This is a genomic window from Vreelandella arcis, assembly GCF_900103865.1.
GTDB classification, from domain to species: domain Bacteria; phylum Pseudomonadota; class Gammaproteobacteria; order Pseudomonadales; family Halomonadaceae; genus Vreelandella; species Vreelandella arcis.
Genome location: NZ_FNII01000009.1, coordinates 113,173 through 170,387, shown reverse-complemented (window position 1 = coordinate 170,387; position 57,215 = coordinate 113,173). Strand labels below are relative to the sequence as shown.

Genomic DNA, 57,215 nt, shown 5'->3' with positions numbered 1-57,215 from the left:
GGCACTGGTCACCTTGACCTGGCTTGAGGAACATACCTAAGCGCCTAGCTCTCGAGGCGCTCAGGATGGGTCAAACGGTGATCCAGCAGACTCACCCAGCGGGCTAACACCGGCGCGTCACTATGGCTGACGTCGCTCAATAAGCGGTGAAACGCATCGCGTGCTTGTTCATCTTCCGGCGCAATTCGGGTCAACCACAGCTCAAGCGCCGCCAGCTCTTGATGGCGGTTACCGTGTTCACGTGCCTGAGAAATGGCCATTTCGGCTAAAGCACGGACTTCGTTGGCAGGATGACCGAGCATAATCCGAACCCGAGCAAGCTGTGTGGCAAGTTCGGGTAAGAACAACGTGGTTCTTTCCTTCGCTATGACCAAACATTGGTCGAGGTAATCTTCCGCCGTGCTAAGTTCTCCCAGCGCAATACAGGCATCGGAGTACCACAGCACGGGGCGCTGGAAGCGGTCACGCCCGTTGAGCTCAGCCATTTGGTCGAGACTCTCGCTCATTTGGGTCAGCCCCCCGTGATCCCCCGCCAGGGCACGCTGCCAGCCAAGAATCCCTTGGGCTGTAATTTGCCAGAGCTGTAAGTCCGGCGTAGCGGTCATCGCCGCCGCCTTTTCAGCATGGCGGGCGGCTAAATGCACATGACCCAGTTGGCGGTAAAGCGAGGCAGCAAACAGCATCGCCATGGCAAGCGTGCCAGGGTGACCAAGTTTTTCTGCCAAACGTATCGCGGAGGAGACTTGACGTTCAGCTCGCTGATAATCACCGCGCAAACACAGCGCCCATCCCTGGAAGCACGCCGCCGTGACCTGGGGATGATCAGAGAAGGGCAACCACTCGATCATCATCGGCGAATTGAGTGGATCGATTTCATTGAGATGGTCGTGAGCCAGCTGAATACGCCCCGCCCAGTATTCACAGTGGGCACGGGCGTAGTCCGCCAGTCGCTGGTAGCGTGGGTCTTCTAGTCGCGCGGCGATATCCGCCAAGGTCGACGCCAGCGCAAACGCGTCGGCGTGAGCATAGCGCTGGCTGCGGCCGACCCATAAGCCCCACTTAACCAAGAAGATTTGTTCAAGGTCTTCAGCATCTTCCAGCGCATCGGCGCCCGAGTGACGCAACAGTTCGCGCGCGCGCACAAAGCTTTCATGGGCGGTGGGCGAGCCATGCCCTTCCAATGCGAAGGCGGCTTGCCCGCGCACCGTTAGCAAACTCACCTCGCGCTCCACCTCATGCTCAACATGACGAAAGCTGGCGAGTCCAAAATCTGCCATACGCAGTGCCGTACGATTAGCACTCACTTTTAACGCTTCTCGGGCGGCCAACTCGAAATAGCGAGCCCCTCGCGCATAGTGACCGCTGCGGCGTAGGTGGGTGGCAAAGTCACCTGGGTGACGGCTAATCCACATCGGGAATCGCTCTTCAATCAAACTCACCACCTGCTGGTGGAGCGTAACGCGTACATCGCGAGGGCAAGAAAGGTAGGCGGCCTCTTGGAGCAACTGGTGGCTAAACTGGAACTCAAGCTCACTCGAGCCATTATCCACCGGTTCAATGATTTCGAGCTGACGCATATGGTCAAGCCCCTGCTGCAAGCGCGTCGTTTCATAGCCACTGCATTCTTTCAGGAAATCCAGGCGGAAGCGCTTACCCAGCACGGCGGCAATATGGGCAATTTCACGATCGGCTTCAAGCTGATCGATGCGGCTGGCAAGCAGGCCCAGCAACCCTTTAGGCAGCTCCTCGAACTGCACGCTACGACCTTCGCGGCGATCCATATCCAGGCGACGACAAATCTCTTGCATGTATAGCGGAACGCCATCGCAACGCTCGATAATCTGGTTACGTAGCCGTGGGCTTAAGTGGATTCGATAACGGCGTGAGAGCTGAGACAGCAACCGCGATGACTGTAGCGTATCCAACCGCCCCAAACTAATTTGATGGTCCCAATGAAGCTTCACGGGCAAGGACTCGCGGCCGTGGTGACTCGCTACCAGCATGAAGGCGGTGTTGATTGGCAGCCGCGCCTGAAGGCCCGACAGCACTTTAAATGATGGCTCATCCAACCATTGTAAATCGTCCACCATCAGCACGAGCGTATGAGTGGCGGCCTGCCGTTCGATCAAGCGGTGTAGTAGCATTACCACGAGCTCGACCGCCTCGCCGTTTTGGGTTATCTGCGCGACCTCTTCCACGCTGCGCACACCGAGGGCTTCTTCGAGCAAACATTGCTGCTCGTCACTGAGCGAGTCAAAGGCCAAATCGGCTTGCAGTGTGTGAAGGGCGGCTACATCCGGAACGGCTTCCAGATACCACGCCAACAACGTACGCGCGACGCCATACGGCTCCAACACAGACAAACGGGTAGTCGGCTGCCAGCAGATAGCGGCGTCACGGCTTAGTTCAAGCTGACGAAAGCCGACCATCAAGGCCGACTTACCCATGCCAGAAGCCCCACGAACCAAGACACTCTGGCGTAGCCCAATACCGGCTCGCGCCAAGGCATCTCTCAGCGTTCTCAGCGACGTTTCACGGCCAACCAAACTGGGCGGTAGCGCATCACGCCCGCCTTCGTTCTGACCCAGCACCAGCGCCCGTTGACGTACACGACCATCGCTTGCCAAGACACGCGACACCAAGCGAGGCTGGAGATCCAATGCTGGCGGCATGTGCTGGCTCGATTCCTGGGAGATCACCAACTCGCTGCCTTCTGCCGCACTCATCAACTCAAGGGAAATTTGCGTCACTTGTCCCAAGGGGTCGGCTAATTGGCGCTCGGGTAAATAAACAACCCGACCACTATGCAGGCCCGCCGCTAGCTCAAACTGGGGTGGCTCACCTTCTCCCGTCCAGTGCTTGGCACATTCTTGCGGGAGGGTTTGACGACAATGCTCATAAAGCGCGACTAGCTCAGCCAATTGATGGGCGGGGCCGTGGGTACCGAAACACGCCAGACCGAGCCCCCCCGTGGCACCGGGCAGCCAAAAACCGCCCAGATGATGACATTGCTGCTCCAGCCAGCGTAGCAGCTCAAGCTGGAGGGCCAGGCAATCACGGGTCGCTGCACGATCCTGCCAGTCACCCTGGAGCCGTAAGCGAATCGCCATTACGGATAACTGGCGCAGTTCGATTTCGTCTTCTCGCAGCGGCTTGCTATCCGTCGCCAGTGCCCGGGAGAACGCCCCTTGCGGCGACATCGTACGAGTTTCATGGTGCCCATCGGACCAGTAACTGGCCAACTGTAAAAAACTTGGCTCAGGCTGCTGCCCTGACAAAGCCAGTAGCTGTAAATAGCTGTTGTATTGCTCGTGGGCGGCTGCCATCTGCTTTTGTTCGGCAAGCTGTTTGACCAGCCGCTCATGGAAAGGCCCATAACCAGAAAAGCGGCTGACCAGGGTTTCCAGGAGGCTGTCGGGCACTTCCTGATGATTATCGAGCACATGTTCGGCAAATCGAATAACGCGCTGGCGCCATTCATTGCGTGCCTGCACCAACCAGCGCTGAAACTCGCTACAGTTAGCTAATTGCAACTCTTCAATCAGATCACCCTGATAACAGGTTAAAACCGCATTTAGGGTGGTCAGGTCTCGAGGCCCCTCCAGTAGCGTTTGCAGCTCATGAAGATCTACCTGCCAACTGCTAGGAAGTTGAAAGGCGATCGTCTGACGCGACACATTGAGCACCTGCTCTGCGTCTTCGCCTAACGATTGACGTAAGCAATGTAGCGCGTGACGCAAATTGGTGCGACCCGAGGAAAGTCCTTGATCCGGCCATAATAACTCCGCCAACGCTGCACGATTAATCGGTTGCCGATGCAATAGCAAGTAGACGAGCAACGCTTTCACTTTGTCGTAGCTAAAGTGCGTCAGTACGTCATCGCCTTGGGACAAGGCGAAATGGCCGAACAAGGTTAATTGGTCACACTTATGAGCATCGCGCATGATACACATCCTGTCTGGACGAACGGCGATTTACGCTGGCACGCCGCTATGAAAACGGAAAGCCGAATCCGGCGAAGTGATTAACTCGGCTTCACAAGCCACAAAGAACGCGATTCGCTCGTCTATCAATTGATCCGTCTGTTGACGAGCCAGCAGCAGATAATCTTCGAAATGACGACCTTCAGACTTAACGAGGGTGCGATAAAACCTGGCCAGCTCTTCATCAAGATAAGGAATGAGGCGCGCAAAACGTTCACAGCTTCGCGCCTCAATGAGCGCACCAATGATCAGTATATCAATTAAGCGCTCGGGATCCTGAGGACGAAGATGCCGACGCAACCCTTCAGCATAACGCGAGGCGGTCAAATGCCGGTACGCCACGCCACGGCGTTCCATTAGGTTGACCACCTGCTCAAAATGAAGCAGTTCTTCACGGGCCAACTGCGACATCTTGCTCAATAGGAGTGGCTGATCCACATAACGATATAGCAAACTCATCGCGGTGGAAGCCGCTTTTTTCTCGCACTGAGCATGATCAATTAGCAAGATCTCAGGGTTTTCCAGAGCCCACGTCAACCACGCATTGGGCGTCGGGCACGCTAGAAAATCATGCAAGCACTCTGGCAGCAGGTCGTCTGCGTCGAGCGAATGACTGGGCTTGGTATCGGGGATTACTTGTATCGACATAACACCGTCACTAAGTGGCTATCACATTATTGTACAACATAACGACGCATTAGGTAACGCGCACGTTGCTCGCGTTTTCCTCAGCCACACAACGCAACGTCATCAAACTTCTTATTCTATTAGTACCGCTGCGTTACGAGAATCACACTTTATGCAACCCCTGTCGATAGTTTGTGGTTTTCAGCGAGCAAAGTATCTCAGAACGTTTGATCCAAGGGCATTTCTACACCTCGACAAGTCCGCATCATCACAAAGTACAACGCCTTAGCCACGGACTCACCTTAACATTGTCGACAGTTTCACGTAGAATTATGACCAACCAACCAGCGCTGTTTGTCAAGCGTATATCAGTGTCCGGTAGCCTAAGGCGTATTAATGCCAAAGTGTCGCCGCCACCATAAAAGCAGATGAGAGAGGGCCCCAACGTGCTTGAAGCTTACCGCCAACATGTCGAGGAACGTGCCGCAGAGGGCGTCCCAGCCAAGCCCCTAAACGCCGAGCAGGCAGCCGCTTTGATTGAGCTGCTAAAAGCACCGCCGGCCGGTGAAGAGGAGTTTATTCTCGACCTAATTACCAACCGCGTCCCTCCCGGTGTTGACGAAGCGGCTTATGTAAAAGCAGGTTTTTTAACCGCCATCGCCAAAGGCGAAGCAACGTCCCCCCTCATTGATAAAGTACACGCGGTCAAGCTGCTAGGCACGATGCAGGGTGGCTACAATATCGTGTCGCTGGTTGAGCTACTCGATGATGAAGAGCTGGCACGCGAAGTCGGTGAGCAGTTAAAGCACACATTGCTGATGTTCGATGCATTCCACGACGTTGAGCAACGTGCCAAAGCGGGCAACAGCGTTGCTAAAGACGTCATCCAGTCTTGGGCCGACGCCGAGTGGTTCCTTTCCAAACCTGCCTTAGAAGAAAAGATCACGCTGGCGGTTTTCAAGGTGCCGGGCGAAACCAACACCGACGACCTCTCCCCCGCGCCTGATGCATGGTCGCGCCCTGATATTCCGCTGCATGCCAATGCCATGCTAAAAAACGAGCGCGAAGGAATTGAGCCCGTTACCCCAGGCACCACTGGTCCGCTTAAACAAATCGACGAGGTGAAAGCGAAAGGCTTCCCGGTCGCTTATGTGGGTGATGTTGTCGGCACAGGCTCTTCACGTAAGTCAGCGACCAACTCCGTGCTGTGGTTCTTCGGCGACGATATGCCTTATGTGCCCAACAAGCGCGCTGGCGGTTTCTGTTTTGGCAGCAAAATTGCCCCTATCTTCTTTAACACTATGGAAGATTCTGGTGCGCTGCCGGTAGAGATGGATGTCGACAAGCTTGCCATGGGCGATGTCATTGACGTTTACCCTTATGAGGGCAAGGTTTGTAAGCACGGAACCGACGACGTACTCACGACCTTCGAGCTTAAAACACAGCTGATTCTCGACGAAGTCCGCGCTGGCGGCCGCATTCCGTTGATCATTGGCCGTGGTTTAACCGGCAAAGCCCGCGAATCATTGGGTCTTGCACCGTCAGATGTTTTCCGTCTGCCCGAGCAACCCAACGACACCGGCAAAGGCTTCACCCTGGCGCAGAAAATGGTGGGCAAAGCCTGCGGCATGGACGGCGTTCGCCCAGGTATGTATTGCGAGCCTAAAATGACCACGGTCGGCTCTCAGGATACGACAGGCCCCATGACCCGTGACGAGTTGAAAGACTTGGCATGCCTAGGCTTCCAGGCTGACTTGGTAATGCAGTCCTTCTGCCATACCGCCGCCTACCCAAAACCGGTCGACGTGGATACTCACCATACCCTGCCCGACTTTATTATGAACCGTGGTGGTGTTTCGCTGCGCCCGGGTGACGGCATCATTCACAGTTGGCTGAACCGTATGCTGCTGCCGGATACGGTCGGCACCGGTGGTGACTCCCACACCCGCTTCCCGCTGGGCATCTCCTTCCCAGCAGGCTCGGGCTTGGTCGCCTTCGCCGCCGCCACCGGCGTTATGCCGCTAGATATGCCCGAATCGATACTCGTGCGCTTTAAGGGCAAGCGCCAGCCGGGCGTTACACTGCGCGATTTGGTTCACGCCATTCCGCTGTATGCCATCAAGCAAGGCCTGCTGACCGTTGAAAAATCCGGCAAGAAAAACGCTTTCTCGGGCCGTGTCCTGGAAATAGAAGGCCTTGAAGATCTCACCGTCGAGCAAGCCTTTGAACTATCCGACGCCTCCGCCGAGCGCTCGGCAGCCGGGTGCACCATTACGCTGTCCGACGATAGTGTGACCGAGTACTTGAAGTCCAACATCACCCTGCTCAAGTGGATGATGGCCAACGGCTACGGTGACGAGCGTACCATCAGCCGCCGCATTGAAGGCATGGAAGCGTGGCTGGCCGACCCGAAACTGATGCGTGCCGACCAAGATGCCGAGTACGCCGAAGTGATCGAGATCGACCTCGATGAAATCAAAGAGCCGGTACTCTGCGCCCCCAACGATCCCGATGATGCCCGTTTGCTCTCTGATGTAGCGGGCGAAAAAATCGACGAAGTCTTCATCGGTTCGTGCATGACCAATATTGGCCACTTCCGCGCCGCGGGCAAACTGCTTGAGAAACAACCGGCAGGCAGCCTTAAAACCCGCCTTTGGTTAGCGCCGCCGACCAAAATGGATCAGCACCAGCTCACCGAAGAGGGTTATTACGGAATTTATGGTCGTGCCGGAGCGCGCATGGAAATGCCGGGTTGCTCGCTATGCATGGGTAACCAAGCACGCGTAGCCGCCAAAAGCACCGTGGTTTCTACCTCAACGCGGAACTTCCCCAACCGTTTGGGCGACGGTGCTAACGTGTACCTCGCGTCAGCAGAATTAGCGGCGGTTGCCGCTGTGGAAGGACGCCTGCCCACGGTAGATGTATATCGCCGCTACATGAGCGAGTTTGACGCCATGGCCAGCGAGATATATCGTTACATGAACTTTCACGAAATTGAGGAGTATCAAAAGATCGCCTCAAACGTGATTCCGGTAGCTCAAGAGGCATAAGCTTCATCGCTACCGCTCCATCGCCGATGCTCGCACCATCGCAAAAGAGGCAAGTGCTCTTTTGAGTCGATGAACGAACGCCCCGCCACTGTTTTACAGGGCGGGGCGTTTTTTTTGGTTAGGCTGGTTTCTTCCAGGAGTCCACTATGACGACGATTATCACCCCCGATATCTGCGATGCTTTTCCAAGCGTCCGAGTACTCGAGCCCATCTTCGCCAACTATGGCGGTGTCGATGCATTTTACGGCCCTATTCGCACGGTCAAATGCTTTGAAGATAATTCCCTGGTTAAGCAAGCCGTCGCGGAGCCCGGCAATGGCGCGGTGCTGGTGGTGGACGCCGGGGGCTCACCCCGCTGCGCGATGCTTGGCGACATGCTCGCCGAGCAAGCGGTTGAAAATGGCTGGGCTGGGGTCGTCATGTACGGCTGCGTGCGCGATGTGGATATCCTCGCCACCCTGTCTCTCGGCGTACAGGCACTAGGCAGTCACCCGCGAAAAAGTGACAAACGTGGCGAAGGGCAGCGCGACGTGGCCGTATCGTTTGCCAGTGTGACCCTAACGCCAAACGATTGGCTATACGCCGATAATAACGGCATTCTGATTGCCGACCATGCGCTGCCGCTTGACCAGACCTAGCGCGCCTTACTTGCCACGGGTGGCGCTTGCTGCCACCCTGATGCTTCATCTCATTACCTTTTTGTGACCATGCAGCCGTTGACTCAGCTTGGCTATGCGCTGGCCCGTACATTACGCGACCATTTGCGCCCACTGATTGCGTTTCATCTATTTTTTACCCTCTTAGCGTCAGCGCTATTACTCCCCACCACCGCCTGGTTAATGCAGGCGTTACTCGCACAATTGCATCGCAGTGTCGTAACCAATAATGAACTCGTAACACTGCTGTTTAGCCCCGCGGGGCTATTGGGTATGTTGGTGGGCATTGGGCTGTTTTTTGTGGTGATTTATTGGCAGCAGGCGGGCATGCTTCAGGTGGCTATACGCCCCCGCGATAATCACTACCGCCTAGCGTTTGAAGCGCTTTGGCTCAGTATACGACGTTTACCTGCGCTAAGTGGCTTGGTGGTATTACAAGTAGGTAGCCACCTGATACTGCTTACCCCTTTCATGGTGGCGTTAGCTTGGCTCCATGGCGTATGGATAAGCGGTATCGATCCTTATTACTTACAGCGCGTTAAGCCACCCGCATTGTGGTATTTCATCGCCTGCGCGACCCCTTTGCTGCTCTTATGGATGGCATTGGCCGCCAAGCTTTATTTACGCTGGCTGCTGGCCCTTCCACTCGTAGCGTTGGATCAATACTCGCCCTGGCAGGCGCTTCGACGCAGTGTAGTATTAACACGAGGCTGGCATCGCTCTATTGGCGTGGCTGTTATATTAGTCCTTGCGCTGATCATTATGCTGCCGCTCGCCACCACGCTGCTATTCGACCGACTGTTCACCCCGCTTTTATGGTGGCTACCCGAGCATACTGCCGTCCTAGTGCCCGCCATGCTGGGCTACTTAACGGGCTATGTGCTGATCACGCTGGCGATTACGTTTATCGGCATTGCCGTGAATGCGCTCTTGTCAGCCTGCCTCTACCTTCAACTCGCACATCATGAAGCGCGCCCCGCGCCGCCGCCTGCCGCAGCCCATCCGGGTCGCCTAGCATGGGCAGTAGAGCTTGGCGTGTTAGCCTTCGCGGCACTTCAGGCTTGGTGGATACTGACAAGTTTCGAGATTCGTGACGACGTTGCGATCATCGCCCATCGCGGTAGCTCCATGGCGGCCCCAGAGAACACCTTAGCGGCGTTGGATCAAGCCATCGTGGATGGTTCTGACGCTATCGAAATTGACGTTCGTCTGACGGCCGACAATGACGTCATGCTCTATCACGACCGTAACATGGCTCGTCTAACTGGCGATCAACAGGAATTCGGAGACTTAACGCGAGAGGAGCTAGAACGTTATGACGTAGGCAGTTGGTTTGGAGACCTATATGAAGGGGAGCCGATTCCTGGGCTCGACGATGCGCTTGCATTGGTACGTGGTCGCGCCGATCTAATGATCGAAATTAAACCGTTGCCCGGCCAGGGACAAGCACTCAGCAATGCCGTGATACGAGAGCTTGAGCACGAAACGGATGCGCGTTATCGCTGTTGGGCATCCGCCGATAACCCTATAGAAGCCTATTTGCAGTGTGGCTACCCTAACGCCATGCAAAGCATGCGGATTGCCACCATGTCACCCGGGCTGCTGCCCTTTATCAAACAAAGGGCACCGGAATTAAACGTTACCCTTATTGCCCAGCTTATTTTACCTGGAACCTTGGATCGCAGTGCGTTTGACGCACTGGGGTTGCGCCATAATCGCATTACGTCCCAGGAAATGCGACTAGCGGCACTCTATGGCTATGAGGTTCACGCCTGGACAGTGAACAGCCGAGAACGGATGTCCACGTTGATCGATTTAGGGGTGGACGCGATTATTACCGATTACCCCAAGCAGTTGGTGGCGCTAAGAAATGACCGCCGTGCACTAAGCGACGGCGCATTAATGTTAGTAAAACTGCGTAATTGGCTGCGGCGCTAACTTAATCGCCCATCACCACACCTTCCCGGCGCGGGTCGGCGCCGCCAAACAACGAACCATCCTCCAGGCGCATAATGGCTTGCAGGCCGCTGGTTAGCTCACGCTCACTGACGTTGTGCCCTCGCTCGCGCAAATCATCGAGGGCGGCGTCTGGAAAACGCCCTTCTTCCAACCACACCTCATCGCCGAGCGTAACCGCGTGGGGAAGGTTCAAGGCCGTTTGTGCGTTCATGCCCCAATCGCGAAGCGCCATCAGCGTGCGTGCGGTGTAATGAATAATCGCCGCGCCACCCGGAGAGCCGAGGCTGCCTACCAGCTCACCACTTTCTTGATCGAAAATCAGCGTGGGGCTCATACTTGAACGTGGTCGCTTGCCGGGTTCCACGCGATTGGCTACGGGGTCACCGTTCTGCTCGGGTTCAAAGGCAAAATCCGTCAGTTGGTTATTAAGCAAAAAGCCACCGGGGAGATCTGTGCCGCCATCAACCATGATGCGCGAGCCAAACGCCTGCTCGATGGACGTGGTCATCGCAACCGAATGTCCTTCGGCATCCACAATGCTGATATGGCTGGTACCGTATTCTGGCTGCGTTGGCTGCGCCACCCAACTGGTTTCAATAGCACCAGGTTCACCATGCTCCACATCGCTTCCCAGGCTCTGTTTGCCAATCAATGCGCTGCGTTTGGCGAGATAAGAAGGGGCTAACATCGTCGTCCAGTCACCCCCGGGAGCCTCGACATAATCAGGATCCGCAATATAGTAATTGCGGTCAGCGAAGGCTAACCTCGACGCTTCTAAAAACTGGTGCAACCAACCGCTACTGGTGACGCCGTCATCCAATGGGGCTTCGAGCAGGGGCTGTTGATCGAGCATGCCCAAAATCTGCATGATTGTAAGATGGCCGGATGAAGGTGGGGGGAAACCACACACCTCCCACTGCTGCCAAGGGGTACAGATTGGCTCACGGGCAATGGCTTCGTAGGTTTCAAGGTCATCAAGCGCCAGCTCACCTGGGCGCTCAGGATGCTGGCGAACGCTGTTGACTATGTCTTGGGCAATATCGCCCTGATAAAACGCGCGACTCCCCTCTTCGGCGATACGTTTTAAAACCGCCGCCAACGCTGGGTTTTTAAGGGTCTCTCCCACCTCGACAGGCTGGCCTTCTGCGTCGTAATAAAAGGCGCGTGCTAGCGGGTTATCGCGCAACGCCTGATCATTGGCCAGGCTCGAGTGTAGCCGCTGGCTTACTTCAAACCCGTCTTCGGCCAGGGTAATCGCCGGGCGAAACAACGCTTCCCAGGGCAAGCGACCGTGGGCCATGTGCGCCTTCTCCAAAAGCCTAACGGTGCCAGGCACACCAACGGAGCGGCCACTGGCCACGGCTTCCATAAACTCTAGCGGCTCGCCATCTTCCAGGAACAACTCAGCATCAACAGCCTTGGGTGCGGTCTCGCGCCCGTCATAGGCTCGCACGTCGCTACCATCGAAATACAGCAAAAACGCGCCGCCGCCGAGACCACTCGATTGCGGCTCAACTAAGCCGAGCACCATCTGAACCGCAATGGCCGCGTCAATCGCGTTACCGCCCGCTTTCAGGACTTGGTAGCCCGCATCGGCGGCAAGGGGGTTGGCGGCGGCCACCGCAAAATCGTCGGCCGACCAGCCAGGCTTTTCTTCATAGCCGGAATTAACTTCCGGTGAGATGGAGGGCGTTTGGTAGTCGAAGCCCCAAACGTAAAAAGGCACCACCAACAGGCTGGGTAGTAACCAGGTAACTTTTTTCGAGGGCATCACGACCTACTCCGCAAATTCCGTTCAGACCAACCGCGTGAGGTCGCTAGCCTATAAAAACCGAGCGCCCAGCACAATGGGCCAGGCGCTCAATCACTCGTCAGCTAGTGCTTATTCCGCGACTGTTTCGCCTGCCAGCATAAGCCAGGTTTCAAGCACCGCATCCGGATTAAGCGATACCGAATCGATACCCTGCTCCATCAGCCACTTCGCCAAGTCGGGATGATCCGATGGCCCCTGACCGCATATACCTACGTACTTGCCCTGATCCTTGCAGGCTTTAATGGCCATCGAGAGGAGTTTCTTGACCGCCTCGTTACGCTCGTCAAACAAATGCGCCACAATGCCCGAATCACGATCCAGCCCCAGGGTTAACTGAGTCAGGTCATTGGAACCGATGGAGAAACCATCGAAGTGCTCAAGAAACTCGTCGGCGAGTAGTGCGTTGGCGGGCAGCTCGCACATCATGATGACCTTCAGGCCATTGTCACCACGCTTGAGCCCGTTTGCTCCTAGAAGTTCAACCACTTCGCGAGCTTCCTCAGTGGTACGCACAAAGGGCACCATAATCTCGATGTTATCGAGCCCCATTTCTTCACGCACACGTTTCAGCGCCCGGCACTCCAGTTCAAAACAAGGACGGAATGCCTCTGAGACATAGCGCGAGGCCCCCCGGAACCCAAGCATGGGGTTCTCTTCGCCGGGCTCGTAAAGCTTGCCGCCAATCAGGTTTTCGTACTCGTTGGACTTGAAGTCGGAAAGCCGCACGATAACGCGCTGAGGGTAATAGGCAGCCGCCAGCGTCGAAATCCCCTCGACGAGTTTATCGACGTAAAAGCTGACCGGATCCGCATAGCCAGCGGTGCGCATATCGATCACCTGCTGCAGGTCGGTCGGCAAGGTGTCGTACTCCAACAAAGCCTTGGGGTGGACACCAATCATGCGGTTGATGATGAACTCCAAGCGCGCAAGCCCTACCCCGGCATGGGGAAGGCTGGCAAACCCGAAGGCACGGTCGGGATTGCCCACGTTCATCATAATTTTGAAAGGGATCTCCGGCATGGTGTCGACGTTGGTGACTTTGCAGTCAAAGGCCAGTAGCCCTTCATAGACATGTCCGGTATCGCCTTCAGCACAGGAGACGGTAACGTCGCTGCCTTCGTATAAACGCGTGGTGGCATCAGCACAGCCCACCACCGCCGGGATACCCAGCTCACGCGCAATGATGGCCGCATGGCAGGTTCGACCGCCACGGTTGGTAACAATCGCCGAGGCGCGCTTCATGATCGGCTCCCAGTCGGGATCGGTCATGTCCGTCACCAGCACATCGCCGTCATGAATCTTGTCCATGTCGTCAGGGCTCATGACAATTTTGGCGGTACCACGACCAATACGCTGTCCGATGGCGCGACCCGTGACCAAGGTGCGGCCTTTCTCGCGCAGTTGAAAACGCTCTAACTTGCCGCCTTCCTGCTGAGATACAACGGTTTCTGGCCGCGCCTGCACAATGTAAAGCTCACCATCGTCGCCATCCAACGCCCATTCAATATCCATAGGGCGTTGGTAATGCTGCTCAATCGTCACGGCTTGGCGTGCCAGTGCCATCACCTGCTGATCGTTAATGCAGAAACGGCCGCGATCTTGCAGCGGCACGTCGATGGTCTCAACCGACTTGCCGGCGCTGGCATCTTCGCCATAGATCATTTTAATCAGTTTTGATCCCAGGTTACGCCGCAACACGGCCGGGCGCCCCGCCGCCAAGGTGGATTTATGCACATAGAATTCATCCGGGTTAACGGCGCCTTGCACCACGGTTTCGCCCAACCCCCAGGAAGCGGTCACAAACACGACGTCGCGGAAGCCTGATTCGGTATCCAGCGTGAACATCACCCCGGAGGCACCGGTTTCCGAACGCACCATTTTTTGCACGCCGGCGGATAGCGCGACATTCTCATGAGCGTAGCCCCGATGAACACGGTAAGAGATCGCTCGATCGTTAAACAGAGACGCGAATACTTCGTGTACAGCCCGCTTAATGTTGTCGAACCCTTCGATATTCAAAAAGGTTTCCTGCTGGCCTGCGAAGGAGGCATCGGGCAAATCTTCGGCAGTGGCCGAACTGCGAACCGCCACCTTTAATGCGGGGTGGCGCTGCTGAAGCGCTTCATAGGCAGTGCGTAGTTCGCTTTCAAACGCCGGGGGTAACGGCGTATCGATCACCCACTGGCGAATCATTTTTCCAGCCTCGGCAAGCGCCTTGACATCGTCAACGTCCAGCCGTGCGAGCGTCTTATTGATACGCTCATTGAGACCTTCATGAGCAAGAAATTCGCGGTAGGCATGGGCTGTGGTAGCAAACCCGCCGGGCACCGTTACCCCGGCCCCGGATAAGTTTGAGATCATTTCGCCAAGCGAGGCGTTTTTACCACCCACACGTTCGACGTCGGCCATGCCCAGTTGATCGAACCATAGAATGTAATCGTTCACGCAACCCCCTCGCTTAATAGGCCAGCGATTGTGTCAACCGCTGAAGATGATTGCGCTCACCCTAGCACCGCCCCACTGTATTCGCCATTGGTCTAATAGCGAAGAGAGTGGAGGATTTTTACAACAGACGGCATTTTTTGAGGTTTGCTGTAGTCGCGGTTTAAGCGCAGTTGTGCCGAACGCCATCGCAGCACACAATAAGCGCAACGTTACGGGGAGCGAATACCATGCAGCGCACGGCTTTTTTTATTTCGGATGGGACAGGCATTACCGCTGAGAGCTTAGGTCGAAGCCTTCTGGCTCAGTTCAGCGATGTCGATATCAACATGCAAACCAAGCCCTATATCGACAGCCTGGAGAAAGCCCAAAACCTGGCCGCCATCATCGATGCCACCGCAGTACGCGATGGCCAACGGCCGATTATTATCGACACTATTGTCGATCAGCAAATCCGCGACGTGATTCGTCAGGCGTCGGGCTTTAAGGTGGATATTTTCTCAACCTTTTTAGAGCCGCTAGAGCAAGAATTGGCGACTCACTCTTCCTACAGCGTAGGGCGCACGCATTCGATTGGCAGCGACGACGTCTACATGGATCGCATTCACTCCGTGCATTTTGCGCTGGATAATGACGACGGTGCGCGCACCCATCAATATGACAAAGCCGATGTCATTCTGGTAGGGGTTTCACGCTGCGGCAAAACGCCCACCTCGCTTTATCTAGCCCTGCAATTTGGTATTCGGGCTGCCAATTATCCGCTGACGGAAGACGATTTGGATGAGGACGGCATGCTTAAACTGCCCAAAGCCCTTGCGCCTCACCGACACAAGTTATTTGGACTGACGATCGACGCGCGGCGCCTGGCTGCGATCCGCAATGAACGTCGGCCCAACAGTCGCTATAGTTCAATGGACCAATGCATGCAGGAAATTGAGCAGGCGGAAGCGCTATATCGGCGTCTGCATGTGCCGTATATCGACGCCACGCGCTTCTCGGTTGAAGAGATATCAACGCGTATGATTGCCGAGACAGGCTTGGCACGGCGTTTTTCACCTCGTTAATCTCTTCCGCGTAGAAACCTTACATGCCCTTGGGTGCAAAAATGCCGGGGGCATTGCGCCAGTAACCTTTGTAGTCCATTCCAAAGCCAAACACATAGCGGTCAGCCACTTCCAACCCACAATAATCGGCGGCTAGACCTGGAACGGCTTTGCGATCGTGTCGCTTGTCGACTAGCACAGCGGTGGTAACACTCGCCGCTTGAGCCTGTTTACAATAATTCAAAATCGCGGCCAACGTCGTCCCTTCATCGAGTATGTCATCGACGATAACCACGTGCCGACCGGCCATAGGGATCTCCGGCGACACTCGCCAGAAAAGTTCACCGCCGCGAAGCTCATTGCGATAGCGCGTGGCATGCAGATAATCAACTTCCAGCGGGAACCCCAACCGGGTGAGTAGATGACCTGTGGTGATCAGCCCCCCATTCATGACGCAGTAAAAGACCGGCAACTTGTCACCTAGATCCTCGCTGATCTGCTCGGCCATGCGATCCAACGCCTGCTCGACCTGCTGCTGTGAAATCAAGCAATCGGCGTTCTCCATGAGCTCGCGCATTGAGTCGAGTGACGCGAGCGCCTCTTTATCTAGCTTTGCCATTAACTAACTCCAAACTAACTGTTAAATGCGGTGCTTAATCACTGGAGGGCACGCCGGCCATGGCCTCAAGTCGGGCATGTGTGCGCCGCCAGCGATTCAGCGCAGGCAACGCCTCTAAATCAGGCCGGGCGCGCTTGTAGCGTAACTTTCCCGGGCGTACAGAGCGTTGTTCGGGGTTAGCAGCAACCACCTCAAGGGCCGCCTCACGATCGTTGCATACCAATAGCATGTCGCAACCTGCCGCCAAAGCGGCGGCCGCACGCTCGCGCGGCCCTCCGGCTTCATGGGCGCCCGCCATGCTCAAATCATCCGAGAAAATGCAGCCTTTAAAGCCTAGCGACTGACGCAGCATGCCCAACCAGCTAGGTGAAAATCCCGCCGGACGACGGTCAAAGCCAGAGTAAACAATATGCGCCGGCATCACGCCATCAAGCTGCTTAGCCAAAGCGCTAAACGGCACAAGATCATGTTGTTTCAAGGATTCAAAGGGACGATCATCAATCGGCAGTGCAAGATGCGAGTCTGCCGCGACGCCGCCATGGCCGGGGAAATGCTTGCCGATTGCCGCCATACCGGCTTCATGCAACCCGGCGACAAACGCACCCCCCAACTCGCTTACTTGGGTTGGCTCAGCTCCAAAACTACGATCGCCAATCACGCTGGACTGCCCGCTGTCGATATCGAGCACCGGTGCAAAGCTGATATCCAAACCGCAGGCTGCCATCTCCATTCCCAATAGCCAGCCCGCATCCTGGGCAAGCGCTAAACTCGCCCTGCGATCCTGCTGATAGTAGTGGCCCAAGCGCGCCATGGGTGGCAAACGGGTTAATCCCTGCTTGATCCGTTGGACACGCCCGCCCTCTTGATCGACGGCCAGCAGTATATCCGGGCGTTGCTTACGCACCTCACCACACAGCCGGCGTACTTGGTGGGCATCGTCAACGTTACGGGCAAAGAGAATCACGCCACCGACCGCTTGTTCTTTCAGCAACAGCCGTTCTTTAGGGGTCAACGTCGTCCCTTCCAGGTCCAGCATGACCGAGCCCAATGGATGTGTCATAAGGGGGTATCCAAAAAAAGGCGCTAATTCTAGTCGAACATTAGCGGGAGTCCAACGATCAACGGCTGTCGTGAAGCCAGACAGGCGTTTCCGGTAGCGCATGTTCAAATAGCCACAAAAGGTCTGCGTTGCGCAGCCTTACGCAGCCATGCGAGGCAGGCTCTCCCATGGGCTGGTCGGGTGGCGTGCCGTGCAGGTAAATATAGCGGCGTTGTGAATCCACCTGCCCGCCTCGGTTGACCCCAGGCTCCAGGCCACACAGCCATAAAATACGTGTCAGAATCCAATCTCGCTCGGGAAACGCTGCAGCCAATTCAGCATTAAAGACTTCACCTGTCCAGCGACGGCCTTTGAACACTGCATTTTCAGGGGCGTTACGGCCAATAGCAGCGCGGATATAATGCCACCCCACAGGGGTTTGCCCGCTGCCCTGTTGATTTCCCGCGCCTGCACGCCCGGTAGAAATCTCGCAAGCATAGAGACAATCATCGTCTTTCCAAGCACGCAATTGCTGCGCCTGAATATCAATTTCCAGCCACAGCGCGTGTTGCGGTGGCATGTTAGCCAGTTGCGGTGTCTTCACGGAGCTCCATATCCAACTCAACGGGTAGCGGTGCATTCATGGCCGCCACCACGACCGGCCGGAGTCGACGAATTAAGTCTCGCACTGAAACCTGTTGGCGATAATCCTTTTCGGCAATATCGCGAAGCGCATCCAGGCCTGAGAGCGTAAAAATGACGGTGCCGAGCATAAAGTGTAGCCGCCAAAAACGCTCGGCGTCCGGCAAATCCGGGGTTGCGCGGCGCACCAGATCGGTAAAACGGCTAAACACATCGCCGTATTCCTGCTGAATATAACGCCGCAAATGCCCCTGGGCCTGGCTATACGCCAGCCCCAACAAGCGCATAAAGACCTTAAGGCTATTGCGCTCAGCTGGCACCTCCAGCACCGTCGTCGCCATGGTTTCAAGCAGCACTTCAAGCGGAATATCGCGACCGGAATAACGCGCTTCCAGATCGTCCAGGGCACTATGAAACCGTTGTGAGAACGGATCTAGGTAACGCGCAAAAACCGCCTGGATGAGGGCTTTTTTGGAACCAAAATGATAATTCACCGCTGCCAGGTTAACACGCGCCTTACTGGTGATATTACGCAGGGACGTCTCGGCAAATCCGCGCTCAGCAAAAAGCACTTCCGCCGTGTCCAGAATGCGCGTCACCGTATCCGATTGAGCCATGCTGCTCTCCATAAAAACGGATGTTTTAAACAATTTAGGATACTACGTTATCGATGACGGCCTCTCAACGTTTACCTAGCGATAATCGGTGCTCGCAATAGTGGCCTGCCACCCCTTATCCATCAAGGCGTTACCTAACCATCGTCAAGGATATACTGGACAGGGAAACATACTGTATACTTAACCACATACTGATAGGTAAACAGAAACGCTGTCTTGCCCACTTATTCACTTTGGAGGCTGATATGTCACGGCCGTTAACTGTTCGTCAGCAGAATGTGTTCGACTTTATTGTCAAAACCATGGCTGAGCTTGGCTATCCGCCCACACGGGCCGAAATTGCCAAGGCATTAGGATTTCGCTCGCCCAATGCCGCGGAAGAACATTTGCGGGCACTTGAACGCAAAGGGGTTATTCGCATTATCCGCAATACGTCACGGGGTATTCGCTTACCCAACCAAGAACCCCAAGATGCACTCGACCCGCAACCGCCCTCAACGACGGATCATGCTACCGGCCTGCCGATTATTGGCGAAGTAGCGGCGGGCAGCCCTATTCTCGCAGCCGAGCATATTGATCGCTATTGCCCGCTGCCCGCTGATTACTTCACTCCCAGAGCAGATTACCTGTTGCGCGTGCGCGGACTCTCTATGCAAAACGTCGGCATTCTTGAAGGTGATCTACTCGCGGTTCACCGTACCGATCGCATTCGCGATGGCCAAATTGTGGTTGCCCGACTGGAAGATGAAGTCACGGTAAAGCGTTTTAAACGCCAGGGCCATCTCGTCACGCTGGTGGCAGAAAACCCTGACTTTTCCCCTATTGAGATCGACTTACGTACCCAGCCGTTAGAAATAGAAGGGGTTGGCGTCGGCGTCATCCGCGGTGGCAACGGCCAGGCCCTTGGCTAATAACGGCAAAGGGCATGGCGCTTAGCTAAATACGATAGTTTTATTACCATGCACCAGCACGCGGTCTTCCAAGTGCCAGCGCAGACCGCGTGCCAAAACGGCTTTTTCAACATCGCGGCCAAAACGCACTAGATCCTTCGGCGTATGACAGTGACTTACCCGATGGATGTCCTGCTCAATGATAGGCCCGGCATCCAGCTCTTGCGTGACGTAGTGACAGGTCGCGCCGATCAGCTTCACGCCACGCTGGTAGGCTTGGTGGTAAGGTTTAGCCCCGGCAAACGACGGCAGAAAGCTGTGGTGGATATTAATCACCCGCCCTGCATACCGCTGGCATAACGCCGGCGGTAAAATTTGCATGTAGCGCGCCAGCACAACGCAATCGGCTCGCGCATGGTCGATATGTGCCTGCACTTGCTCAAAGGCCGCTGGCTTATCATTGGGGTCGACCGGCACATGGTGGTAAGGAATCCCGTACCACTCGGTTAACGAACGCATGTCGTCATGGTTAGAGATCACCCCCACAATGTCGCAATCGAGTTCACCAACCTGCCAACGGTAGAGCAAGTCGACCAAACAATGCGATTCTCGCGAAACCATAAGCACCACCCGACGCTGCTTTTGGGTATCGACTAACGCCCATTGCATAGCGAATTGCTCAGCCACTGATTCAAACGCCTCACGAAACGCCTCTGCCGACAACCCCAGCGAATCCGCTAAGATTTCGTAGCGCATAAAGAAACGCCCGGTTTCCAGGTCAGAATGCTGGCTAGCCTCGGTAATCGACCCGCCTTGCTGGGCGATAAAGCTGGACACATGCGCCACAATGCCTACCTGATCCGGGCAGGACACCACTAAACGATAAAAATGCGACATCATTATTACTCTCAACGGGTTGGCCACGCGGCGAAGATCACGGCCGTTTATCGGTATTAAACAAACGTCTAGTGTACCCAATGCGGCGCCTGCAAGCACAGCCCATAACGTCGATGATTGTTAGCCGCCCGCCCCATCCCGTATAGTTAACGCATTACTTTTTAGGCTTTCTTACTCTGATGCATCCACCGCGCGTCCATATTCGTCCTCGTCGTCGCCCACCTCTGCGCCTCTTACCCTTAGGGGGGTGCGGAGAGATCGGCATGAATCTGACGCTATACGGGTACGATGAACACTGGATCGCGGTGGACTGCGGCATGATGATCCGCCAGGATTTACCCAACGCGCCGCTCCAAGTACCCAACCTGGAGACGCCGAAGGCACTGGGCATCACCCCTGAAGCGGTGTATATCACTCACGGCCATGAGGATCATATTGGCGCGCTGGCATGGCTCTGGCCTCACTGGCAATGCCCTATTTATGCCACACCGTTAGCCGCGGGATTGCTGCGCCTAAAATTTGCCGAACACCAACTCAGTAGCGCCGCCATTCATGTCATTGAGCCCGGCGAAGCGCTGGAAAGCGGCCCGTTCACCGTGCGCTACCTCTCGGTTCCCCATTCGATTCCCGAAAGCTGCTCGCTGATCCTAATGGCCGGTCACTACCGTGTTCTGCACAGCGGGGATTGGAAGCTCGACGACGAACCTTTGATCGGCGCGCCCATCAATCAAGCGCAGTTTAAGGCGCTTGCGCCGGTAGACTTAGTGGTAGGCGATTCTACCAATGCGCCCATACCCGGGCATTCGGGCAGCGAAGGCGACGTGGCCCGCGCCCTGGCCGACACGCTGGCCAGCTGTGAAGGGCGGGTCATCGTGTCTTGCTTTGCCAGTAATTTAGCCCGTGTGCTAGCCATTGGCCGCGCCGCGGAACAATGCGGGCGCCGCGTTAGCCTTATGGGGCGCTCAATGGAGCGTATGGTGAGCGTGGCACGCGGGCTTGGTTATTTGGACGACTTTCCCACCCTCGTGCCCGCTCACGACCTAGGTTACCTACCACCCGATGAAGTTGTCGTGATTGCCACCGGCAGCCAAGGCGAGCCGCGGGCGGCTTTGCAACGCCTCGCCCAGGGCCGCCACCCCCACGTTGACTTACAGCCCGGCGACAACGTGATTTTTTCGGCAAAGGCGATACCCGGCAACGAGCGCCCTATTGAGCAGCTTAAAAAACGCTTACAGCAGCTCGGCGTGCAGCTCTTCGATGAATTTAATCATCCTGAACTGCATGCAACCGGACACCCTGCCCAAGAAGAGATGACCCGCTTTTATCAGTGGCTAGCGCCTAAACACCTGCTTCCGGTCCACGGGGAAAGCCTTCATCAAGCGGCTCACCAGAAGCTGGCTGCCGCACTGAGCATTGAAGCGCCGTTAGCACCGGTCAATGGCGACATGATTCGTTTTGATCAACAAGGGTTGCAATACGAACGGCACTACCCACAGCCACCCTGTATTGTCAGCCAGAACAGCGTTGTCCCTCATCCTGGGCTGGAAAGCGATAGCAACACCTACCCGCGCCGCGGGAGCCTCTATTTAGCGTTACCGGTTACCGCTACGGCTACCGGCTGGGCGCGCATCGGACGCCTCATGCTGGACAATACAAGCGCCAACGCACTGGACGAAGACAGCTTCAGTGAATGGCTGGATGATCAGCTTGCCGAGCTGCATGCCGATACGCTAGCGGATCTGCGCCTTGGCCTCCAGCCACGGTTAATCGCTTGGCTGGCCGAGCGGCTTCAGCATTTACCTGAGGTTCACCTGCAAATTATGGCCAGCGAGTTGCCAATCCCAATGGCTGACGACTAAAGCCAACGCCAGCTCTGCCAATTGCCACTCTAAGCGCTTACCAACGGGCGGCATCTTCAATATCCGAGCGACGTTCTTTGACCCAATAATCGCCATGGCGGCCATGTTCTTTCTTCCAGAACGGCGCTTGGGTTTTTAACCAGTCCATAATGAAATCGCAGGCTTCAAACGCTTCTCGCCGATGGGCGCTCGCTACCAGGACTCTTACAATGGCATCACCGGGGCGCATATGGCCGACGCGATGAATAATCGTGACAGCGTTAAGCGCCCAGCGTTGCCCGGCCTGTTCGGCAATGCGCTGCAGGGTAGCCTCGGTCATCCCCGGATAATGCTCCAGGGTTAACCCGGTAACGTCGGGCGTTTCGTTAAAATCACGCACGAGCCCAGTAAAGCTGACAACCCCGCCAATATCGGTACGGCCCGCAATACTTGCCTCGTAGCCAAAGGCCATATCGAAAGGCTCTGCTTGAACTCGGATGGTAATGTCCATCTTAGCCCCCTGTGACCGGCGGGAAAAAAGCCACTTCGTCGTCATTCGTTATCAGCGCTTCATCGTTGGCCATTACTTGGTTGATGGCACAGAGCGTGCGCTGATCCCGTAATAGCTGAAAGCGTTCGTCCTGAGCGGCCAAGGCTGCTTTCAGCCCCGCGATATCGCGGCTTTGCAGTTCATCAAAGGTGACCACCCGCTCGTTTTCGCCTAGTTGCTCGCGCAGTTCGGCCAGGAACTTGACCAGTACGCAGGGCGATTGACAGCGACCGCCCAGGCTTACTTCGCCCGCAGCACCCTGGCCGGTCACAATCGGCGCCGCTACTTCAGGCGTTGGCTCGCGCTGATACTCTCCCCGCTGGCCGCCGCGTTTGCTATCCAATTGAACCGCGTCAATGCGCATGGTTTTATCAACCGCTTTGCACATGTCGTAAAGCGTTAAACAGGCCACCGAGACCGCCGTTAGCGCTTCCATTTCGACACCAGTGCGGCCATTCAGGCGGCAGCTCGCGGTCACATGTACACAGCTCTCGGCGGGATCCACATCAAATTCAATCGCCACTTTAGACAACGCCAGCGAATGGCAAAGCGGAATCAACTCATGAGTCCGTTTGGCCGCTTGAATTCCCGCGATACGCGCGGTTGCCAGCACATCACCTTTGGGTAAAGAACCTTCACTAAGCTGCGCCAGGGTCTCGGGCTGCATCACAATCCGCCCAGAAGCCACCGCTTCCCGGCGCGTTTCTTGTTTATCGGCAACATCCACCATACGGGCTTCGCCGCGGCTGTTGAGATGAGTTAACTGCATGGTGTCACCTATCAGTGCTTGAAACATCGTAGAGCCGTTGGCCCGCCATCCACTCGATTATCCAATGGGCAATGGCATCCGCGTCGTTAAGTGCCAGCTGAACCGTTGAGGCTGGCAATTCCACCGGAGACGGCCCATCAAGAGCAACCGCCTCAACCCCATGACTGCATAAAATCTCCGCGTCCCCTATACCATTTCGATAAAGCACCAGCTTCGCCAAGGGCCATGCCTTAAAGCCCTCTACTAATACTAGATCAGGGGCGTGTACGGTCATCATCGCCAACAGCTGATTTAAATCCGGCTCATCGCCCCCTGGGGTTTCCTGCATCAACGCTAACCGTTGACTTGATGCGACCAGGATAGGCGTCGCCCCCGCGCTGCGTAGCTTATAGCTATCTTTACCCGGCCGATCGACATCAAAACGGTGATGGGCATGCTTTATCACGGCCACCTTAATGTCTTTGGCGCGAAGGCGCGGCAGCAACTGCTCCAACAGCGTCGTTTTACCCGTCCCACTCCAGGCCGCTATTCCCAGCACGGGAAAGGATATCGATGAGTCTAACTGCATAATCGCTGGGCTCCGTAGGAACTAGGTTAATCAGCATCGCCGTCGTTATCTGTCGGCTCATCCGGCAACAACCAATTCAGCGCTATGCCCACCAGTGCGGCAAGGCTAACGCCTTGAAGCGTAAATTGACCACCGCCTACCTGCATGCCGCCAATCCCAAAGACAAGAATCAGCGACACCACCACTAAATTGCGCGGGGCAGTTAATGAGTGCCCCGCACGAACCAGGGTATTCATGCCGACGACCGCAATGGAGCCAAACAGTAGGGTCATGATACCGCCCATCACGGGGCCTGGGATGGTTTGTAGGAACGCTCCCAGCTTGGCAATAAACGCCAGCATAATCGCCAGTCCCGCCGCGACCACCATATAGCGAGGATTGAACGCCCGTGTCAGTGTTACCGCCCCGGTCACTTCGGAATACGTGGTATTAGGCGGCCCACCGAACAGCGCCGCTATCGTCGTCGCCAGGCCATCACCTAAAAGCGTGCGGTGTAGACCAGGTTTTTCCAGGTAGTTACGGCGGGTCACCGAACCGATAGCGACCATATCACCAATATGCTCTACCGCAGGGGCAATAGCGACCGGAATCATAAACAGAATCGCCGCCCAGTGAAAACTCGGCGCGGTAAACGATGGCACTGCCAGCCAACTCGCTTCCTGCATCGGAGTAAAATCCACCACCCCCATCAACAGCGCTAAGCAGTAACCCACCATAATGCCGCCCATGATCGGGATTAAACGCAACAGTCCGCGGCCAAATACAGCCAACACTAGGGTGACCAGCAGGCTCGCCATCGACAAGAAGAGCGCCACCCCATAACCAATGTGATCGCTGGTTTCGCCAGTGGCCATATCAACCGCTACCGGCGCCAACGCCAGGCCAATCACCATAATCACTGGCCCCACCACCACGGGTGGTAGTAGGCGATGAAGCCATCCGGTGCCTTTGACGCGTACGGCTGTGGCAATCGCCACGTACACAAGCCCTGCCACCATCAAGCCGCCAAGCGTAGCCGAGACACCAAAGCTTTTGATGGATCCCTGAATCGGCGCAATAAACGCAAAGGAGGAGGCGAGAAAAACAGGTACCGTTAAACGCGTCACCGAGTGAAACACCAATGTGCCTATCCCAGCGGTGAATAGCGCGACACTAGGATCAAGCCCGGTTAACAGCGGTACCAATACCAAGGCCCCAAACGCCACGAATAACATTTGGGCACCGGTCAGCAATACCTTTGGCCAGGATTCGGACTGGCTAGGCGAATCGGTCATCGCACGACTCCTCACAGGTCATAGCGGTTTTTAGGAGGCAAAAAAATGCCCCTAACGTAAAACGCAGGGGCCGATTAGCATTTATCGATTATCGCGTACCGAAGATTTTGTCGCCAGCATCGCCTAAGCCTGGGACGATATAGCCGTTTTCGTCCAGTCGCTCATCCACTGCCGCCGTGTAAATCTCTATCTCCGGATAGGCCTCTTGCACACGTTTAATTCCCTCCGGGGCGGCGACCAGAACGATCACCTTCATACTGTCGCAGCCACGCTCTCGCAGCATATCCAATGTCGCCACCATTGAGCCGCCCGTGGCCAGCATGGGGTCAATCACGATGGCCATGCGCTCTTCGATATCGTTGGCGAACTTGGCAAAGTACGGTACCGGTTGCAGCGTTTCTTCGTCGCGGTACAGCCCGACAACACTGACTCGTGCGCTGGGAATTAAATCGGTGACGCCGTCTAGCATGCCAAGCCCGGCGCGCAATATCGGCACTACCGTGACCTTTTTACCTTTTAGCCGACGCGTGGCGATGGGCTCGCCATTCCACCCTTCAATCGTGTGATCTTCGAGTTCAAGACCTTTTGTGGCTTCGTAGGTTAATAGCTTCGCCACTTCACCCGCTAGCTCGCGAAAACTCTTAGTGCTTATTTCAATCTCGCGCATCAATCCCAGTTTGTGCTGAACAAGCGGATGGTTAATGGCATAGACACTCATGGGACGTCCTCACTGCAGGGGATTGGGGCAACGCGGGTAATCAGAGACTTACAAAATTGCGCAACATTCTACCCGTAACCCGCCACCAGGTTAAGGGGTAGCGGGTAATTGCCACTCAATAGGCGCGCGTCCATGCTCGACCAAAAAACGATTCGCCTGAGAAAAGTGGCGAGTACCAAAAAAGCCTCGGTGGGCCGATAACGGCGAAGGGTGCGGGGCTTCCAATACCAAGTGGCGCTGCGTATCAATGAGTGTTTTTTTCTGCCGAGCATGACTGCCCCAGAGCAGAAACACGCAGGGCTTGGCATGCTGGCTTACGGTCTTAATGGCACTGTCGGTAAACCACTCCCAGCCTTTACCTCGATGAGACGCCGCATTGCCCTTCTCAACCGTCAACGAGGTGTTGAGCAGTAAAACACCTTGCCTGGCCCAGGCTTCCAAATGACCATGCTTAACCGGCTCAACGCCTAGATCACTGGCCAATTCTTTGTAGATATTGAGTAGCGAAGGCGGCACTGCCACCCCCGCTTGAACAGAAAAACACAGGCCGTGCGCTTGATTGGGGCCATGATAAGGATCCTGACCCAATATCACGACCTTGACATCATTAAGCGGCGTCAATTCGAAGGCGCGAAACCACTGCGACGAATGGGGATAAATGGTTTTTTTAGCTTCTTTTTCCTGGGCTAAAAAGTGTTTCAGCGACTGCATATAGTCTGCTTGAAACTCATCTCCCAACCAATGATTCCAGTCTTCAGGCAGCGGGGTCGACATAATTATTTCTTCACTTGATCAACCAATGGCTCGACATAGGCAACGCCCATATCCCAGGGAAATTGAATCCAACACTGCTGGGCCACTTCGGTTAAGTACTGATCCACCAGAGGACGCCCTTCGGGCTTGGCATAGATGGTGACAAAATGCGCATCGGGCAACATTTCACGCACCGCGCGAGCGGTTTTACCCGTATCGACTAAGTCATCGACTAACAGCCAGCCATCGCCGTCGTGGTCAACGCCCTTCAGGATATCTAGCCCACCCTGATCCATATGGTCGTAGCTTTTGATACACACGGTATCGATCAACCGCACGTTCAGTTCACGCGCGATTAAAGCAGCCGGGATAAGGCCGCCCCGAGTGATCGCCACAATGCCTTTGAAATCCCGCTCAACCAGCTGGTGACAAAGCTGGCGGACATCGCGATGGAGCTGATCCCAGGACACGATGAAATGCTGGTGGTAGCGTTCGCTGCTCATATCGATCGTTACTCGTCTTCGGTGAATGAACATACCGCGAAGACGCTATAGCCCGCATCGCGAATCTTTTGTGAACCACCTAGCTCAGGTAGGTCAATGATGGTCGCTGTCTCGACGACATGCCCGCCGCTGCGCTGGATAAGATTGGCCGCGGCCAGCATGGTGCCGCCGGTCGCAATCAAATCATCCATCAGCAAAATGCGGTCATCTTTTTGGAAAGCGTCCGAGTGAAGCTCAACTTCTGAATGACCGTATTCCAAGGTGTAGGTTTCACTGATGGTTTTGAACGGCAACTTACCTTTTTTGCGCACCGGGACAAAGCTACAGCCCAGCTCATAAGCCAACGGCGCCCCAATAATAAACCCACGTGCATCGATAGACGCGATGGCATCCAGGTTCATTTCCTGGTAGCGGTGTACAAAGCTGTCAATCAGCTTGCGAAATGCCGCGCTATTTTGCAGCAGCGGGGTAATATCACGAAAATTGACCCCTTGCTCTGGCCAGTCAGGCACTGTGCGTATCACGGACTTAATATAATCGCCGTAGATGCTCATCGCGTCTCTCATTGGGTTAATAAATCAACGTTAGTCTAGGAACAGAAATTTCACAGCAAACAGCAGCGCAAGGATAATCACGGCTGGATTGAGATCTTTGAAACGCCCCGAAAGGGTTTTAATCGCAGCATAGCTGATAAACCCAAGCGCAATACCTTCGGCAATCGAGAAGGTCAAAGGCATCGCCAAGGCCGCGATTAGCACCGGTGCCGCGTCAGTCGGGTCGTCCCAATTAGCATGCGCCAAACTTCCCGCCATTAGAACGGCCACGTACAGCAACGCACCGGCCGTCGCAAAGGCAGGGATTGAGCCTGCTAACGGGGAAAAGAACAAACTAATTAAGAAAAGCACGCCAACGACAACCGCCGTCAATCCCGTCCGCCCGCCAGAAGCAATACCGGCGGTCGATTCGATATAGCTTGTCGTGGTCGACGTACCCAGAGCAGCCCCGGCCATTGACGCGGTGCTGTCGGCCATCATCGCCCGACCCAGACGCGGCAGTTTGCCGTCTTTATCAAGTAGCTTACCCCGGTGCGCCACACCCACCAGCGTGCCTGAGGTATCGAACAGGTCAACAAACAGGAAGGCGAAAATCACGCTCAGCATGGCGACATCGAGCGCCCCCATGAGATCCATCGCCATAAAGGTCGGCGCAATCGAAGGCGGCATGGACATGAGCCCGCCATACTCATTATGGCCAAGCACGATAGACGCAATGGTAATGCCGAGAATACCGATCATGACAGCACCGGTGACCTTTAAATAGGACAGCGCGGTTATCACGAAAAAGCCTAGCAGTGCATACAGGGCAGCAGGCTCAGAGAGATCTCCCAGTGCGACAAAGGTGGCATCATTAGCCACGACAATGCCCGCATTTTTAAGCGCAATCATTGCCAAAAATAGCCCGATACCGGCGGCAATACCCAGGCGCAGTGAGAGCGGAATCGAATTAATAATCCACTCACGGATTTTAAAAACACTTAGCAAAAAGAAGCACAGACCCGAGAAGAACACAGCCCCTAGCGCCGCCTCCCAGGTATAACCCATGCCCAACACAACGCCGTAAGTAAAGAACGCGTTAAGCCCCATGCCAGGCGCCTGGGCAATCGGATAATTCGCCCATAGCCCCATGATCAAACAGCCAATAGCGGCAGCAACGCAGGTAGCGACAAACACCGCCCCGTAGTCCATTCCGGCTTCAGAAAGGATGCTGGGGTTGACGAAGATGATGTACGCCATTGTCAGGAAGGTGGTTATCCCAGCAATAACCTCTGTCTTAACGCTGGTGTTGTGCTCAGTGAGCTTGAACTGCTTGTCCAGAAACTTCATAGGTATTTTTATCCTTCGCGTAAACGCTAAATGCGCCCTGGCAGCGCGAAAAGCCGCACATACTACCGAAAGGCAACGCCTTATGCGAATACCTTGTGCAGCCGACGATCACTGGCCATGGCCCGTTAGTCACAACTATCGCTTAGCATAAGCAATCTTTAGGCCACCTTTTAACCGATCGGTCAGCAACCTACCCACGCACCAACTGCCACAAGCCCATCAACTCTTCTGGCTAGCTAACACACGCTCCACTGTTTCAACAATTGCCTGAGTTTGGGGGTCAATTTCTATATTGACCTGATCACCCGGCAAGCGCTCGCCCAATGTTGTGCGGTTAAGCGTTTCTGGAATGAGATTAACGCTGAACTCGACCGCCTCGCCGTCGGCTGAGCGACGCACGTCGCCAATCGTCAGGCTAATCCCATCGACGCCGATATAGCCTTTCTCGAAAACAAACCGCCCCAGTGATGCCGGTAGCGCAAACCACAATCGACGATTGTTGGGGGCTTCTTCGATAGCCACCACTTCCGCCATACTAATCACGTGACCGGACATCGCATGCCCACCGATCTCATCACCAAAGCGTGCCGCCCGCTCGACATTAATGCATTGCCCTGGCGCAATTGCACCAAGGTTGGTCAAGCGTAGCGTTTCACGCATCAAATCAAAGCTTACCCGATCTCCTGAGATGTCAGTGACCGTCAAACACACACCGTTATGCGCAACCGAGGCCCCTATAGCAAGACCCTGGCGTAAGGCATCAGGCATTTGCACCACGTGGGTACGAAACTTATCAAGCTCACGCACCTCGACCACTTCCACTTTGCCCTGCACGATGCCAGTAAACATAGCGCCCTCGCTTTGATTAATCCGTGTGCAAGCTTACTACTGCAGCTACCTTTTTGTGCACCCTAAAATTGTTGCACCACTAACAACGAGGATCTGCGGATGCGTGGCAATCGGCTCGCTCAACGGCTCCCAAAGAGTCATTAATACTCCAAAAAAGACGTCCAATAGTTAAAAAATTCACCACCTATCAAAACGACATTAAATGCTATGCTGTTGGTTTGACATCCCCCTGCCGGCTCTTTAGACTTTCGCCGCAAATGTAAAGGCGCCGATTTGTACCCAGATTGCGGGCGTCCACCGAGTAAACGCTTGGTGAAGTGCAGCTAAAAGGGTGTGTCCAGCGTTGATGGCCACCCGCAAAGGGTGGCCTTTTTTTGTTTCCCGCCCTACGCTTGCGCCCTCACCTTCGTCTTTGGCCTACAGGCAAGGCAGACGCCATGATCGAACTTAATAATGTCAGCAAAACCTATGGCACCGGCAGCCATGCCGTGCACGCCCTCAAGGGCGTCAACCTAACGATTCCCAAAGGCGCCATCCACGGCGTTATCGGATTATCCGGCGCTGGCAAGTCGACGCTGATCCGCTGCGTCAACCTGCTGGAGCGCCCTACCCAGGGAACCGTTACCGTTGACGGCCAGGAAGTCACGGGGCTCAGCACCCCGGCGCTCAATCAAGCGCGCCACCGGATTGGCATGATCTTCCAGCACTTTAACCTGCTTACCACGCGCAACGTGTTCGATAACGTCGCGCTGCCGCTGGAGCTAATGGGCCAGCCGCGCAATGACATTCGCGAGCGCGTGACGCCGCTGCTCAAATTGGTCGGGCTGTCCGACAAGTCGGATCAGTATCCGGCCCAGCTGTCCGGCGGCCAGAAGCAGCGCGTGGCGATTGCCCGTGCCCTGGCCAGCAACCCTCGAGTGCTGCTTTGCGATGAAGGCACTTCAGCGCTCGACCCCCAGACCACCAGTTCGATCCTTGAGCTACTGCGCGATATCAATCAGCAGCTCGGCATTACCATCTTGTTGATCACCCACGAAATGGAGGTTGTGAAATCGATCTGCCACCGGGTCAGCCTGATCTCCGATGGCGAACTGGTCGAGGACGCCGAAGTCGGCGATTTCTTTACCGCACCGCGCACCCAGTTAGGCCGCGAGTTTCTCAACGATTTTCTCCAGCTATCGCCTCCCAAAGAGCTGCTTGAGCGGCTCACTGAGGCCCCCGAAGCCAACGCGCACCCGGTGGTACGCCTGACATTTTCGGGTGATGCCGTTTCCACGCCTCTGATCTCTCGGCTAGCCCGCGAATGCGGTGTTGATGTGAGCATTTTGCAAGCCAAAGTGGAATCGATCCAAGACCGCACGCTAGGCTTAATGATCGCCGAACTGCTGGGCACTGCGGAGCAAACTCAAGCCGCTATGGACTACTTGGCAGACCATCAACTACAGGTAGAGGTACTTGGCTATGTCCAGCGCAATGCTTAATCTTATTATTCAAGCCACGCTAGACACTCTCTATATGGTCGGTGTTTCCGGGCTGATCTCAACGTTACTGGGACTGCCGCTGGGCGTGATGTTATATGTGACGCGGCCACGGCAAATTTTAGCCAAGCCCGCCCTGAACCATACGCTGGGCATTGTGACCAACGTTGGCCGCTCCATCCCGTTTATTATTTTGATGGTGGCCATCATTCCTTTCACCCGGTTTTTAGTCGGCACGTCCATCGGCATCAACGCTGCCTCGGTACCGCTGACTATTGCTGCAATCCCCTTTGTCGCGCGACTAATCGAAGGGTCATTGAATGAAATTTCGCCGGGCTTAATCGAAGCCGCCCAAGCCATGGGCGCCACCCCCTGGCAAATTATCGTTAAAGTCCTCATTCCTGAAGCGCGCGGCGGCATTATTACCGGTCTCACCATCACTCTGGTAACCCTGGTGAGCTACTCCGCGATGGCCGGCGCTGTCGGCGGCGGCGGCCTGGGCGATCTTGGTATCCGCTACGGTTACAACCGTTTCAATCCCATGATTATGCTGATCACGGTGGTCGTGCTTGTGGTCATGGTTCAAGGCTTTCAAAGCCTGGGCGATTATCTGGTACGCAAAACCGATAGAAAGTAGTCGAGTTGCTTATCAGTGGACATATAACGAAAAAGCATTAAAATTGACCCTATTATCGCCAAACATCAAACCCAATATGACAGGAGTTGCTATGAAAACATTAGCCCTGAGCACCCTTACCGCATTAGCGCTGGCCGTTAGCGCCAGCGCCCAGGCCGAAAGCATCAAGATGGGCACCGTCGCCGGCCCTGAAACCGAAGTGATGCAAGTCGCCGCGCGCATTGCCAAGGAAGAGTACGACCTCGATATTGAGATCATCGAGTTTACTGACTACGTAACACCCAATGCCGCATTAGCCGACGGTAGCCTCGACGCCAACGCCTACCAGCATGAGCCCTACATGATGTCGATGGTCAACGATCGTGGTTACGATTTCGCCATTGCGGGATACACCTTCGTCTACCCCATCGGCGCTTATTCCGAGAAGTACGATAGCATTGACGAGCTGCCCGAAGGCGCCCAGATCGCGCTGCCTAACGACCCTTCCAACGAAGGTCGTTCGCTAATTTTGATGCATAATAAAGGCCTCATCACGCTTAACGATCCTGAGAATCTCGAAGCAACCCCCATCGATATCGCGGAAAACCCTAAAAACTTCCGTTTCCGCGAAATCGAAGCGGCCCAGCTTCCGCGCGTTCTGCCGGATGTCGACATGGCCTTTATCAATAACACCTTCGCTCAACCAGCCGGCCTAAGCCTGGACGATGCGCTGATCAAAGAAGGCCCGGAATCGCCATACGTCAACCTGATTGCCGTTAGAGGCGGCGATCAAGACCGTGAAGATATCCAGCAACTGGTTGACGCCTACCAGAGCGAAGAAGTGATTGAGAAAGCTGAAGAACTCTTCGATGGCGGCGCGGTGCCTGGCTGGAAATAATTCTCCGCCTTAGCTAGTTACGAGACGAGACGAACGACACTGGGCCGACAACTGTCGGCCCAGTGTCGTTATAGATGTATATAATGATGGAGCAATCATGTCGCTTGAAACTGTGAACTACGCCCTTCTCAATCGCCAACTTGAGGCGCTATTAGATAGCCGCGACTGGTTAACCAACAGCGCGCAAACCTGTGCATTCATCATGCAATCCCTGCCTCACTTGAACTGGGTCGGCTTTTATCTGCAGCGCTCGCCAGAGGTACTGGCCCTGGGGCCTTTCCAAGGCAAGCCAGCCTGCCATCCAATTCCGTTTAGCAAAGGCGTTTGCGGTGCGGCAGCAAGCCAGCGAGTCACCCAACGAGTTGACGACGTGCACAGTATCGCCGATCACATCGCGTGCGATATCGAGTCACGCGCGGAACTAGTCATTCCGATCATCCACGATCATCAGCTATGGGGCGTATTGGATATCGATAGCCCGACGGAAGCCCGCTTTAGTCATGAGGATCAAGCTGGCATTGAAGCCTTGCTCGATATCTTTAAAAGCCAAACAGACTTACCTAAATGGGCACACTGACGCTGGCAACACCACTGGCTTAGCACGTTACTCTCTTTACGTGTATCTCTGTCCCATGCCCATACAAAAACGCCTCGTCAATAATGACGAGGCGTAATCTGGTAGGACCAGGCGGATTTGAACCGCCGACCTCCACGATGTCAACGTGGCGCTCTAACCAACTGAGCTATGGTCCTAAAACTGGGGAATAACGACGCTCAGCAATACAAAACAGCGATGGTAGGACCAGGCGGATTTGAACCGCCGACCTCCACGATGTCAACGTGGCGCTCTAACCAACTGAGCTATGGTCCTGCCGAGCAACGGATGCGTATTTTACGTTTCCGCGACTGAATTGCAAGCTATTTATCGACTTACCCGAGCGCCACATCACCGGGTAATTTTTCGACTTGGCACAATAAACCGAGTGCTACACTGGAACGACGCCCCACCGACGAACGTCCTATAAAAAAGGAGATTGGCCATGTTAGGCCTAATGCTAGGAAGCATCGCGATCGTCTTATTGCTAGCGACACTTATTTCCCGCATCAGGCTACGCTGGTGGTGGATCCGCAGCTTCGAGTTTCCTCGTTTGCAAATTGCCTGCGTAGCGGCGGCATGCTGTATCGCAGCACTATGGCTACCCCTCTCCTTCACGTGGCGACTGATTACACTGACCGTGTGCTTGGTCGTTATTATCATTCAGGCTTGCTATATCCTGCCCTGGACGCGTCTTTGGACTAAACAAGTGCGCTCAGCCATTGTCCGCAATGAAGCACGCGATATTACGCTGCTGATCGCCAATGTACTGACACCTAACCGACAATCCTCAACGCTTGTCAGCCAAATCCACGCGCATCAGCCGGACATCGTGCTAACCCTTGAATCAGACCAATGGTGGCAGGATCAATTAGACCCCGAACTGGATCCGCAGTGGCCCTACAGCGTTAAGATTCCACTCGACAACCTCTACGGCATGCACCTTTACTCACGTCTACCGCTAGAAGACACCTCTGTCGAGTGGCTGATCCAGGACGACATTCCTTCAATTCACACCTATATCAAGCTACCAGGAAGTGAACGAATCCGGTTTTTTGCCGTACATCCGCGCCCACCCGCGCCGAGCGAGAGCGAAAAATCCCTGTGGCGCGATGCCGAACTGTTATGGATCGGTGAGAAAATTCAAAAAACACCCCAGCCGACGCTGGTGGCTGGCGACCTAAACGACGTCGCCTGGTCACGCACGACACGGCGCTTTTGCCGGGTTAGCGGCATGCTGGATCCACGCAGGGGGCGCGGCATGTTCAGTACCTTCCACGCCCAATACCCGATCCTGCGCTGGCCCCTCGATCATATTTTTGTCAGCGAACACTTTATGCTCGGCAACATGCGCCGCTTAGCGGGGTTTGGCTCAGACCACTTCCCCATTCTTGCCACGCTCTGCTACCGGCCCGGGCGCAAAGATGAACACGAGAACCCCAAAGCGAGTGCTGAAGAGCAAAGCGAAGCGCATCAAACGATCCGCAAGGGCCAGCGTGAAGAGCAAAAAACCTAAATTTTTCGAACAACTCTAGCCATTGTCATTATCCGGCACGCCACCTAGCGTGAGTTCTCTTGGGTCAAGTAACCGCTCAAGGGTGCTGCGCTCCAGGTCGGTGTGCTCTTCGGCAACGTCAATAATGGGTCGCCCAGTTTGATAGGCTTCCTTGGCGATGGCCGCTGCCGCATTGTAACCAATGGTGCTATTGAGGGCTGTCACCAGGATCGGATTACGCGCAAGCGGTGCCTGAATATTGTCTTCACGCACCTTGAATGTCGCAATGGCACGATCAGCCAGCAACCGGGTGGTATTACTCATCAACGTTATGCCCGTTAACAAGTTATGCGCGACGAGCGGCAGCATCACGTTCAACTGAAAATTGCCGCTTTGCCCCGCGACAGTGATGGCGGTGTCCAGACCAATCACCTGTGCAGCGGCCTGAGCAGCAGACTCTGGAATAACGGGATTTACTTTGCCGGGCATGATGGAACTACCTGGCTGAAGCGCCTCGAGCTCAATTTCGCCAAGCCCTGCAAGCGGGCCGGAGTTCATCCAGCGCAGGTCATTGGCTATCTTCATAACGATGCAGGCTAAGCCTTTTAGGTGTCCGGAAAGCTCTACGGCCGCATCTTGCGAAGCGAGGCTCGCAAAAAAGCTGTCATTGGGGGTAAACGCCAACCCCGTTTGCTCGCTTAACTGTGCTGCCACCCGCTCAGCAAACCCTTCAGGCGCGTTAATACCGGTACCTACCGCCGTGCCCCCCTGGGCCAAGCGACATAGCCGCGTTAGGCAGCTGTCAAAGCGCTCAATGGCCTGCCCCAGCTGGCTCGACCACGCACCCAGCTCTTGATCCATGCGCAACGGCATGGCGTCCATTAGATGCGTTCTCCCCGTTTTAACCACGTCAGATAGCGCTTCAGCGCGCGTATCAATTGTGTCGCGAAGGTGAACCAGCGCCGGACGCAACGATTCATGCACCGCCAACGCGGCCGACACATGTATCGCGGAAGGAATAACGTCATTGCTCGACTGCCCCATATTGACATGGTCGTTGGGCAAGACCTCAACGCCGCGACGGCTCGCCAGCGTCGCGATAACTTCATTAACGTTCATGTTGCTGGAAGTGCCGGAACCTGTCTGAAACACATCGACCGGAAAATGCTCGTCGTGAGCCCCACTTATCACTTCTTCCGCTGCTTGCTGGATGGCCTGCGCGCGGTCGTCGTCCAGCTCACCCAGCGCTAAATTGACCTTCGCTGACGCGAGTTTGATCCGCGCAATCGCATGAATAAAAGCCACCGGCATGGGGGTATGCGAAACAGGGAAATTATTCACCGCACGCTGGGTTTGAGCCCCATATAACGCTTCGGCTGGGACGTCCAATTCCCCCATACTGTCGCGTTCAAGGCGCGTTGTCATGGCGATCTCCTTATAGATAAAAGCTGATGAATACTGAGTCGTCGATGAGACAAAGTTATTAACCGACGGGCATGGCTGGGTCTGTTCAGCGTCTCGCCTTATTAGGCTAGTGCCCGCCGGATAAAACTCAAGTGGCCCTGACGACAGCCTTAATAAACATTGATGTTGCACTGCACAAAAACGCCTGCTATGCTGCATCGCAGAACATAGGGGAAAGCACCACAGGACGAGATGTCGTCTAGCGCTGCTACCCATTTTATCTAGACGCGTTAGCACCGCTAATCAGGAGATTTGATCATGAGTACTTTCAACACCAATGAGTGGACACAGCAGTTTGATAATATCTTCATGGCGCCAGCACGCGCTTACGCCGCGCTGAGTGTCGACATGACAGAGAAATTTTTCAACGCCCAGTTGGATGCTCAAAAAGCCTACGTTGACACCAGCCTCTCCCAAGCGCGCCAGCTTATGAGCGTTAAAGACGCTGAAGGGCTTCGCAGCTACATGGAAGGCCAGCAAAAAGTCGCTAAAGAAGTGGCAGAACGCCTTAAGAGCGACGCTGATAATGTTGTTTCATTGCAAAAAGATTTTGTGCAACAAACCCAGAAAATCACCGAAGACAACATCAAGCAGGCAAAAACCGCTGCCAGCAAGATGGGTAACACCGCCTAATATTGATGGCTCATCGCAGCACAGCTGCGGTAGTTAACTCTTAAAAGCCGCCAGCTGATCGCTGGCGGCTTTTTTGTTACCAATTAAGCGCAGTTTTCACAAACGGAATGGTTAATTTGCGCTGAGCGGAAAGCGAAGCCTGATCCAAGGTTTCCAGCGCCTGGCAAAGCGCGCCAAGCTCACGAGGTCCGCGGTGAAGAATATAGCGCCCCACGTCGTCGGGCAGTTGCATGCCTCGTGCATTAGCCCGCAGCTTTAACGCAGCTAGTCGCTCATCATCATTAAGCGGATGCAAATGAAAGGTCGTCCCCCACGTCAGCCGAGACGCTAAGTCGGGTAGAACGACACCCAACTGCCGCGGGGGCGCGTTCGCCGCAATCACCAAATGTTTACCGGCATCCCGCAGGCGGTTAAACGCATGGAACAACGCTTCTTCCCAGCGTTTTCGCCCTACCACCTGCTCCAGGTCATCAATCGAGACCACGTCCAATCGTTCGATGTCTTCAAGCATCAACGGCGGGAAATGGCCGAGTTCTGCTAACGGCAGGTATAACGCCCGCTTATCTCTATCCGAAGCAGCGTGACAGGCGGCTTGCAATAAGTGGCTACGCCCTGAGCCCGGCGGCCCCCATAGATAAATGAAGTCATCACCGGCAGGTGCCCACTGTTGCTGAAGACGATCCAGCAAGGCAGCGTTGGCTTCCCCTGGGTAATAATTATCAAACGTAGCGTCGTCGCGCAATCCTATCCCAAGGGGAAGCTGCGCCGGCACGTGGCTCATGAAGGCGTCCTTTTGTCATCAATCGCGGGTACGTCGGCATCCTCACGGTCGTATTCGTCAGCGGCATTGTATAGCTCGCTGCGTTGATAGCGGTCTTTGACCTCACGTAACAGCACCATAATAACGGCGGCGGCCGGCAGCGCTAGCAATACCCCGGTGAGTCCAAATAAATTGCCCCCTGCCAGAACGGCAAAAATAACCGCTACCGGGTGTAGGCCAATTTTATCGCCCAGCAGTTTAGGCTGTAAGACGACGCTCTCTGCCACCTGGCCAATCGTAAACACGGCCACTACGCCCAATAACCCCCACCAGGTGCCAAACTGGAAAAGCGCGACAATCAGCGCGATGCATAGCCCCAAAATAAACCCAAGAAACGGCACAATGCTTACCAATCCAGAAACCACGCCAATCAACAGGCCAAAATCAAGCCCCAACAACGTTAGTCCGCCCGCATAAAGGATGCCCAAGCTGAGCATGACCAACAGCTGTCCGCGCAAAAACGATGCCAGCACTTCATCGCAGCGACGCACCAGCCTACCGACATCATCCGCCCATTGACGCGGAATCAAATTGGCAATATTGCTGATAAGACGATCCCAGTCCAACAGCAAATAAAACGTTACGACAGGAATCAGCGCTACATAAGTGATCCACGACACAAATGCCATACCCGAGCGGCCTATTTGGCCAAGCGCTTGGGCAAGGTAGCCGCCAGCATCGCGCCAATTCTCAACCAGCGTCTCCCGCACGTTGACCAATTCAGAGCGTAGATCGTATCCCGTCCATTCAAAGACCTGCGGAGCCACCGTGTTCTCCCCCCAGGCAAAAATACCCGGCACGGCTTCACTTAATTGCTTCAACTGCTGGACCACCAGCGGGATGACGATAAGCAGGCTGACAATCAACACCACCAAAAGCACACAGAAGACACTGCTGACCGCCACCGGGCGGTTCATTCCCCAGCGTTGGAATTGGTTGGCCAGCGGATCCGCTAAATACGCCAGAATAACGCCAGCAATAAACGGCATTAACACGGCATCCAATAAATATAACAGCCCGAAGATTAGGACTAATAGCAGGATGCCCCACCATGAATTGCGCATATAACTCCTTTAATGGCCACTGTTACGACAACCTACTATGCCGTATATAAATAAAAACCGCCTGCTTTTGTTCACAGCCAGTGGAGGCGATGCGAGCCTCGCCACCGAGTGTTACAATTCGCCCCAGTTATCGCCCGGCTCTGGCGGCGTACGCCAGTCACTATTGCACTGCACTCAGCTCCATAGGATCTGTCATGACCGAGACCTCTTCTTCGCACGCTTCATCGTCCCCTTCGCTTAGCTATAAAGATGCTGGCGTGGATATTGATGCCGGCAATGCCCTGGTCGAGCGCATTAAACACGTGGCCAAGCGCACTACCCGCCCGGAAGTCATGGGCGGATTAGGCGGTTTCGGCGCACTTTGCGAATTGCCTCAAGGCTACCATCAGCCGGTACTGGTCTCCGGGACCGATGGTGTCGGTACCAAGTTGCGTCTCGCCATGACGCTAGGCAAACATGACACCATTGGCATCGACCTGGTGGCCATGTGTGTCAACGACCTTATCGTGGCGGGTGCCGAGCCACTGTTGTTTCTCGACTACTATGCCACGGGCAAATTAAATGTCGACATCGCGGCCGACGTCGTCACGGGTATCGGAGCCGGCTGCGAACAGGCAGGCTGTGCACTGGTCGGCGGTGAGACCGCCGAAATGCCCGGCATGTACGAAGGCGACGACTACGATTTAGCTGGATTCTGCGTCGGGGTGGTTGAGAAAAGTGAAATTCTTGACGGTAGCCGCGTTGCAGAAGGCGACGTTCTACTAGGCCTCGCTTCATCAGGGCCGCACTCGAACGGCTATTCGCTGATTCGTAAAATCATCGAGCATAGCAATGCGCCCCTGGATACCCAGGTCGATGGCATTCCCCTAGCGGATGCGCTGATGGCCCCGACGCGCATTTACGTTAAAGCCCTGCTTTCCCTACTGCGTGATAGCGACCTATCGGTTCATGCTCTATCGCATATTACCGGTGGTGGGCTACTTGAAAATATTCCCCGCGTGCTACCTGAGTCATTAGCGGCCCGCATTGATACTCGGGCATGGGCACGACCAGCCGTCTTTGATTGGCTTCAAACTCAGGGCAATGTCTCGGATACCGAGATGCACCGGGTTCTGAACTGCGGTATTGGCATGGTCGCAGTGGTTCCAGAAGCGCAGGCCGACCAAGCCATGGCGCATCTAAAAGCCCAGGGAGAAACCGTGTATCGCCTTGGGCAGATTGAGCCTCGTCAGCAAGAAGCCGTTGTGCTGGAGAACTTACCCGCATGAGTACGTCTGATTACAGCGATACCCTAAACGATATGACGCCCGAACCCACCGCTCCCCCAAGAGTGGTGGTGTTGATTTCCGGCAATGGCAGCAACCTGCAAGCGCTCATTGATGCGCAGTCGCACGACCGTCTAGGCGGCGAAATTGTCGCGGTCATCTCCAATGAGCCCGATGCCTATGGCCTCAAGCGCGCGCGTGATGCAGGCATTGACGCCGTTGCCTTGCCTCACCGGGAATACGACAGCCGCGAGGCATACGACGGGGCGCTGATCAAAGTCATTGAGCGCCATGAGCCTGACGTGATCGTGCTCGCCGGTTTTATGCGCATTTTGACGCCGCGCTTCGTTCAGCGTTTTCTGGGCCGTATGATGAATATCCACCCATCGCTGCTACCCGCTTATCAGGGCCTCAACACGCATGCTCGAGCACTTGAGGATAACGTTACGCAGCACGGCTGCAGCGTTCACTTCGTTACCGAAGAACTCGATGGCGGGCCAGTGGTGCTACAAGCAGCACTCAACGTCGCCGACGACGACAGCATCGATACGCTTAAACAGAAGGTGCAAGACAGAGAGCACCTTATCCTGCCTATTGCCGTACAGTGGTTTTTGCAGGGGCGGCTTCAATTCAGTAGCCAAGGCGCCACCATGGACGGCCATCCGCTGCCACTCCATGGGATGCGACTTTCCCACGAGGACGCTGCTGAAGAGCTCGATGAGCCATCTTGATAACCTAGGCATTTTAATGACTATTGTCGCTTAGCCGAAAAAAACCGAGCGGTGTAATAACCCGCTCGGTTCTATTGCATAACAACCGAGTAACGTTTAGGTACGCGGTAGTGTCACCCCACGCTGGCCCATGTACTTGCCCCCACGATCTTTATAAGAGGTTTCGCACACTTCGTCAGATTCCAGGAAGAGCATCTGCGCGACCCCTTCATGGGCATAGATTTTAGCCGGCAAATTCGTCGTGTTGGAAAACTCCAACGTAACGTGTCCTTCCCACTCCGGCTCAAGCGGCGTGACGTTAACGATGATGCCACAGCGGGCATAGGTGGATTTACCCAGGCAAATCGTCAACACATTACGCGGAATGCGGAAATACTCGACCGTGCGCGCCAACGCAAATGAGTTAGGCGGGATAATACACACGTCGCCTTTCACATCGACAAAGCTATTGGCATCGAAGGCCTTAGGATCCACGATCGCCGAGTGAATATTGGTAAAGACTTTAAATTCATCCGAGCAGCGGACATCGTAGCCATAGCTTGACGTGCCATAGGAAATAACACGCTGCTCGTTAATGTAACGAACCTGGCCTGGCTCAAAAGGCTCAATCATGGCGTCACTTGCCGCCATGCGCCGGATCCATTTATCAGACTTGATGCTCATTAGTTACGTATTCACTCGCTAAAGGAAATAGTCGGACTTTCATTACCCTGGCCATCCACGCTTTGCGCAACGCGTTTGGCAATCGCCGCAAACGTCTGACTAACGGCGCTGTCTGGCTCCGATACGACGCTTGGTCGTCCTGAATCAGCCAGCTCGCGGATCGATAGCGTCAGTGGTAAGCGGCCAAGCACCTCGGTATCGTACTCTTCGGCAATTCGGTCACCACCGCCAGAACCGAATATCGGCGCCTCGTGGCCGCATTTTTCGCAGTGGTAAAGGCTCATGTTTTCGACGACACCTAAAACAGGCACATTCACTTTGCGAAACATTTCAATGCCTTTTCGCGCATCAAGCAGGGCGATGTCTTGAGGCGTCGTGACAATCACCGCACCCGCCACCGATACTTTTTGGGCCAGCGTCAACTGAATGTCGCCGGTACCAGGCGGCATATCGATAAGCAGAAAATCCAGGTTATCCCATTGGGTCTGGTTTAGCATCTGCTGGAAGGCCCCAACCACCATCGGCCCTCGCCACACCATCGCTTCACGGTTATTGACCATAAACGCCATGGACATGGCTTGCAGCCCATGGGCCTCAAGCGGTAAAAATTTATCATCCCCCGATGCTTGCGGGCGAACACCCTCAGCGACACCGAGCATTTGTGCTTGGCTTGGGCCGTAGACATCCGCATCCAGTACGCCTACACGGTATCCCTGGGCAGATAACGCCAATGCCAAGTTAACGGTCACCGTTGACTTACCAACGCCTCCCTTACCCGAGGCCACGGCTATTATGTGTTTGACACCTTCCATTTATAGCGACTCCTCGTCTAGCGCTGCATTCATTAGTGCAGCAAATGATACTCTTCGCTGGGTCAATCATAAACCAAGACTAAAAAAAGCGGGTGCTGAATACACATCAGCACCCGCTCAGCGAAGCTCCTAATCAAATAGAGAGCGATTTAGCCAGCGTTTTGCTCATTGCCATTGCCTTCTTCGTTATCTGACGGCGACTCCTGGTTGCTGCCTTCGTCGCCGCTCTGTTCGTTAGCTTCATTACCAATCTGCGAACCACTTTCTTGTTGCGCCTCTTGGCCGACATCGTTCGCGGCTTCGGCTAAGCGAGAATCCAGCGTTGAAAGCTCATCGCGCCAATCAGTCAGTTGACCTTCCAAGCGCTCTAGTTGCTTTTCTCGGTCAGCCACTTGGCCTTCAACCTTGGCCAGTTCTTCGCGGCCGATATCCAACGCTACCATCAAGTCTTCCATTTCGCTGCGCACTTGGCTAAGGCTGTTCTCTTCCTCCTCACGCAGTGCTTTCAGCGAATTCACTTCTTCTTGCAGCGTATCGCGCTCATTAATTGCGCTTTCACGCTCTTCACGGGCACTATCGCGTTCGGATTCTGCGTTAGCGATCTCTTCATCGAGCGTTGCCAAGCGCTCATTGGCTTGCTCAATCTGGGTGTTCAGTTCATTCAAGGTTTCTCTCGCCGCGTCTCGCTCGGCGACCGCTTGCTGACGCTCTTTTGCGGCTTCTTGGCGCGCGTTTTCAGCCTCTTGGCGAGCATCTTCAGCACTCTGGCGCGCGGCCTCAGCTTCTTGACGCGCTTGATCAGCCTCTTCGCTGGCCTGCTGAACTTGTTGACGCTCTTCACGCAGCGTTTCCAGCTCGCCTTCGGTCTCGCTTACCTGTTGATTGAGTTGGTCAACTTCACTCTGTAGCGTGCTGCGCTCTTCTTCAAGTGATTCGAGCTGCGAACGGGCATCGCTGACTTCCTGCTGTGTACTCTCCAGGGCCTGCTGTTCTTCAGCCTGCTGCTCTTCGAGCGCACTCATCTGATCTTGCAACGCCGCAAGATCCGCTTCGGCATTATCGACTTCATTAAGCTCTTGACTGAGCGATTGATTTTCTTCTTCTACGCTGTTGAGTTCTTGGTTAAGCGATTGGTTTTCTTCTTCTACGCCGGCAACCTGCTCCTCAAGCGCTGCCACCCGGTCGCGACTGGTGCCAACGTTGGACTGGGCCATGATCGCCCAGATCACTGCAATCGCCGCGATGCCCGCAATCGCTTTTACCCGATTATCGCGGAACAGCGTCTTCATATCCGGTTTGCTATTGGTTGGCTCGTGATCGGAATGTTGCTCATCTGACATGTCGCCTCTCCCTTAGGTTTTCGCTGCGCGTTGCGCGGATGGGTGTTGGCTGCGCATTGGGCAGCAGACGGTGATGGTTATCACCCTGCTCACATTAAGCATACACCGCTCAGTACATCTAGCCAGTCTCGTATCCCCTCGCAAACGTTGATTGTTTAACGCTAGCGTTACTCGACGGGGGGTGTCGGGTGTTTGCCTTCGTGAAACCCCTTGGCATCGGCCTGATCCGCGTCAAACCAGGCCAACTGCGCATTCATTGATACGACGTGACCAATAATTAACAAAGTAGGTGGTTTTACTTCACCTGCAAGGAACGCACTGGGCAAGGCGTTTAAACACCCTATATGCGTTTGCTGCTGTTGCGTGGTGCCCTGCTCAATTAACGCTAAGGGGGTATCCGGAGCCATTCCATGAGCAATCAGGGCTTGGCTAATGACGTTCACGCTTCCCAGCCCCATGTAAAATACTAGCGTTTGACCAGGCCGCGACAGCGTTTGCCAGTCTAAGTCGCACTCCCCTTCTTTGAGATGCCCTGTGACAAAGCGCACCGATTGAGCATGGTCACGGTGGGTTAGCGGAATACCCGCGTAAGCGGCACACCCTGAGGCAGCCGTGATCCCCGGAACCACTTCTACAGCCACTCCCGCGTCGATCAACGTTTCCAGCTCTTCCCCGCCGCGTCCAAAAATAAACGGGTCTCCCCCCTTTAGTCGTACCACGCGATTGCCAGCTTGAGCCCATTTTACCAGCGCTTGATTGATTCCCTTCTGGGGAACGCTATGCGCTGAGCGCGCCTTACCGACGTAAAATCGCTGCGCCGTTGACGGTAACAGCGCCAAAATTTCGTCGCTGACCAAGCGATCGTGCAGCACCACATCGGCTTGTTGTAAGCGATTAAACGCTTTAATAGTCAGCAATTCGGGATCCCCGGGCCCAGCCCCGACTAAGCTTACTCGACCCTTTGCAGACGGCTGCCCCGATGTATACGTGGTGTGCGACAAAACCCACCTCAATGGAATAAAAATAATGTTTTATATGCGTAAAAGTAATATTTTTTCCCTTAGGGTGCCAGCGATAATCATAAGCTAGTACTTCATATGCGTTTTTAATCTCTTTATTTTATTAGATATATCGAAAAAATATAAAAACGTATCGCTTTGTAGTCAATCGCTTACATTTTAATTACGTTTTTAGCGCTACCCTAGGTGGCTTAATTTTTCATGGCATAGCTTTTCAATAGCACAGCTTCGGAGATTCACGCATGCCCGTGAATGAGATCCCTTTATCGCTCAACGCCGAGCAACTTATCCAAAAAATGCCTGGCGTGGTTTTCCAATTTTATCGCACGCATGATGGCCACATGGCATTCCCATTTATGGAAGGTGGCGGCATGGTGTTGACTGACATCGACCGAGACCAGCTCGCCGATGACGCCAATGCCGCACTTGAGCAGCTAACCGGCGCTGATTTTCCGAAGCTCATGTCGGCCATTGAACGCTCTGCTCGCTGGATGCTGCCGTTAACCACCCGCTTTCGCCTGGCGCTATCCGGGCATAAAACTCGCTGGATTGCCGTTAGCGCAACCCCTGAGCCCACGTATTTAGGCGTTCGTTGGAGCGGCATCATGATGGACATCAGCGACCAGGTCACTGAAGAGCATCGGCTACGCAAGCTGTGTAATACCGACCCGCTCACCGAGTTGCCAAACCGGCGTAAGTTAATGGTGCACTTGACCAACCTAGCGTCGCTAAGCTCACGTCACGGCACGCCGCTTTCCATCATGATGCTCGACATTGATCACTTCAAACAGCTCAACGACCGCTGGGGCCACCTGCAAGGCGATGACGTCTTAAAACAGCTCGCCACCCTGACCCAGTCGTTGCTACGCAGCGAAGACATGATCGCCCGGCTAGGCGGTGAAGAATTCATGGCGGTATTACCGCTTACCTCGGTCAAGCAGTGCCACCAGTTGGCAGACCGTTTACGCTCCTTTATTGCTCAATATGACTTTGGTCTCGGCACCGGACAAGTGACAATGAGCATTGGCGTTGCCGAGTATCGCTGTGGTGAACCCTTAATGAACCTTATCGAACGAGCGGATCAAGCGCTATACAATGCCAAAGACGTTGGCCGGGACTGCGTCTGCCATCTACCCTAAAGGGGTAAACATTCATCACCCAAGCGGAGGAGATAACCCATGACCTCACTTGCCCAACAACATTGTGAACCTTGCAGCGGTGACGCACGGCCTATGACCCGTAGCGAGTGCGAAAGCGAGTTAACGGCCCTCCCACAGTGGCGAATTGCCGATCACGATGGCATCATGAAGCTTACACGAAGCTTTACATTTCGTGATTTCGTTAGCGCGCTTGAGTTTACCCAGCGCGTTGGCGAATTGGCTGAACAGGCAGGCCACCACCCCGTGATCACCACCGAGTATGGTAAAACCACGGTCACCTGGTGGAGTCATGCCATTGATGGCCTGCACCAAAATGATTTCATTCTTGCCGCTAGAACTGATGAGGTAGCCGAATAAATGTTTGAGCACATTGAGCGAGTCCCCGGAGACGCCATCCTTGGGCTAATCGAAGCTTTCAAAAAAGACACCAATCCCCAGAAAGTCGACCTAGGCGTTGGCGTTTATCGTGATGCGCACGGAAATACGCCGGTGATGCGTGCCGTTAAAGAAGCCGAAGCTCGCTTGCTCAGCAATGAAACCACCAAGACCTACATTGGTTCGCACGGCGCTCCTGCCTACGGTGGCGTTATATTACCGATGGTTCTGGGTGCCAGCTCGCCAGTACTAGAAGCCAACCGCGCCAGCGCAACCCAGTCGCCAGGCGGCACTGGGGCGTTGCGTTTAGCCGCCGACTTTATCGCTACCCAACTGCCCGGCAAAGGCATTTGGGTGAGCGATCCCACTTGGCCTAATCACCACGGCATTTTTACCGCTGCGGGTATCGAGCTGCACAAATATCCCTACGTCGACCCTGACAACCGTCTCGACTTCGACGGCATGCTGGGCGCGTTGAAACAAATTCCCGAAGGCGATGTGGTGGTGCTCCATGCCTGCTGCCATAACCCCACCGGGTTTGATCTCTCCGAAGCGCAGTGGCAGCAAGTACTGGAGGTTGTCAAAGAGCGCCAATTACTACCGCTGATTGACTTTGCCTACCAAGGGTTTGGCGCAGGGCTCGACGAAGATGCCTATGGTGTTCGTCTTTTTGCCGAGCAGCTTGATGAAGTCATCATTACCAGTTCGTGCTCGAAAAACTTCGGCATCTATTGCGAACGTACCGGCTGTTTGATCATGGTGGCCAAGAACGCCGAGCAAATGGAAAACATCCGTTCGCAGGTGGCAATCGTCGCGCGGGAAAATTACTCCAACCCGCCGGCACATGGCGGTTCTATCGTCAGTGAAATTCTCCATGACGCCGAGCTTTCCGCTATGTGGCGCGAAGAGCTGACCGAAATGCGCGACCGCATTAACACGCTGCGCCGCGATTTTGTCGAGGCGCTCAAACCCTACGGTCTTGATGAGAAATATGCCTGCGTTGCCGAGCAGCGCGGTATGTTCTCCTATACCGGGCTCACGCCGGAACAAGTCGACCGACTGCGCGATGAGTTCGGGATTTATATGGTGCGTTCGGGTCGCGCCAACGTGGCCGGATTCTCCCACGAAAACCTTCCCTACCTCGCTAAAGCGATTGCCGCCGTTAACGACTAACCTTCGCTCGCCAGACGCCAGATGATGCCCAGGCTTGCCTGGGCATTTTTGTGTCTTGGGCATATAGATCCGGTTGTGTAAAATCCCGCTTCGTCGCCAGCGCGGGACGCCTAGCGGCGTACTCCGCAAGGCAAGAGTTGACCGATTAGTCAAAGCAACGGCACACTCTTCTTTGCCTTACGACAACTCCCATAACTCAGAGGCTCTCATGGCGACGCCACATTACTATCCCTGGTACAAAAAAGAAGATACTGACGCATTTTTCGCCCTGTTCCAGAACAACATTGCGAATTTTGTGATTATTGCCATTAGCATGCTGAGCATGGGGTTTCCTGCCTCGATCGTTTACGGCCAAGTGCTTCCCGGTGCAGCCGTGGCGGTAATGGTCGGCAACTTTTATTACGCTTGGAGCGCCTCGCGGCTGGCCCGCAAAGAGCAACGTTCGGACGTCACCGCCTTGTCCTACGGCATTTCAACGCCGGTTATGTTTGTGTTTTTGTTCGGCGTTTTACTGCCAGCCAAGGAACTGACGGGTGATGTGGAGCTCGCCTGGAAAGTCGCAGTGGCCGCCTGTTTTATCAGCGGTGGCATTGAGGCGGCCATCAGCCTGGTTGGTCGTTGGGTGCAGTATCACCTTCCCCGCGCCGCCATGCTAGGCGCGGTCGCCGGGGTGGCACTTACCTTCATTGCCGGCGAAATGCTGTTCAAAACGTTGGAAATGCCGGTAATTGGCTTGCTGGTGCTGGCCATCATTATGGTCGGCTTGATTGCCCGGGTCAGCATGCCGCTAAAAATTCCCACCTCTCTGTTTGCTATCATCGTGGGCACGGCGATGGCTTATTTAATTGGCGACGCGGGCGGTGAGCGCTTTAGCGATGCATTCACCCATCTTGGCTTTTATCCGCTGCTGCCCAACCTAGCCTGGTGGGAAGGACTAGGGCTACTCGCGACAGGAATGCTCGCCATTCTCACCGTGGTCTTGCCAATCACCTTATATAACGCCATAGAAACCATGAATAACGTCGAGGCAATGGAGGCCGCAGGCGACAAGTACGACGTGCGCGAATGCCAAGCGGTCGATGGCGTGGGCACGATGATTGGCGCGTTATTTGGCGGCGTTTTTCCTACCACAGTGTATATTGCCACCGTGGGGGCAAAATGGATGGGCGCTGGGCGAGGCTATAGCCTATTAAACGGGGCCGTCTACGCTATCGCCACCATGTTTGGGCTTATCGCCATGATTTCAGCGATTATTCCCGTCTCCGTGGTCGCCCCAATCCTGGTCTTTGTGGGCATTTCAATGATTGCCACGGCGTTTCAGGCTAACGACAGCCGTCACTATCCCGCCGTGGCGCTGGCGATGCTGCCCTACTTTGCCAACTATGTGATGACGCGCTTTAATCGCGGAGCCGAAGAAATCGTCAGCGATATTTCCACGGCGATTGTGGCCGCCGGTCAGGGCGCGATGTTCATGGCAATTTTCTTGGGAGCAATGACGGTTTCGGTGATTGATCATCAGTTCCGCCGCGCGGCGATCTTTGCGCTCATTGCGGCGGCATTCTCGTTTGTCGGTTTAATGCACGCCGCCGAACTGGCAATCAATGCCGCACCCAATTTTGTCATGGGTTACTTGGCTATGGCGCTACTCTTTAGCTACTTCGCTTATCAGGAAAAACCCAACGCTAATCTGCCGTAACTCCCGCCTGCCGATGCGGGCGAGACAAAATACGCCGGAGCAGTAGCCAAGCCACCAAACCGGCAAACAAATTACCCACGGCCGCTCCGGCGGCCAGCCCCCACCACCCGGCCAAATGCTTGCCAATCCATAGGCAGGGTAAATAGCACACGAATAAGCGCGCAGCCGACAGCAGCATCGCGCGCAGCGGCCAACCCAGGGCATTACCTGCCGAGACAATCAGCATGCAAACGCCCAGCGCGGCGTAACTAGGCAATAAAAAGCGAATCAGCATTACCAGCTCGCCTTGCACCTCGGGGTTGCCGGCCAGCGCCATGCCAACCCACGGTGCGCCTAGCGCAAGAAGTATGCCTAGCGTTAACTGCCACACGACCGCAACGCCCAACGCCAACCGCAGGAGTCGGTGAATTTGATCCCAATCACCGGCCCCGTAGCAACGCCCTAACCAGGGCGGCAACGACATCGTCATGGCTAAAATCACCATTAACGAGAGTGTCTCCAGCCGGCTCGCCAGCCCCCAGGCGGCCACCTGGCTTTCCCCTATACCCGCGACAACCGAAATGGCCAGCATTGCAGCCAGCGGCGGCATCAATTGGCTCACCATGGCAGGCGCGGCAATGCCCATAAAGGGCCGCCATGACTGCTGACCTTCCTGCCACAAGCCTTCCCGCGCGGCCCAACCACGACCCCATAGGCGCCCGCCGGTAACCAATAGGCCTGTACTAAAAGCAATCGCCGTGGCCCAGGCGGCGCCGGGCAGCCCCCAACCCGACCACGGCCCCACGCCAAAAATCAGCAAAGGGTCTAACGCGAGATTAATCAGGCTGGTAATCACCATCATTTTGCCCGGCAGTCGTGTGTCGCCGTAAGCGCGAAAAACGCTATACATAAAGTACAGCAGCGCCCCCAGCCAAGCCGCTAACAGCTGGGGCGGCCAATAGCGTCGTAAATAACTAAAGGTGTTATTTTCGGCGCCTAGCAAACTAAATATCGGTATTTGAAATGCCCAAAGGGCGATGCATAGACAGGCAATGACCCCGCCGCCCGCCATCAACACTAGGCTACTCAAGCGTTTTGCCCGCGCCTGCTCGCCTGCGCCCAGGGCGCGGGAAATCAACGCCGCAATGGCAATTCCCATCCCCACTTGAATACCAATGATGAGAAACGATAGCGGGAAGGTAAACGACTGGGCGGCCAACGGCACCGTTCCCAACCGTGCGATAAAGGCACTATCAACCAGTTGAAAGCCAAGTAACGAGAGCACGCCAATGGCCATGGGCCAGGTTTGCTGCCATAGGGTTTTGCCTAATCCTGCCGTTTGCTGCGAGCTGACAACCAACGCCTGTCTCCTATTGAATAAACGCAAAAAACGCCACCACCCCGAATGGAATGGTGGCGCTTTTCAGCGCTGTCTTACTGGCGAATGCCTTCGAAGGTTACATAAAGCTCTAGCTCGTGCATTGCTTCGGGGAAATCGCTCATATCGATATCAAAATCGCTCAGCGTAATCATGGTGCTGCCCTCAAAACCAGCACGGTATCCGCCCCAAGGGTCATCCCCTTCGCCCATCAGTGTCACGGGCATGTCAATTTCCTGGGTTTGGCCGTGTAGGGTAAGATCCCCGGTCACCACGCCTTCATTATCGCCGGTGGATTCGAAGCCTGTCGAGGTAAATGTCGCGGTGGGGTATTCATCCGCATTGAGGAAATCACTGCTTAAGAAGTGGCGATCACGCTCGGCATGATTGGTGTTCAAGCTATCCACCTGCACTTCCATTTCCACCGATGATGCCGCTAGATCGTCAGGGTCGTAGCTGAAATCGCCTGAAAACTCTTCAAAACTGCCCAGAATGTATGAGTAGCCCAAATGGCTAATTTTGAACTGCACGAAGGCGTGCTGCCCTTCGGTATCGATGGTGTAGTCAGCCGCTTGGGCTTGACCCACAGCGACCAATGCAGACGCTGCGATGGCGGTTGTCAGTACGGTTTTCTTCAACATAAGTGCAACTCCTTTCTCGATCGATACGCACCGTCTTGAGGGGTGCCCTTTAAAAGCCATCCCTTGTGGGAAGACCGTCTTACATTAACGCGATGCGGTTTTCAGCATGCGCACCAAGGTGTCATGCCCGTCACGAAAGTGGTGCTTGAAAGCCGCCAATGCATGGCCGAGCGCTAGCAGAATCAATCCCCATGCGCTGTACCAGTGCAAATCGCCGGCAATCAGTTCCTGCTGAGGCAAATCATGAACTAACGCCGGCACGACAAACCAGTCAAAAACGCTGATGCCGCTGCCGTCTGCCGTCGAAATCAGATAGCCGGTACACAACACCGTTAATAACAAAAGATACAGCGTGATATGACCTAAATGGGCTAGTAAAATTTCAAAGCGGCTGCCTTGAGCGTAAGGCGTCGGTTGAACCAAACGCCACATAATTCTGGCAAGCGTTGCCAATAGCAACAAAATGCCAATCGAGCGGTGCACCCAGGGCCCCAGATTGTACCAAGGATCATAATAGCCCAGCCCGGTCATCCACCAGCCCAGGGCGAATAATCCAATAATTGTGATCGCGCTAAGCCAATGAAGGGCAATACTGATAACGCCCCAGCCCACTCGCGTGTTACGCCACATAGTGCTTTCCTTAATGAGACGCCCTCTTTGGGCGTGTTAACAGAAGGATGATAGCGTCAAAATCACTGGTAAACCGCTGAAAAAAGCAGAACACATCATTCGTAAAAAACGTTGGACAATGCCTGGAAGCGGCACAACCGTATAAAAAAACCGGCCTATTAGACCGGTTTTGATAAGACGATATCCGCTTCTAACCCTTTAGCAAGGCGTCTAATCCTCGGGCAAGATCGGTTTGAATATCCCGCTGGCTTTCTAGCCCTACCGCAACGCGAACAAGTCCAGGCGTAATACCAGCAGCCGCTCTTTGCGCGTCGCTCAAACGGCCATGGGTGGTGGTCGCCGGATGGGTAATCGTCGTTTTGACATCGCCAAGATTACCGGTAATCGATAACATACGGGTGGCGTCAATTACTTGCCAAGCACCCTCTTGGCCGAAGATGACCTCGAACCCTAGCACCGCGCCAAAGCCGTCTTGTTGCTGCTTGGCAAGGCCGTGCTGCGGGTGATCGACCAAACCGCTGTAATACACTTTGCTGACCGCAGGGTGAGCATCAAGCCATTGAGCAAGCGTGAGCGCTTGCTCGCAGTGGGCTTTCATGCGAAGCGAAAGGGTTTCGAGTCCTTTCGTAAAAATCCACGCGTTGAATGGGCTCATACAGGGCCCACAAGTGCGCACGACGCCAAACACCTCTTCCAACACATCATGTTTACCGACCACCGCACCGCCCACGGCACGCCCCTGACCGTCTAAGTACTTGGTCGCGGAATGGATAACCAAGTCGGCGCCTAACGCGATAGGCTGTTGGAGCGCAGGCGTTAAAAAACAGTTATCAATCGCCAGCCACGCGTCATTGCGTTTGGCTAGCGCCGACAGCGCTTTGATATCGGCTACTTCGGATAGCGGGTTAGACGGCGTTTCAGCGAACAACAAGCGCGTTTTCGGGGTAATCGCCGCTTCCCAGGCGTCTAAATCAGAAAGCTCTACATAGCGCGTAGTAATACCGAACTTGCCAAAGTATTTATCAAACAGGCTCACCGTCGAACCAAACAGTGACCGCGAGGCAACAATCTCATCCCCCGCCGACAACAGTGCCAGCACCGTCGCCAAAATAGCCGACATCCCCGAACTGGTCGCCACACAGCGTTCACCACCTTCCAACGCGGCTAAACGGCGTTCAAAGGTATGCACGGTCGGGTTGGTAAAGCGGGAATAAACGTTGCCAGACTCTTTCCCACCAAACTTACGTGCCGCCTCGGCAGCACTGCCATACACAAAGCTGGACGTAGGAAAAATAGGTTCCGAATGTTCCTGCTCAAAGGTACGCTCGTGGCCCGCGCGGATCGCCAGTGTCTCTAATGACCACTCATCCGAATAATTGTCATCATGCATAAGACTTCTCCTCTAATCATCCAGGTCATCATCCTGATTATGCATGTCAACTAACGCATGGTCGCCCGCGCTCTGGTCTTTAGCCAAGTCGTTACGGCTCGCTTCCAGTACCGCCAAGTAGGCGTCGTCAATGTCACCGGTGATGTAATTACCGTCAAACACCGAACAGTCAAAGTTTTCCATCTCAGGATTTACTTCGCGACAGGCATTTTTAAGGTCTTCTAGATCCTGGTAGAAAATCCGGTCAGCGCCAATCAAATGACCCACTTCTTCTTCGCTGCGCCCATGTGCGATGAGTTCCGACGCCGCCGGCATATCAATACCGTACACGTTGGGATAGCGCACCGGCGGTGCCGCGGAAGCAAAGTAGACATTGCGAGCCCCAGCATCACGGGCCATCTGAATGATCTGCTTGCAGGTCGTGCCGCGCACAATCGAGTCGTCCACCAGCAGTACGTTTTTATCTTTAAACTCAATATCGATGGCGTTGAGCTTTTGGCGAACCGATTTTTTGCGCTGCGTCTGCCCCGGCATAATGAAGGTACGCCCGATATAGCGGTTCTTCATAAAACCTTCACGATAGGTAACGCCCAAATGCTGTGCCATTTCCAACGCCGAGGTGCGTGACGTATCGGGGATTGGAATAACCACGTCGATGTCGTGGTCAGGCCATTCGTTCAAGACGCGATCGCCAAGCTTGCGCCCCATTTGCATACGCGTACCGTAAACGTAAGCGCCGTCAAGAATCGAGTCCGGTCGCGCCAGGTAAACATGCTCGAAAATGCACGAATGCAACTCGGGACGATCCGCGCAGACCTGAGTATGAATGTTACCTTGCATGTCGACAAAGATGGCTTCACCGGGGGACAAATCCCGCGCCAGCTCAAAGCCACCCACATCCAAGGCGACCGACTCAGACGCGATCATGACCGACTGGCCGCTGTCTTCTTCGCGCGTGCCAAACACCACCGGGCGAATCCCATGGGGATCACGGAATGCCACCATGCCGAAGCCATTGATGATGGCCACGGCGGCATAGCCGCCCTTACAGCGCCGGTGAACTCTACGCACGGCGTCAAAAATGTCTTCGGATTCCAGGTGCAGGCCCTGCTTGCCCAATTCGTGGGCAAATACATTGAGCAGCACTTCAGAATCCGAGCTGGTGTTGATATGGCGTAAATCCGTCGAAAACAGCTCCTGCTTGAGCTGTTCTGAATTGGTCAGGTTGCCATTATGTGCCAGCGCGATGCCGTAGGGAGAGTTGACATAAAAAGGTTGCGACTCAGCTTCGCTGGAGGAACCAGCGGTAGGGTAACGAACATGGCCAATGCCCAAGTTACCTTTGAGACGCGCCATGTGCCGCGTATGAAAAACATCGCGCACCAAGCCGTTACTCTTGCGCAGTAAAAAGCGTCCTTCGCTCCAAGTCATCATCCCAGCAGCGTCCTGGCCGCGATGCTGAAGAACGGTCAGAGCATCGTAAATGCCCTGATTTACCGCTTGCTTGGCCAGAAGGCCCACGATACCGCACATTCCCGTTACCTCGCTAAGTACTGGCTTACGAAGATCAATAAGCCGTTACATGACTAAAAAAATTCTCGATAAGTATTAGATATCACGCCCCTGACGTAAATCCGGCAGCGTGATGTCATTTAGCGAAGACGGCGCCTCGGGCAGTTCGCCGCCCCACTGGTCTAACTGGTTAATAGCGTAGTTGCGCAGCTCAATAAAGGTGGGGCGCAGCGTAGATTGCTGCCATGCCTGGAGATCAGCAAGCGGCGTCAGCGTAATCAATACCGTGACAACCAGCAAAATCACCGCCCCACGCGCTATGCCAAAGGCAGCCCCCGCCATCCGGTTGAGCAAGCCCATGCCCACCCATTCTACCGCCGCATGAACCAGACGAATAACAATGCCGCAAAGCAAAATCACCGCAAAAATGACGAGCACAAAAGCCAACACCAGCCGCGCGTCAAAGCTCTCAATGAAACCGCTCATCAGCTCAGCAACCGGCTCGGCCAATACCCTGGCCACCATCAACGCCACCACCCAGGCCGCCAGCCCCAGCGCTTCACGCACAAAGCCGCGTACAAACCCCGCCAACATCGACAAGGCCAATACGGCTAAAAAGGCGGCGTCTATCCAGGTCAATGCCATCGTTAGTTACGTACTCGCACTAATAGGCCTTGCACATTGGCCTGCTGCTTAACGTCACTCATTGCCGTTTCGCCCTCTTCCGAGCTCGCGAAAGGCCCCACATAAACGGTCGTCATTTGATTATCGCGTTCGCGCTGATAAACGCTAAATCCTTGGTTGGTTAACTGTTCACTCAATCGACGAGCATTATCAGGGTTGCCAAAGCTGCCTACCTGTACCGCCCACTCACCGGCGGGATCGGCTTGAGGGCCAGACGATGTAGGCTGGGCACTACGTTGTTCCTCCGGTGCACTGTCCGCTGACTGGCTGGAGGCGATCAGTTCCGCGATCGGGTCGCTCTGCTCGCTTTCGGCTGTTTCAGAAGCCGCGTCGTTAGACGCAGCCTGAGTGTCACCGCGGTCGTCATTAGCCGCCAACTGATCGGTATCGGGGCTTGACGGCTCCACCTCAAGCGGCTCATCAATTGCTTGGGAGGCGATACTGGGATCTATCTGCTCGGAAGGATCGCCAATCGACTCAGGGCGCTGTGGCGCCTCTACCTCGCGACGTTCGACTTCGACCGGTTGCTCAATCACAAAATTCGGTTGCGGGCGTTCTTCACGCGGCGCTGGGTCACTCATTAACCACGGCACGATGATGGCGAGCAGCGCGAGCAAAATGACGATACCGCTGATGCGTTCCGTTTTACCGTATTTCATATCCCTCTCCATCAAGCGAGGCTACGCCTGTGGAAGCGGCTGCGCCAACAACGCCGCCACCGTAAAAAAAGAGCCTGTTGCCAGTACACGATCATCTGGACCGAGGCGGGAAGCCAACCAGTCCGCCCCTGCGCTGGGCGTTGCCGCGCAATGATGCACGCGTCCGCCGTGAGCTGCAATGCGTTGGGCCAGTTCGTCGGCAGCACGACCTCGCTCACCACCCAGGCTCACGCACACCCAGTGACTTATCCGCGATGATAGCGCGGCGATCACGCCATCGGCATCTTTGTCATTCAGCATACCAATCAGCCCCCACTGAATAGCGCCAGGGCTAACCTCAGGCAGATGCCGCGCGACGTAGTCAGCGGCATGGGGATTATGCCCCACATCGAGACACCATTGCCCGAGCCACTGCATACGCCCCGGCACTACCACGTTGGCCAAGGCATCCCGCGTGGGCTCGGCGGCTAGCACAAGGCCTGAAAGCGCCAACGCCTGCAGCGCTGTCGCCGCATTATCGATAGGCAAGCCTGAATCGGGTAAGTCGTCAAGTGACAGCGCATCGCCGTCTTGTGTATAGCCCTGCCATCGCCAATAAGTAGATGGATTAGCCGTATGACGGAAGTGATGACCCAATTGATATACCGGTGATGACAGTGCCTCAGCGGCGGCTGAAACGCTGTCAGGCAGATCCAGACTACCTAATACCGCAGGTCGCCCTGGGCGAAAAATACCGGCTTTTTCACGCCCGATCTGGGCGATATCCGTGCCTAAAAAGCCTGCATGGTCTTGGGCAATCGTGGTGACAATAGCCACATCCGCATCGACAATATTCACCGCGTCCAAGCGGCCACCCAGCCCTACTTCAAGCACGGCCAAATCAAGCGGTTTTTGAGCCAAACACCACAGTGCGCACAGCGTACCCGCTTCAAAATAGGTCAGGCTAATCGTCGGTGACTCAAGCCTGGCGTGCTCCACGGCTTCGAAGCCGGCCACCAACTGGTCATCACTCGCCATCTCGCCGTTTAGGTGAACACGCTCGTTATAATCCAGCAGGTGTGGG

Annotated in this window: 53 protein-coding genes and 2 tRNA genes (2 of these 55 only partly in view); 19 read left to right on the top strand and 36 right to left on the bottom strand. The window is 55.0% G+C overall.

The genetic code is table 11. The annotated features are described in order from the left end of the window. Positions 1-40, top strand: the 3' portion of a protein-coding gene (locus BLR97_RS12655) for a YkgJ family cysteine cluster protein (RefSeq protein ID WP_089706893.1). The gene continues 215 nt to the left of window position 1, outside the view; 40 of the gene's 255 nt are visible here — the last part of the coding sequence; its start codon lies beyond the left edge, outside the window; it ends in the stop codon at positions 38-40. A gap of 4 nt (positions 41-44) precedes the next feature. Here the strand turns inward: BLR97_RS12655 and BLR97_RS12650 are convergent, their stop codons facing one another. Both BLR97_RS12650 and BLR97_RS12645 read right to left on the bottom strand, forming a co-directional pair. Continuing rightward, positions 45-3,944 carry an ATP-binding protein gene (locus BLR97_RS12650; RefSeq protein ID WP_089706892.1) on the bottom strand — a complete coding sequence of 1,300 codons (3,900 nt, stop codon included), beginning with the start codon at positions 3,942-3,944 and terminating at the stop codon, positions 45-47. Positions 3,945-3,974: 30 nt separating this feature from the next. Beyond that, positions 3,975-4,631: a MiaE family protein gene (locus tag BLR97_RS12645; protein ID WP_089706891.1), complete on the bottom strand. Its 657-nt coding sequence runs from the start codon at positions 4,629-4,631 to the stop codon at positions 3,975-3,977. A 425-nt stretch (positions 4,632-5,056) separates the two neighbouring features. Here BLR97_RS12645 and acnB point away from each other — a divergent pair, with 425 nt between their 5' ends. The 3 genes from acnB to BLR97_RS12630 all read left to right on the top strand — a co-directional run bounded on the left by acnB (position 5,057) and on the right by BLR97_RS12630 (position 10,254). Beyond that, positions 5,057-7,660 (top strand): bifunctional aconitate hydratase 2/2-methylisocitrate dehydratase, encoded by a 2,604-nt coding sequence (gene acnB / locus BLR97_RS12640; protein WP_089706890.1) that lies wholly within the window; start codon positions 5,057-5,059, stop codon positions 7,658-7,660. 146 nt (positions 7,661-7,806) lie between these two features. Then, entirely contained in the window at positions 7,807-8,298 is a 492-nt protein-coding gene (rraA, locus tag BLR97_RS12635) for a ribonuclease E activity regulator RraA (RefSeq protein ID WP_089706889.1), read from the top strand. Between the two features lie 69 nt (positions 8,299-8,367). Continuing rightward, the gene (locus BLR97_RS12630) at positions 8,368-10,254 is read left to right on the top strand and encodes a glycerophosphodiester phosphodiesterase family protein (protein ID WP_089706888.1); all 1,887 of its coding nucleotides are present in this window, start codon (positions 8,368-8,370) and stop codon (positions 10,252-10,254) included. Between the two features lies 1 nt (position 10,255). Here BLR97_RS12630 and ggt read toward each other — a convergent pair whose 3' ends face one another. Then, entirely contained in the window at positions 10,256-12,046 is a 1,791-nt protein-coding gene (gene ggt / locus BLR97_RS12625) for a gamma-glutamyltransferase (protein ID WP_089706887.1), read from the bottom strand. 111 nt (positions 12,047-12,157) lie between these two features. After that, complete coding sequence (gene ppsA, locus BLR97_RS12620; RefSeq protein WP_089706886.1) at positions 12,158-14,533, bottom strand: phosphoenolpyruvate synthase; 2,376 nt, start codon at positions 14,531-14,533, stop codon at positions 12,158-12,160. Positions 14,534-14,760: 227 nt separating this feature from the next. On the opposite strand from ppsA, the gene ppsR reads away from it, so the two are divergent. Further along, entirely contained in the window at positions 14,761-15,594 is an 834-nt protein-coding gene (gene ppsR, locus BLR97_RS12615; protein WP_089706885.1) for a posphoenolpyruvate synthetase regulatory kinase/phosphorylase PpsR, read from the top strand. Positions 15,595-15,613: 19 nt separating this feature from the next. Here ppsR and BLR97_RS12610 read toward each other — a convergent pair whose 3' ends face one another. From BLR97_RS12610 to BLR97_RS12595, 4 genes are read right to left on the bottom strand one after another with little or no spacing between them, the layout of a single operon-like run. Beyond that, the gene (locus BLR97_RS12610) at positions 15,614-16,192 is read right to left on the bottom strand and encodes a hypoxanthine-guanine phosphoribosyltransferase (protein WP_089706884.1); all 579 of its coding nucleotides are present in this window, start codon (positions 16,190-16,192) and stop codon (positions 15,614-15,616) included. A gap of 34 nt (positions 16,193-16,226) precedes the next feature. Further along, complete coding sequence (gene nagZ, locus BLR97_RS12605; protein WP_089706883.1) at positions 16,227-17,252, bottom strand: beta-N-acetylhexosaminidase; 1,026 nt, start codon at positions 17,250-17,252, stop codon at positions 16,227-16,229. A 58-nt stretch (positions 17,253-17,310) separates the two neighbouring features. Further along, on the bottom strand, positions 17,311-17,835 hold the full coding sequence (locus BLR97_RS12600; RefSeq protein WP_244511303.1) for a L,D-transpeptidase: 525 nt from the start codon (positions 17,833-17,835) through the stop codon (positions 17,311-17,313). Continuing rightward, on the bottom strand, positions 17,813-18,490 hold the full coding sequence (locus BLR97_RS12595) for a TetR/AcrR family transcriptional regulator (RefSeq protein ID WP_089706882.1): 678 nt from the start codon (positions 18,488-18,490) through the stop codon (positions 17,813-17,815). The genes BLR97_RS12600 and BLR97_RS12595 overlap by 23 nt, the downstream gene beginning before the upstream one ends. Before the next feature lie 245 nt (positions 18,491-18,735). Between BLR97_RS12595 and lexA the strand changes: the two genes are divergently transcribed. Further along, positions 18,736-19,401 (top strand): transcriptional repressor LexA, encoded by a 666-nt coding sequence (gene lexA / locus BLR97_RS12590; RefSeq protein WP_089706881.1) that lies wholly within the window; start codon positions 18,736-18,738, stop codon positions 19,399-19,401. Positions 19,402-19,422: 21 nt separating this feature from the next. Here lexA and purU read toward each other — a convergent pair whose 3' ends face one another. Next, positions 19,423-20,277, bottom strand: coding sequence for a formyltetrahydrofolate deformylase (purU, locus tag BLR97_RS12585; protein ID WP_089706920.1), 855 nt, complete (start codon positions 20,275-20,277; stop codon positions 19,423-19,425). Between the two features lie 263 nt (positions 20,278-20,540). On the opposite strand from purU, the gene BLR97_RS12580 reads away from it, so the two are divergent. Beyond that, on the top strand, positions 20,541-22,136 hold the full coding sequence (locus tag BLR97_RS12580) for a ribonuclease J (protein ID WP_089706880.1): 1,596 nt from the start codon (positions 20,541-20,543) through the stop codon (positions 22,134-22,136). A gap of 37 nt (positions 22,137-22,173) precedes the next feature. On the opposite strand, the gene moaE is transcribed toward BLR97_RS12580, so the two are convergent. From moaE to BLR97_RS12530, 10 genes are all read right to left on the bottom strand, one after another. After that, positions 22,174-22,626 (bottom strand): molybdopterin synthase catalytic subunit MoaE, encoded by a 453-nt coding sequence (gene moaE, locus BLR97_RS12575; RefSeq protein WP_089706879.1) that lies wholly within the window; start codon positions 22,624-22,626, stop codon positions 22,174-22,176. 1 nt (position 22,627) lies between these two features. After that, entirely contained in the window at positions 22,628-23,434 is an 807-nt protein-coding gene (gene moaC, locus BLR97_RS12570) for a cyclic pyranopterin monophosphate synthase MoaC (RefSeq protein WP_089706878.1), read from the bottom strand. A 4-nt stretch (positions 23,435-23,438) separates the two neighbouring features. After that, entirely contained in the window at positions 23,439-24,002 is a 564-nt protein-coding gene (mobB, locus tag BLR97_RS12565; protein ID WP_089706877.1) for a molybdopterin-guanine dinucleotide biosynthesis protein B, read from the bottom strand. Between the two features lie 26 nt (positions 24,003-24,028). Then, on the bottom strand, positions 24,029-25,276 hold the full coding sequence (locus tag BLR97_RS12560) for a uracil-xanthine permease family protein (protein WP_089706876.1): 1,248 nt from the start codon (positions 25,274-25,276) through the stop codon (positions 24,029-24,031). Between the two features lie 88 nt (positions 25,277-25,364). Next, the gene (upp, locus tag BLR97_RS12555) at positions 25,365-25,994 is read right to left on the bottom strand and encodes a uracil phosphoribosyltransferase (protein ID WP_089706875.1); all 630 of its coding nucleotides are present in this window, start codon (positions 25,992-25,994) and stop codon (positions 25,365-25,367) included. 90 nt (positions 25,995-26,084) lie between these two features. Next, positions 26,085-26,768 carry a uracil-DNA glycosylase gene (ung, locus tag BLR97_RS12550; RefSeq protein WP_170833022.1) on the bottom strand — a complete coding sequence of 228 codons (684 nt, stop codon included), beginning with the start codon at positions 26,766-26,768 and terminating at the stop codon, positions 26,085-26,087. Between the two features lie 2 nt (positions 26,769-26,770). Next, on the bottom strand, positions 26,771-27,250 hold the full coding sequence (gene gpt / locus BLR97_RS12545; protein ID WP_089706873.1) for a xanthine phosphoribosyltransferase: 480 nt from the start codon (positions 27,248-27,250) through the stop codon (positions 26,771-26,773). 8 nt (positions 27,251-27,258) lie between these two features. Then, the gene (locus tag BLR97_RS12540; protein WP_089706872.1) at positions 27,259-27,804 is read right to left on the bottom strand and encodes an adenine phosphoribosyltransferase; all 546 of its coding nucleotides are present in this window, start codon (positions 27,802-27,804) and stop codon (positions 27,259-27,261) included. 30 nt (positions 27,805-27,834) lie between these two features. Then, a complete protein-coding gene (locus BLR97_RS12535) occupies positions 27,835-29,133 on the bottom strand; it encodes an NCS2 family permease (protein WP_089706871.1) in 1,299 nt (432 codons plus the stop codon). Between the two features lie 219 nt (positions 29,134-29,352). Next, positions 29,353-29,982, bottom strand: coding sequence for a riboflavin synthase subunit alpha (locus BLR97_RS12530; protein WP_089706870.1), 630 nt, complete (start codon positions 29,980-29,982; stop codon positions 29,353-29,355). A 437-nt stretch (positions 29,983-30,419) separates the two neighbouring features. On the opposite strand from BLR97_RS12530, the gene BLR97_RS12525 reads away from it, so the two are divergent. From BLR97_RS12525 to BLR97_RS12510, 4 genes are all read left to right on the top strand, one after another. Further along, positions 30,420-31,463 (top strand): methionine ABC transporter ATP-binding protein, encoded by a 1,044-nt coding sequence (locus tag BLR97_RS12525; protein WP_089706869.1) that lies wholly within the window; start codon positions 30,420-30,422, stop codon positions 31,461-31,463. Next, complete coding sequence (locus BLR97_RS12520) at positions 31,444-32,097, top strand: methionine ABC transporter permease (protein ID WP_089706868.1); 654 nt, start codon at positions 31,444-31,446, stop codon at positions 32,095-32,097. The genes BLR97_RS12525 and BLR97_RS12520 overlap by 20 nt, the downstream gene beginning before the upstream one ends. 91 nt (positions 32,098-32,188) lie before the next feature. After that, positions 32,189-32,974 carry a MetQ/NlpA family ABC transporter substrate-binding protein gene (locus BLR97_RS12515; protein WP_089706867.1) on the top strand — a complete coding sequence of 262 codons (786 nt, stop codon included), beginning with the start codon at positions 32,189-32,191 and terminating at the stop codon, positions 32,972-32,974. Between the two features lie 97 nt (positions 32,975-33,071). Further along, entirely contained in the window at positions 33,072-33,551 is a 480-nt protein-coding gene (locus BLR97_RS12510; RefSeq protein WP_089706866.1) for a GAF domain-containing protein, read from the top strand. Positions 33,552-33,650: 99 nt separating this feature from the next. Here BLR97_RS12510 and BLR97_RS12505 read toward each other — a convergent pair. After that, positions 33,651-33,727 (bottom strand) — tRNA-Val (locus tag BLR97_RS12505). A gap of 41 nt (positions 33,728-33,768) precedes the next feature. Next, positions 33,769-33,845, bottom strand: a tRNA-Val gene (locus BLR97_RS12500). A 169-nt stretch (positions 33,846-34,014) separates the two neighbouring features. On the opposite strand from BLR97_RS12500, the gene BLR97_RS12495 reads away from it, so the two are divergent. Further along, the gene (locus tag BLR97_RS12495; protein ID WP_089706865.1) at positions 34,015-35,085 is read left to right on the top strand and encodes an endonuclease/exonuclease/phosphatase family protein; all 1,071 of its coding nucleotides are present in this window, start codon (positions 34,015-34,017) and stop codon (positions 35,083-35,085) included. A 15-nt stretch (positions 35,086-35,100) separates the two neighbouring features. Here BLR97_RS12495 and BLR97_RS12490 read toward each other — a convergent pair whose 3' ends face one another. Then, positions 35,101-36,489, bottom strand: a complete 1,389-nt coding sequence (locus BLR97_RS12490) for a class II fumarate hydratase (protein WP_089706864.1) — start codon at positions 36,487-36,489, stop codon at positions 35,101-35,103. A 297-nt stretch (positions 36,490-36,786) separates the two neighbouring features. Here BLR97_RS12490 and BLR97_RS12485 point away from each other — a divergent pair, with 297 nt between their 5' ends. Next, positions 36,787-37,161 (top strand): phasin family protein, encoded by a 375-nt coding sequence (locus BLR97_RS12485; RefSeq protein WP_089706863.1) that lies wholly within the window; start codon positions 36,787-36,789, stop codon positions 37,159-37,161. A gap of 76 nt (positions 37,162-37,237) precedes the next feature. Here the strand turns inward: BLR97_RS12485 and hda are convergent, their stop codons facing one another. Together hda and BLR97_RS12475 are read right to left on the bottom strand one after the other, a co-directional pair. After that, entirely contained in the window at positions 37,238-37,942 is a 705-nt protein-coding gene (hda, locus tag BLR97_RS12480) for a DnaA regulatory inactivator Hda (protein WP_089706862.1), read from the bottom strand. Then, entirely contained in the window at positions 37,939-39,045 is a 1,107-nt protein-coding gene (locus tag BLR97_RS12475) for an AI-2E family transporter (protein ID WP_089706861.1), read from the bottom strand. The genes hda and BLR97_RS12475 overlap by 4 nt, the downstream gene beginning before the upstream one ends. 194 nt (positions 39,046-39,239) lie before the next feature. On the opposite strand from BLR97_RS12475, the gene purM reads away from it, so the two are divergent. Both purM and purN read left to right on the top strand, forming a co-directional pair. Further along, positions 39,240-40,313, top strand: coding sequence for a phosphoribosylformylglycinamidine cyclo-ligase (purM, locus tag BLR97_RS12470; protein ID WP_089706860.1), 1,074 nt, complete (start codon positions 39,240-39,242; stop codon positions 40,311-40,313). Beyond that, a complete protein-coding gene (gene purN / locus BLR97_RS12465; RefSeq protein WP_089706859.1) occupies positions 40,310-41,041 on the top strand; it encodes a phosphoribosylglycinamide formyltransferase in 732 nt (243 codons plus the stop codon). The genes purM and purN overlap by 4 nt, the downstream gene beginning before the upstream one ends. 96 nt (positions 41,042-41,137) lie before the next feature. Here purN and dcd read toward each other — a convergent pair whose 3' ends face one another. The 4 genes from dcd to cobA all read right to left on the bottom strand — a co-directional run bounded on the left by dcd (position 41,138) and on the right by cobA (position 44,770). Continuing rightward, entirely contained in the window at positions 41,138-41,704 is a 567-nt protein-coding gene (gene dcd, locus BLR97_RS12460) for a dCTP deaminase (protein ID WP_089706858.1), read from the bottom strand. 11 nt (positions 41,705-41,715) lie between these two features. Continuing rightward, positions 41,716-42,516, bottom strand: coding sequence for an iron-sulfur cluster carrier protein ApbC (gene apbC / locus BLR97_RS12455; protein ID WP_089706857.1), 801 nt, complete (start codon positions 42,514-42,516; stop codon positions 41,716-41,718). Positions 42,517-42,665: 149 nt separating this feature from the next. Then, complete coding sequence (locus BLR97_RS12450) at positions 42,666-43,856, bottom strand: coiled-coil domain-containing protein (RefSeq protein ID WP_089706856.1); 1,191 nt, start codon at positions 43,854-43,856, stop codon at positions 42,666-42,668. Positions 43,857-44,023: 167 nt separating this feature from the next. After that, positions 44,024-44,770 (bottom strand): uroporphyrinogen-III C-methyltransferase, encoded by a 747-nt coding sequence (gene cobA / locus BLR97_RS12445; RefSeq protein ID WP_244511304.1) that lies wholly within the window; start codon positions 44,768-44,770, stop codon positions 44,024-44,026. 347 nt (positions 44,771-45,117) lie between these two features. Between cobA and BLR97_RS12440 the strand changes: the two genes are divergently transcribed. The 4 genes from BLR97_RS12440 (at position 45,118) to BLR97_RS12425 (ending at position 49,279) form a co-directional block, all read left to right on the top strand. After that, the gene (locus tag BLR97_RS12440) at positions 45,118-46,014 is read left to right on the top strand and encodes a GGDEF domain-containing protein (protein WP_089706854.1); all 897 of its coding nucleotides are present in this window, start codon (positions 45,118-45,120) and stop codon (positions 46,012-46,014) included. A gap of 39 nt (positions 46,015-46,053) precedes the next feature. Continuing rightward, positions 46,054-46,392, top strand: a complete 339-nt coding sequence (locus BLR97_RS12435; RefSeq protein ID WP_089706853.1) for a 4a-hydroxytetrahydrobiopterin dehydratase — start codon at positions 46,054-46,056, stop codon at positions 46,390-46,392. Beyond that, complete coding sequence (locus BLR97_RS12430; protein ID WP_089706852.1) at positions 46,393-47,583, top strand: amino acid aminotransferase; 1,191 nt, start codon at positions 46,393-46,395, stop codon at positions 47,581-47,583. It abuts the gene before it with no gap. 208 nt (positions 47,584-47,791) lie between these two features. Beyond that, complete coding sequence (locus BLR97_RS12425; RefSeq protein ID WP_089706851.1) at positions 47,792-49,279, top strand: uracil permease; 1,488 nt, start codon at positions 47,792-47,794, stop codon at positions 49,277-49,279. Here BLR97_RS12425 and BLR97_RS12420 read toward each other — a convergent pair. The 8 genes from BLR97_RS12420 to folC form a co-directional block, all read right to left on the bottom strand. Then, positions 49,266-50,555, bottom strand: coding sequence for an MATE family efflux transporter (locus BLR97_RS12420; RefSeq protein WP_089706919.1), 1,290 nt, complete (start codon positions 50,553-50,555; stop codon positions 49,266-49,268). The genes BLR97_RS12425 and BLR97_RS12420 overlap by 14 nt on opposite strands. A gap of 137 nt (positions 50,556-50,692) precedes the next feature. After that, positions 50,693-51,277, bottom strand: coding sequence for a YceI family protein (locus tag BLR97_RS12415; protein WP_089706850.1), 585 nt, complete (start codon positions 51,275-51,277; stop codon positions 50,693-50,695). Positions 51,278-51,361: 84 nt separating this feature from the next. Beyond that, the gene (locus tag BLR97_RS12410) at positions 51,362-51,907 is read right to left on the bottom strand and encodes a cytochrome b (protein WP_089706849.1); all 546 of its coding nucleotides are present in this window, start codon (positions 51,905-51,907) and stop codon (positions 51,362-51,364) included. Positions 51,908-52,097: 190 nt separating this feature from the next. Beyond that, a complete protein-coding gene (locus BLR97_RS12405) occupies positions 52,098-53,297 on the bottom strand; it encodes an O-succinylhomoserine sulfhydrylase (protein ID WP_089706848.1) in 1,200 nt (399 codons plus the stop codon). Between the two features lie 12 nt (positions 53,298-53,309). Further along, the gene (gene purF / locus BLR97_RS12400) at positions 53,310-54,830 is read right to left on the bottom strand and encodes an amidophosphoribosyltransferase (protein ID WP_089706847.1); all 1,521 of its coding nucleotides are present in this window, start codon (positions 54,828-54,830) and stop codon (positions 53,310-53,312) included. 75 nt (positions 54,831-54,905) lie between these two features. Then, positions 54,906-55,454: a CvpA family protein gene (locus BLR97_RS12395; RefSeq protein ID WP_089706846.1), complete on the bottom strand. Its 549-nt coding sequence runs from the start codon at positions 55,452-55,454 to the stop codon at positions 54,906-54,908. Positions 55,455-55,456: 2 nt separating this feature from the next. Next, the gene (locus BLR97_RS12390) at positions 55,457-56,152 is read right to left on the bottom strand and encodes an SPOR domain-containing protein (protein WP_089706845.1); all 696 of its coding nucleotides are present in this window, start codon (positions 56,150-56,152) and stop codon (positions 55,457-55,459) included. 21 nt (positions 56,153-56,173) lie between these two features. Next, on the bottom strand, positions 56,174-57,215 hold the 3' portion of the coding sequence (folC, locus tag BLR97_RS12385; protein ID WP_089706844.1) for a bifunctional tetrahydrofolate synthase/dihydrofolate synthase. It continues 230 nt past the right edge of the window; 1,042 of the gene's 1,272 nt are visible here — the last part of the coding sequence; its start codon lies beyond the right edge, outside the window; it ends in the stop codon at positions 56,174-56,176.

What these genes read in the sequence shown, in the direction of transcription:
- BLR97_RS12650 (WP_089706892.1), bottom strand. Translation starts at nt 3,944, where the DNA reads ATGCGCGATGCTCATAAGTGTGACCAATTAACCTTGTTCGGCCATTTC.
- BLR97_RS12645 (WP_089706891.1), bottom strand. Translation starts at nt 4,631, where the DNA reads ATGTCGATACAAGTAATCCCCGATACCAAGCCCAGTCATTCGCTCGAC.
- rraA (WP_089706889.1), top strand. Translation starts at nt 7,807, where the DNA reads ATGACGACGATTATCACCCCCGATATCTGCGATGCTTTTCCAAGCGTC.
- BLR97_RS12630 (WP_089706888.1), top strand. Translation starts at nt 8,368, where the DNA reads ATGCAGCCGTTGACTCAGCTTGGCTATGCGCTGGCCCGTACATTACGC.
- ggt (WP_089706887.1), bottom strand. Translation starts at nt 12,046, where the DNA reads ATGCCCTCGAAAAAAGTTACCTGGTTACTACCCAGCCTGTTGGTGGTG.
- ppsR (WP_089706885.1), top strand. Translation starts at nt 14,761, where the DNA reads ATGCAGCGCACGGCTTTTTTTATTTCGGATGGGACAGGCATTACCGCT.
- BLR97_RS12610 (WP_089706884.1), bottom strand. Translation starts at nt 16,192, where the DNA reads ATGGCAAAGCTAGATAAAGAGGCGCTCGCGTCACTCGACTCAATGCGC.
- nagZ (WP_089706883.1), bottom strand. Translation starts at nt 17,252, where the DNA reads ATGACACATCCATTGGGCTCGGTCATGCTGGACCTGGAAGGGACGACG.
- BLR97_RS12595 (WP_089706882.1), bottom strand. Translation starts at nt 18,490, where the DNA reads ATGGCTCAATCGGATACGGTGACGCGCATTCTGGACACGGCGGAAGTG.
- lexA (WP_089706881.1), top strand. Translation starts at nt 18,736, where the DNA reads ATGTCACGGCCGTTAACTGTTCGTCAGCAGAATGTGTTCGACTTTATT.
- purU (WP_089706920.1), bottom strand. Translation starts at nt 20,277, where the DNA reads ATGTCGCATTTTTATCGTTTAGTGGTGTCCTGCCCGGATCAGGTAGGC.
- BLR97_RS12580 (WP_089706880.1), top strand. Translation starts at nt 20,541, where the DNA reads ATGAATCTGACGCTATACGGGTACGATGAACACTGGATCGCGGTGGAC.
- moaE (WP_089706879.1), bottom strand. Translation starts at nt 22,626, where the DNA reads ATGGACATTACCATCCGAGTTCAAGCAGAGCCTTTCGATATGGCCTTT.
- moaC (WP_089706878.1), bottom strand. Translation starts at nt 23,434, where the DNA reads ATGCAGTTAACTCATCTCAACAGCCGCGGCGAAGCCCGTATGGTGGAT.
- mobB (WP_089706877.1), bottom strand. Translation starts at nt 24,002, where the DNA reads ATGCAGTTAGACTCATCGATATCCTTTCCCGTGCTGGGAATAGCGGCC.
- BLR97_RS12560 (WP_089706876.1), bottom strand. Translation starts at nt 25,276, where the DNA reads ATGACCGATTCGCCTAGCCAGTCCGAATCCTGGCCAAAGGTATTGCTG.
- upp (WP_089706875.1), bottom strand. Translation starts at nt 25,994, where the DNA reads ATGAGTGTCTATGCCATTAACCATCCGCTTGTTCAGCACAAACTGGGA.
- ung (WP_170833022.1), bottom strand. Translation starts at nt 26,768, where the DNA reads ATGTCGACCCCGCTGCCTGAAGACTGGAATCATTGGTTGGGAGATGAG.
- gpt (WP_089706873.1), bottom strand. Translation starts at nt 27,250, where the DNA reads ATGAGCAGCGAACGCTACCACCAGCATTTCATCGTGTCCTGGGATCAG.
- BLR97_RS12540 (WP_089706872.1), bottom strand. Translation starts at nt 27,804, where the DNA reads ATGAGCATCTACGGCGATTATATTAAGTCCGTGATACGCACAGTGCCT.
- BLR97_RS12535 (WP_089706871.1), bottom strand. Translation starts at nt 29,133, where the DNA reads ATGAAGTTTCTGGACAAGCAGTTCAAGCTCACTGAGCACAACACCAGC.
- BLR97_RS12530 (WP_089706870.1), bottom strand. Translation starts at nt 29,982, where the DNA reads ATGTTTACTGGCATCGTGCAGGGCAAAGTGGAAGTGGTCGAGGTGCGT.
- BLR97_RS12525 (WP_089706869.1), top strand. Translation starts at nt 30,420, where the DNA reads ATGATCGAACTTAATAATGTCAGCAAAACCTATGGCACCGGCAGCCAT.
- BLR97_RS12520 (WP_089706868.1), top strand. Translation starts at nt 31,444, where the DNA reads ATGTCCAGCGCAATGCTTAATCTTATTATTCAAGCCACGCTAGACACT.
- BLR97_RS12515 (WP_089706867.1), top strand. Translation starts at nt 32,189, where the DNA reads ATGAAAACATTAGCCCTGAGCACCCTTACCGCATTAGCGCTGGCCGTT.
- BLR97_RS12510 (WP_089706866.1), top strand. Translation starts at nt 33,072, where the DNA reads ATGTCGCTTGAAACTGTGAACTACGCCCTTCTCAATCGCCAACTTGAG.
- BLR97_RS12495 (WP_089706865.1), top strand. Translation starts at nt 34,015, where the DNA reads ATGTTAGGCCTAATGCTAGGAAGCATCGCGATCGTCTTATTGCTAGCG.
- BLR97_RS12490 (WP_089706864.1), bottom strand. Translation starts at nt 36,489, where the DNA reads ATGACAACGCGCCTTGAACGCGACAGTATGGGGGAATTGGACGTCCCA.
- BLR97_RS12485 (WP_089706863.1), top strand. Translation starts at nt 36,787, where the DNA reads ATGAGTACTTTCAACACCAATGAGTGGACACAGCAGTTTGATAATATC.
- hda (WP_089706862.1), bottom strand. Translation starts at nt 37,942, where the DNA reads ATGAGCCACGTGCCGGCGCAGCTTCCCCTTGGGATAGGATTGCGCGAC.
- BLR97_RS12475 (WP_089706861.1), bottom strand. Translation starts at nt 39,045, where the DNA reads ATGCGCAATTCATGGTGGGGCATCCTGCTATTAGTCCTAATCTTCGGG.
- purM (WP_089706860.1), top strand. Translation starts at nt 39,240, where the DNA reads ATGACCGAGACCTCTTCTTCGCACGCTTCATCGTCCCCTTCGCTTAGC.
- purN (WP_089706859.1), top strand. Translation starts at nt 40,310, where the DNA reads ATGAGTACGTCTGATTACAGCGATACCCTAAACGATATGACGCCCGAA.
- dcd (WP_089706858.1), bottom strand. Translation starts at nt 41,704, where the DNA reads ATGAGCATCAAGTCTGATAAATGGATCCGGCGCATGGCGGCAAGTGAC.
- apbC (WP_089706857.1), bottom strand. Translation starts at nt 42,516, where the DNA reads ATGGAAGGTGTCAAACACATAATAGCCGTGGCCTCGGGTAAGGGAGGC.
- BLR97_RS12450 (WP_089706856.1), bottom strand. Translation starts at nt 43,856, where the DNA reads ATGTCAGATGAGCAACATTCCGATCACGAGCCAACCAATAGCAAACCG.
- BLR97_RS12440 (WP_089706854.1), top strand. Translation starts at nt 45,118, where the DNA reads ATGCCCGTGAATGAGATCCCTTTATCGCTCAACGCCGAGCAACTTATC.
- BLR97_RS12435 (WP_089706853.1), top strand. Translation starts at nt 46,054, where the DNA reads ATGACCTCACTTGCCCAACAACATTGTGAACCTTGCAGCGGTGACGCA.
- BLR97_RS12430 (WP_089706852.1), top strand. Translation starts at nt 46,393, where the DNA reads ATGTTTGAGCACATTGAGCGAGTCCCCGGAGACGCCATCCTTGGGCTA.
- BLR97_RS12425 (WP_089706851.1), top strand. Translation starts at nt 47,792, where the DNA reads ATGGCGACGCCACATTACTATCCCTGGTACAAAAAAGAAGATACTGAC.
- BLR97_RS12420 (WP_089706919.1), bottom strand. Translation starts at nt 50,555, where the DNA reads ATGGCCATTGGCGTGCTCTCGTTACTTGGCTTTCAACTGGTTGATAGT.
- BLR97_RS12415 (WP_089706850.1), bottom strand. Translation starts at nt 51,277, where the DNA reads ATGTTGAAGAAAACCGTACTGACAACCGCCATCGCAGCGTCTGCATTG.
- BLR97_RS12410 (WP_089706849.1), bottom strand. Translation starts at nt 51,907, where the DNA reads ATGTGGCGTAACACGCGAGTGGGCTGGGGCGTTATCAGTATTGCCCTT.
- BLR97_RS12405 (WP_089706848.1), bottom strand. Translation starts at nt 53,297, where the DNA reads ATGCATGATGACAATTATTCGGATGAGTGGTCATTAGAGACACTGGCG.
- purF (WP_089706847.1), bottom strand. Translation starts at nt 54,830, where the DNA reads ATGTGCGGTATCGTGGGCCTTCTGGCCAAGCAAGCGGTAAATCAGGGC.
- BLR97_RS12395 (WP_089706846.1), bottom strand. Translation starts at nt 55,454, where the DNA reads ATGGCATTGACCTGGATAGACGCCGCCTTTTTAGCCGTATTGGCCTTG.
- BLR97_RS12390 (WP_089706845.1), bottom strand. Translation starts at nt 56,152, where the DNA reads ATGAAATACGGTAAAACGGAACGCATCAGCGGTATCGTCATTTTGCTC.